General features: G+C 71.4%; 53 protein-coding genes and 1 other RNA gene (2 of these 54 running past the window's edge). 15 read left to right on the top strand and 39 right to left on the bottom strand.

The features are described 5' to 3' along the window. Both ACIBQZ_RS10515 and ACIBQZ_RS10520 read left to right on the top strand, forming a co-directional pair. Positions 1–278, top strand: partial view of a type II toxin-antitoxin system Phd/YefM family antitoxin gene (locus ACIBQZ_RS10515; protein ID WP_396088270.1) — the 3' portion only. 13 nt of this gene lie to the left of the window's left edge; 278 of the gene's 291 nt are visible here — the last part of the coding sequence; its start codon lies beyond the left edge, outside the window; it ends in the stop codon at positions 276–278. Next, positions 275–547 carry a Txe/YoeB family addiction module toxin gene (locus ACIBQZ_RS10520; RefSeq protein ID WP_396088271.1) on the top strand — a complete coding sequence of 91 codons (273 nt, stop codon included), beginning with the start codon at positions 275–277 and terminating at the stop codon, positions 545–547. The genes ACIBQZ_RS10515 and ACIBQZ_RS10520 overlap by 4 nt, the downstream gene beginning before the upstream one ends. A gap of 44 nt (positions 548–591) precedes the next feature. On the opposite strand, the gene ssrA is transcribed toward ACIBQZ_RS10520, so the two are convergent. The 9 genes from ssrA to pruA all read right to left on the bottom strand — a co-directional run bounded on the left by ssrA (position 592) and on the right by pruA (position 9,042). Beyond that, positions 592–967: a transfer-messenger RNA gene (ssrA, locus tag ACIBQZ_RS10525) on the bottom strand. Positions 968–1,021: 54 nt separating this feature from the next. Then, positions 1,022–1,693, bottom strand: coding sequence for a cellulose binding domain-containing protein (locus tag ACIBQZ_RS10530; RefSeq protein ID WP_396088272.1), 672 nt, complete (start codon positions 1,691–1,693; stop codon positions 1,022–1,024). A 46-nt stretch (positions 1,694–1,739) separates the two neighbouring features. Beyond that, positions 1,740–2,216 carry an SsrA-binding protein SmpB gene (gene smpB, locus ACIBQZ_RS10535; RefSeq protein WP_396088273.1) on the bottom strand — a complete coding sequence of 159 codons (477 nt, stop codon included), beginning with the start codon at positions 2,214–2,216 and terminating at the stop codon, positions 1,740–1,742. Between the two features lie 76 nt (positions 2,217–2,292). Beyond that, a complete protein-coding gene (locus tag ACIBQZ_RS10540; protein ID WP_396088275.1) occupies positions 2,293–3,558 on the bottom strand; it encodes a M23 family metallopeptidase in 1,266 nt (421 codons plus the stop codon). Positions 3,559–3,678: 120 nt separating this feature from the next. Continuing rightward, a complete protein-coding gene (ftsX, locus tag ACIBQZ_RS10545; RefSeq protein WP_396088276.1) occupies positions 3,679–4,554 on the bottom strand; it encodes a permease-like cell division protein FtsX in 876 nt (291 codons plus the stop codon). A gap of 64 nt (positions 4,555–4,618) precedes the next feature. After that, complete coding sequence (ftsE, locus tag ACIBQZ_RS10550) at positions 4,619–5,299, bottom strand: cell division ATP-binding protein FtsE (RefSeq protein WP_023358989.1); 681 nt, start codon at positions 5,297–5,299, stop codon at positions 4,619–4,621. Positions 5,300–5,462: 163 nt separating this feature from the next. Beyond that, entirely contained in the window at positions 5,463–6,575 is a 1,113-nt protein-coding gene (gene prfB / locus ACIBQZ_RS10555) for a peptide chain release factor 2 (protein WP_396088277.1), read from the bottom strand. Between the two features lie 66 nt (positions 6,576–6,641). Then, positions 6,642–7,157, bottom strand: a complete 516-nt coding sequence (locus ACIBQZ_RS10560) for a PadR family transcriptional regulator (RefSeq protein ID WP_125809187.1) — start codon at positions 7,155–7,157, stop codon at positions 6,642–6,644. Positions 7,158–7,413: 256 nt separating this feature from the next. Next, positions 7,414–9,042, bottom strand: a complete 1,629-nt coding sequence (gene pruA, locus ACIBQZ_RS10565; RefSeq protein WP_396088278.1) for an L-glutamate gamma-semialdehyde dehydrogenase — start codon at positions 9,040–9,042, stop codon at positions 7,414–7,416. Between the two features lie 127 nt (positions 9,043–9,169). On the opposite strand from pruA, the gene ACIBQZ_RS10570 reads away from it, so the two are divergent. Next, positions 9,170–10,168, top strand: coding sequence for a hypothetical protein (locus tag ACIBQZ_RS10570; protein WP_396088279.1), 999 nt, complete (start codon positions 9,170–9,172; stop codon positions 10,166–10,168). 4 nt (positions 10,169–10,172) lie between these two features. Here ACIBQZ_RS10570 and ACIBQZ_RS10575 read toward each other — a convergent pair whose 3' ends face one another. Further along, positions 10,173–10,676 (bottom strand): DUF6912 family protein, encoded by a 504-nt coding sequence (locus ACIBQZ_RS10575; RefSeq protein WP_396088396.1) that lies wholly within the window; start codon positions 10,674–10,676, stop codon positions 10,173–10,175. Between the two features lie 97 nt (positions 10,677–10,773). Continuing rightward, positions 10,774–11,193, bottom strand: a complete 420-nt coding sequence (locus ACIBQZ_RS10580) for a rhodanese-like domain-containing protein (RefSeq protein WP_396088280.1) — start codon at positions 11,191–11,193, stop codon at positions 10,774–10,776. 93 nt (positions 11,194–11,286) lie between these two features. Between ACIBQZ_RS10580 and ACIBQZ_RS10585 the strand changes: the two genes are divergently transcribed. The 3 genes from ACIBQZ_RS10585 (at position 11,287) to ACIBQZ_RS10595 (ending at position 12,701) form a co-directional block, all read left to right on the top strand. Then, positions 11,287–11,757: an Lrp/AsnC family transcriptional regulator gene (locus tag ACIBQZ_RS10585; RefSeq protein WP_396088281.1), complete on the top strand. Its 471-nt coding sequence runs from the start codon at positions 11,287–11,289 to the stop codon at positions 11,755–11,757. 39 nt (positions 11,758–11,796) lie between these two features. Continuing rightward, positions 11,797–12,024, top strand: coding sequence for a helix-turn-helix transcriptional regulator (locus tag ACIBQZ_RS10590; protein ID WP_396088283.1), 228 nt, complete (start codon positions 11,797–11,799; stop codon positions 12,022–12,024). A 305-nt stretch (positions 12,025–12,329) separates the two neighbouring features. Further along, complete coding sequence (locus tag ACIBQZ_RS10595) at positions 12,330–12,701, top strand: Rv3235 family protein (RefSeq protein WP_396088285.1); 372 nt, start codon at positions 12,330–12,332, stop codon at positions 12,699–12,701. A gap of 142 nt (positions 12,702–12,843) precedes the next feature. Here ACIBQZ_RS10595 and secA read toward each other — a convergent pair whose 3' ends face one another. Next, positions 12,844–15,717: a preprotein translocase subunit SecA gene (gene secA, locus ACIBQZ_RS10600; RefSeq protein WP_396088286.1), complete on the bottom strand. Its 2,874-nt coding sequence runs from the start codon at positions 15,715–15,717 to the stop codon at positions 12,844–12,846. Between the two features lie 186 nt (positions 15,718–15,903). Between secA and ACIBQZ_RS10605 the strand changes: the two genes are divergently transcribed. Both ACIBQZ_RS10605 and ACIBQZ_RS10610 read left to right on the top strand, forming a co-directional pair. Continuing rightward, positions 15,904–17,031, top strand: coding sequence for a GNAT family N-acetyltransferase (locus ACIBQZ_RS10605; RefSeq protein WP_396088287.1), 1,128 nt, complete (start codon positions 15,904–15,906; stop codon positions 17,029–17,031). Continuing rightward, a complete protein-coding gene (locus tag ACIBQZ_RS10610; protein ID WP_396088288.1) occupies positions 17,031–18,164 on the top strand; it encodes a GNAT family N-acetyltransferase in 1,134 nt (377 codons plus the stop codon). The genes ACIBQZ_RS10605 and ACIBQZ_RS10610 overlap by 1 nt, the downstream gene beginning before the upstream one ends. A 42-nt stretch (positions 18,165–18,206) precedes the next feature. On the opposite strand, the gene hpf is transcribed toward ACIBQZ_RS10610, so the two are convergent. The 22 genes from hpf to ACIBQZ_RS10720 form a co-directional block, all read right to left on the bottom strand. After that, on the bottom strand, positions 18,207–18,827 hold the full coding sequence (gene hpf, locus ACIBQZ_RS10615; protein WP_396088289.1) for a ribosome hibernation-promoting factor, HPF/YfiA family: 621 nt from the start codon (positions 18,825–18,827) through the stop codon (positions 18,207–18,209). Positions 18,828–19,072: 245 nt separating this feature from the next. Next, complete coding sequence (locus ACIBQZ_RS10620) at positions 19,073–19,912, bottom strand: ComF family protein (protein ID WP_396088290.1); 840 nt, start codon at positions 19,910–19,912, stop codon at positions 19,073–19,075. A gap of 10 nt (positions 19,913–19,922) precedes the next feature. Continuing rightward, positions 19,923–21,740 carry an LpqB family beta-propeller domain-containing protein gene (locus ACIBQZ_RS10625; protein ID WP_396088291.1) on the bottom strand — a complete coding sequence of 606 codons (1,818 nt, stop codon included), beginning with the start codon at positions 21,738–21,740 and terminating at the stop codon, positions 19,923–19,925. After that, positions 21,737–23,440: an MtrAB system histidine kinase MtrB gene (mtrB, locus tag ACIBQZ_RS10630; RefSeq protein WP_396088292.1), complete on the bottom strand. Its 1,704-nt coding sequence runs from the start codon at positions 23,438–23,440 to the stop codon at positions 21,737–21,739. The genes ACIBQZ_RS10625 and mtrB overlap by 4 nt, the downstream gene beginning before the upstream one ends. A gap of 101 nt (positions 23,441–23,541) precedes the next feature. Beyond that, positions 23,542–24,231, bottom strand: a complete 690-nt coding sequence (gene mtrA, locus ACIBQZ_RS10635; RefSeq protein WP_396088293.1) for an MtrAB system response regulator MtrA — start codon at positions 24,229–24,231, stop codon at positions 23,542–23,544. 102 nt (positions 24,232–24,333) lie between these two features. Next, positions 24,334–25,605, bottom strand: coding sequence for an iron uptake transporter deferrochelatase/peroxidase subunit (efeB, locus tag ACIBQZ_RS10640; RefSeq protein WP_396088294.1), 1,272 nt, complete (start codon positions 25,603–25,605; stop codon positions 24,334–24,336). An 11-nt stretch (positions 25,606–25,616) separates the two neighbouring features. Continuing rightward, entirely contained in the window at positions 25,617–26,759 is a 1,143-nt protein-coding gene (efeO, locus tag ACIBQZ_RS10645; RefSeq protein WP_396088295.1) for an iron uptake system protein EfeO, read from the bottom strand. 14 nt (positions 26,760–26,773) lie between these two features. Next, positions 26,774–27,631 (bottom strand): iron uptake transporter permease EfeU, encoded by an 858-nt coding sequence (gene efeU / locus ACIBQZ_RS10650; protein WP_396088297.1) that lies wholly within the window; start codon positions 27,629–27,631, stop codon positions 26,774–26,776. 137 nt (positions 27,632–27,768) lie between these two features. Further along, positions 27,769–27,975 (bottom strand): DUF397 domain-containing protein, encoded by a 207-nt coding sequence (locus tag ACIBQZ_RS10655; RefSeq protein WP_396088299.1) that lies wholly within the window; start codon positions 27,973–27,975, stop codon positions 27,769–27,771. A gap of 43 nt (positions 27,976–28,018) precedes the next feature. Continuing rightward, positions 28,019–28,867: a helix-turn-helix domain-containing protein gene (locus ACIBQZ_RS10660; protein WP_396088301.1), complete on the bottom strand. Its 849-nt coding sequence runs from the start codon at positions 28,865–28,867 to the stop codon at positions 28,019–28,021. A 236-nt stretch (positions 28,868–29,103) separates the two neighbouring features. After that, positions 29,104–30,591 carry an adenosylhomocysteinase gene (gene ahcY / locus ACIBQZ_RS10665; RefSeq protein ID WP_396088302.1) on the bottom strand — a complete coding sequence of 496 codons (1,488 nt, stop codon included), beginning with the start codon at positions 30,589–30,591 and terminating at the stop codon, positions 29,104–29,106. A gap of 747 nt (positions 30,592–31,338) precedes the next feature. Beyond that, complete coding sequence (locus tag ACIBQZ_RS10670) at positions 31,339–31,977, bottom strand: GNAT family N-acetyltransferase (RefSeq protein ID WP_396088303.1); 639 nt, start codon at positions 31,975–31,977, stop codon at positions 31,339–31,341. Between the two features lie 2 nt (positions 31,978–31,979). Continuing rightward, the gene (manA, locus tag ACIBQZ_RS10675; RefSeq protein WP_396088304.1) at positions 31,980–33,167 is read right to left on the bottom strand and encodes a mannose-6-phosphate isomerase, class I; all 1,188 of its coding nucleotides are present in this window, start codon (positions 33,165–33,167) and stop codon (positions 31,980–31,982) included. 25 nt (positions 33,168–33,192) lie between these two features. Continuing rightward, positions 33,193–34,146, bottom strand: coding sequence for a cation diffusion facilitator family transporter (locus tag ACIBQZ_RS10680; protein WP_396088305.1), 954 nt, complete (start codon positions 34,144–34,146; stop codon positions 33,193–33,195). After that, positions 34,143–35,366 carry an SIS domain-containing protein gene (locus ACIBQZ_RS10685; protein ID WP_396088306.1) on the bottom strand — a complete coding sequence of 408 codons (1,224 nt, stop codon included), beginning with the start codon at positions 35,364–35,366 and terminating at the stop codon, positions 34,143–34,145. Before ACIBQZ_RS10685 ends, ACIBQZ_RS10680 begins: the two co-directional genes overlap by 4 nt. Then, positions 35,366–35,548: a Trm112 family protein gene (locus ACIBQZ_RS10690; protein ID WP_396088307.1), complete on the bottom strand. Its 183-nt coding sequence runs from the start codon at positions 35,546–35,548 to the stop codon at positions 35,366–35,368. The genes ACIBQZ_RS10685 and ACIBQZ_RS10690 overlap by 1 nt, the downstream gene beginning before the upstream one ends. 46 nt (positions 35,549–35,594) lie before the next feature. Beyond that, positions 35,595–36,974, bottom strand: coding sequence for a phosphomannomutase/phosphoglucomutase (locus ACIBQZ_RS10695; protein ID WP_396088308.1), 1,380 nt, complete (start codon positions 36,972–36,974; stop codon positions 35,595–35,597). A 96-nt stretch (positions 36,975–37,070) separates the two neighbouring features. Further along, positions 37,071–37,745 carry an endonuclease V gene (locus tag ACIBQZ_RS10700; protein ID WP_396088310.1) on the bottom strand — a complete coding sequence of 225 codons (675 nt, stop codon included), beginning with the start codon at positions 37,743–37,745 and terminating at the stop codon, positions 37,071–37,073. A 70-nt stretch (positions 37,746–37,815) separates the two neighbouring features. After that, the gene (locus ACIBQZ_RS10705; RefSeq protein WP_396088312.1) at positions 37,816–38,190 is read right to left on the bottom strand and encodes a DUF779 domain-containing protein; all 375 of its coding nucleotides are present in this window, start codon (positions 38,188–38,190) and stop codon (positions 37,816–37,818) included. Between the two features lie 3 nt (positions 38,191–38,193). After that, positions 38,194–39,717 (bottom strand): aldehyde dehydrogenase, encoded by a 1,524-nt coding sequence (gene adh / locus ACIBQZ_RS10710; RefSeq protein ID WP_396088313.1) that lies wholly within the window; start codon positions 39,715–39,717, stop codon positions 38,194–38,196. Between the two features lie 38 nt (positions 39,718–39,755). Further along, positions 39,756–41,024 (bottom strand): GAF domain-containing protein, encoded by a 1,269-nt coding sequence (locus tag ACIBQZ_RS10715; RefSeq protein WP_396088315.1) that lies wholly within the window; start codon positions 41,022–41,024, stop codon positions 39,756–39,758. 57 nt (positions 41,025–41,081) lie between these two features. After that, positions 41,082–42,230, bottom strand: coding sequence for an SUKH-3 domain-containing protein (locus ACIBQZ_RS10720; protein ID WP_396088317.1), 1,149 nt, complete (start codon positions 42,228–42,230; stop codon positions 41,082–41,084). Between the two features lie 57 nt (positions 42,231–42,287). Here ACIBQZ_RS10720 and ACIBQZ_RS10725 point away from each other — a divergent pair, with 57 nt between their 5' ends. From ACIBQZ_RS10725 to ACIBQZ_RS10735, 3 genes are all read left to right on the top strand, one after another. Beyond that, on the top strand, positions 42,288–43,724 hold the full coding sequence (locus ACIBQZ_RS10725) for an aldehyde dehydrogenase family protein (protein ID WP_396088319.1): 1,437 nt from the start codon (positions 42,288–42,290) through the stop codon (positions 43,722–43,724). A gap of 128 nt (positions 43,725–43,852) precedes the next feature. Then, positions 43,853–44,404 carry a DUF3455 domain-containing protein gene (locus tag ACIBQZ_RS10730; protein WP_396088321.1) on the top strand — a complete coding sequence of 184 codons (552 nt, stop codon included), beginning with the start codon at positions 43,853–43,855 and terminating at the stop codon, positions 44,402–44,404. 150 nt (positions 44,405–44,554) lie between these two features. Continuing rightward, the gene (locus ACIBQZ_RS10735) at positions 44,555–45,388 is read left to right on the top strand and encodes a polysaccharide deacetylase family protein (RefSeq protein WP_396088322.1); all 834 of its coding nucleotides are present in this window, start codon (positions 44,555–44,557) and stop codon (positions 45,386–45,388) included. Between the two features lie 6 nt (positions 45,389–45,394). Here the strand turns inward: ACIBQZ_RS10735 and ACIBQZ_RS10740 are convergent, their stop codons facing one another. Next, positions 45,395–45,760: a DUF3499 domain-containing protein gene (locus ACIBQZ_RS10740; protein ID WP_396088323.1), complete on the bottom strand. Its 366-nt coding sequence runs from the start codon at positions 45,758–45,760 to the stop codon at positions 45,395–45,397. 176 nt (positions 45,761–45,936) lie between these two features. Between ACIBQZ_RS10740 and ACIBQZ_RS10745 the strand changes: the two genes are divergently transcribed. Further along, positions 45,937–46,422 (top strand): metallopeptidase family protein, encoded by a 486-nt coding sequence (locus ACIBQZ_RS10745; RefSeq protein WP_396088324.1) that lies wholly within the window; start codon positions 45,937–45,939, stop codon positions 46,420–46,422. Between the two features lie 33 nt (positions 46,423–46,455). On the opposite strand, the gene ACIBQZ_RS10750 is transcribed toward ACIBQZ_RS10745, so the two are convergent. From ACIBQZ_RS10750 to ACIBQZ_RS10760, 3 genes are all read right to left on the bottom strand, one after another. Continuing rightward, positions 46,456–46,713 carry a WhiB family transcriptional regulator gene (locus ACIBQZ_RS10750; protein ID WP_015619224.1) on the bottom strand — a complete coding sequence of 86 codons (258 nt, stop codon included), beginning with the start codon at positions 46,711–46,713 and terminating at the stop codon, positions 46,456–46,458. A 301-nt stretch (positions 46,714–47,014) separates the two neighbouring features. Next, on the bottom strand, positions 47,015–49,507 hold the full coding sequence (locus tag ACIBQZ_RS10755; protein WP_396088326.1) for a bifunctional FO biosynthesis protein CofGH: 2,493 nt from the start codon (positions 49,505–49,507) through the stop codon (positions 47,015–47,017). A gap of 132 nt (positions 49,508–49,639) precedes the next feature. Next, positions 49,640–50,647, bottom strand: coding sequence for a hypothetical protein (locus tag ACIBQZ_RS10760; protein ID WP_396088328.1), 1,008 nt, complete (start codon positions 50,645–50,647; stop codon positions 49,640–49,642). Positions 50,648–50,763: 116 nt separating this feature from the next. Here ACIBQZ_RS10760 and cofD point away from each other — a divergent pair, with 116 nt between their 5' ends. Together cofD and ACIBQZ_RS10770 are read left to right on the top strand one after the other, a co-directional pair. After that, positions 50,764–51,720: a 2-phospho-L-lactate transferase gene (gene cofD / locus ACIBQZ_RS10765; RefSeq protein WP_396088330.1), complete on the top strand. Its 957-nt coding sequence runs from the start codon at positions 50,764–50,766 to the stop codon at positions 51,718–51,720. Then, entirely contained in the window at positions 51,720–52,733 is a 1,014-nt protein-coding gene (locus ACIBQZ_RS10770) for a coenzyme F420-0:L-glutamate ligase (RefSeq protein ID WP_396088332.1), read from the top strand. Before cofD ends, ACIBQZ_RS10770 begins: the two co-directional genes overlap by 1 nt. 390 nt (positions 52,734–53,123) lie before the next feature. On the opposite strand, the gene ACIBQZ_RS10775 is transcribed toward ACIBQZ_RS10770, so the two are convergent. Then, a complete protein-coding gene (locus ACIBQZ_RS10775) occupies positions 53,124–56,003 on the bottom strand; it encodes a BTAD domain-containing putative transcriptional regulator (RefSeq protein ID WP_396088397.1) in 2,880 nt (959 codons plus the stop codon). A gap of 310 nt (positions 56,004–56,313) precedes the next feature. Here ACIBQZ_RS10775 and ACIBQZ_RS10780 point away from each other — a divergent pair, with 310 nt between their 5' ends. Continuing rightward, on the top strand, positions 56,314–56,404 hold the start of the coding sequence (locus ACIBQZ_RS10780; RefSeq protein WP_396088333.1) for a hypothetical protein. 1,019 nt of this gene lie beyond the right edge of the window; only the first 91 of its 1,110 coding nucleotides appear in the window; it begins with the start codon at positions 56,314–56,316; the stop codon falls past the right edge of the window.

Raw genomic sequence — 56,404 nt, forward strand, 5'->3', positions numbered from 1 at the left:
CAATCAGCGACGTCCGCAAGAACTTCGCAGCCGTCGTGGACATGGTGATCGACGACGCCGAAGAGTGCGTCATCCCTCGCGGCGGCGGCAAAGCGGTCGTGATCGTCTCGCTCGACGAGTGGAACGCCATGAACGAGACATTGCATGTCCTCGGCTCGGCGTCGAACGCTCGCCGCCTGCTGGAGAGCATCGCGCAGGCTGACGCCGGCCTACTCGAAGAGCACCCGCTGCTCGACTCCGACCCCGCCGCTCCCGACTCCGGCAAGGAAGCGTTGTGAGCTTACGCATCGTTTTCACGCCCAACGCTTGGCAGGACTACGACGGCTGGCTACGCCGCGACCTGAAGATGGCCCGTCGCATCAACAAGCTGATCATCGATGTTCAGAGAGATCCGCACGGAACCGGGATCGGCAAGCCAGAGATGCTGAAAGGCCCGCTGTCCGGTTGGTCTTCCCGTCGTATCAACGATGAGCACAGGTTGATCTACCGAGTCCGCGGCAACGACTTGGAGATTGCCGCCTGCCACGGCCACTACCTCGACAAATGACAGCGTCGGCCGTGTCGCCAGTGGCGACACGGCCGACGCTGCGGCAGTGGAGGTGCCGGGAATCGAACCCGGGTCCTTCGTTGTTTTGTCAGGGCTTCTCCGAGCGCAGCTCACTATGCCTCTACTCGGCCCCGGCTTTCACGTGAGCAAGATGCCGTGACGGGCCCAGTCGCAGATTAATCTCGCCGTGCGGTCCCCGCGACCGGGACCGGTTGGCCAACCTTCTAGCTGATGCCGGAAGTCTGAGACGAAGGTGTTCTCAGCCCGACAGAGTCGCTACTCGCCTCAGGCGGCGAGAGCGAACTCAGCGCGATTGTTATCGGCGCTTATTGTTTTCCGACGACCGATTCTCGAGACGACGTCGGCTTCCTCGGCTCGCTTCCCCTGTCTCCACGTACGAAGTCGAAACCAGTCACCCCCCAGTTGGTGTACCGCTCAACTCTAACGCGTCCCGGCCAGGAGTTCATTCCGGTATCAGCTCAGCCGGCAGGGCGTGCCGTCGACGGTGCAGGAGGTGGGCTGGATTCGGTCTCTGACCTGCTTCGACGCCTCGAAGCCCAGGGTGGTCGCGGCGCCCGGGGCGAGCGGGCCGCCGGTCAGGACGAACGTGTTGCCCTGGCGGTCGAGGGTGGCGTTCCAGACGTTGCCGAGGCGGACGCCCGCGTTGTCGGGGTAGCTGATCCGGACCGTCCAGGTGCGGGCCGGGCCGCTCTTGTTCGTCACCGTGACCGCGCCGATGAAGCCCCGTTCCCAGCTTCCGCCGGTCGCGTAGGTGCCGGTGAAGGCGTTGGCCGGTGCGGGCGGCGTGGTCTTGCGGGGCGCCGGCTTGGTGGTCGGCTTCGGTGCGGCCGTCGTGCGCGACGGGCTCGGCGAGGGCGAGGGCGAGGCCGAGCGGGAGGGCGAGGACGAGGGCGACGCGGACGGTGTGGGCGAGGACGAGGCCAGTGCCGACGGGATCAGCGACGGGCCGGCGCCCGCCGCGAGGGGCACCGTCGGCTGGACCATCAGCGGGATCCGGGTGTCCGGCTCCGTGGGTCCGACAGCCCGGACCGCCACCCAGGAGACCAGGACGACCAGCAGCGTCGCGGCTCCGCCGATGAAGCCGTACCGGCGCAGGGGGAAGACGGTGGTGTGCTTGCCGGGCAACTGCGGTCCCTTCGCGCGACGGGGTGGGCCGCGGCGACACTACCGGTCAGTCCATGCCCTTGGCGCGGCGGCCCAGGGCTTTGTTGATCTCTTTTTGGGCATCTCGGGCGGCGAGGTCCTGGCGTTTGTCGTACGCCTTCTTGCCCTTGGCCAACCCGAGCTCGACCTTGGCGTACCCGTTGTCGAAGTAGACCGCGAGCGGCACCAGGGTGAGGCCGTCCTCGCGCAGCTTGCCCATCATCTTGTGGATCTCTTCGCGGTGCAGCAGCAGCTTGCGCACCCGGCGCGGCTCGTGGTTGGTCCAGGTGCCCTGGGTGTACTCCGGGATGTGCATCCCGTGCAGGAAGATCTCGCCGTTGTGCTCGTGGCCGAACGCGTCGACCAGCGACGACCGGCCGGCTCGCAGCGATTTGACCTCGGTTCCGGTCAGCACCATGCCGGCCTCGTAGGTGTCGAGGATGGCGTAGTCGTGCCGAGCCTTGCGGTTCGAGGCCACGACCTTGCGCCCCTGTTCGCGTGGCATCGGTGCGCTCCCTGCAATTGGCCAAAAGAAAAGGCCCGGCCGTCGGCCGGACCCTTCCCATGGTACGCGCGGACAGTCAGCAGAGGCATCCGGGTAAATAGTTGAGCGGGTCCCGCGGTACGCCGTCGAAGCGCGTCTCGAAGTGCAGGTGGTAGCCGGTGGAGGCGCCCGTGGTGCCGACCCGCCCGATCACCTCGCCGCGCCGCACGTACTCGCCGTCGGACACCAGGATCTTGGACTGGTGGCCGTAGCAGGTGGAGAAGCTGCGGCCGCCGCGCTTGCCGTGGTTGATGCAGGTGTAGTTGCCGTACCCGCCGTACCAGCCGGATTGGCTGACCCGGCCACCGGCCGCCGCGTGGATCGGGGTGCCGCCGCCGGCGGCGAAGTCGGTGCCCGCGTGCAGCTGCCAGACCCGGTAGTAGGGGTCGTAGCGGTTGCCGAAGCTGCTCGACTTCCAGCCGTGCACCGGCATCCGCAGGTTGCCGCCGACGTAGTCGCCGCCGTCGCCGCTCTTGTCGTCCCAGTCGCGCAGCGCGCGCTGGATCCGGGCCTCCTCGGCCTTGGCGGCCTCGTACTTGGCCAGCACCGCGGAGCGCTGCGAGCGGGCGACGATCAGCGCGGAGCGGCGGCTCTGCGCCAGCCGGATCACCGCGGCGCGGGCCCGCTGCGCGGCCGTCCGCGCGTCCTTGGCGGCCGTGAGCCTCGCGACGGCCTCCCGCTCGGCGTCCTCGGCCGCCCGCTTGGCGAGCCCGGCCCGGTCCTGTTCGGTACGGGCGGTGCGCCGCGCCCCCAGGTAGGCGTCGACGCTCTCCTGCTGCTTCTGCATGACCTGGTCGACGAGGCCGAGCCGGTCCATGGCGTCCTGTGGCCCGCGGGCGCCGACCAGCACGTTGAGGGTGGCGAAGTTGCCGCCCATGTAGGAGGCGGCGGCGATCCCGTCGACCCGGTCGCGCGCCTCGACGACGTGCTCCTGGGCCTGCGCGAACCGGCCGGCGATCACGCGGTAGGACGCGCGGGCGGCGTCGGCCTTACGCCGGGCGGTGGCCGCCTGCACCGAGGCCGCGGCGACGAGACCGCTGCTGGTGGCGACCCTCTTCTGGGCCTCGGGCAGCGCGGACGTGGCGGCTTCCAGGCGGCGCGCGGCGTTGCGGGCGGTCGCGGTGGCGTGCTCGAGGATCGCCTCGGCCCGGTCCACCGCCCGCCCGGCACGCTTGGCGTCATCCCCGGGAGCGGCGAAGCCGGAACCCGGTGCGGAGAGCACCACCGCGGCGGCGCAGAGCACGCTCAGACCGGTGCTGAGTGCGGCGGGAAACCGGCCAGGTCGACGACTAGAGGACTCCACGAAGAGTCACCGTACTCCGACTATCCGTGACAATTCACGAGTTAGGCGGCTAACCGCCCGAAAAAGACGATCGCCGCGCATCCCCCCTCGGGAGGCGCGCGGCGATCGTCACGAAACAGGTCAGACCTTCAGGTAGAACCGCAGGGTGACCCAGGCGGTGATCGCGCTGACGCCGGCGCCGACGCCGGCCAGCAGCGGCAACATCAGCCACACGTTCCCGTCGGGGATCGGCGTGAGCACGTTCGTCAGGGCCTGCAATCGGCCGTCCAGCAGCACGACCTTGCCGATGAAGATGAACACGAAGCCGAGGATCGCGCCGATCAGGCCGGCCACCACCGCCTCGAGCACGAACGGCGCCTGGATGAACCAGTTGGAGGCGCCCACCAGCTTCATGACCGCGACCTCGCGACGCTTGCTGTAGGCGGCCACCTGAATGGTGTTACCGACCAGCAACAGCGCCGCCAACGCCATGAAGCTCGCGACCACCAACGCTCCCACCTGGATCGCGCTGAAGATCTTGAAGACCTTCTCCAGCAACTCCCGCTGGTCGACGATGTCCTGGATGCCCGGCAGACCCTTGATGTTCTCGGCGAAGACCTGGTACTGCTCCGGGTCCTTGAGCTTGACCCGGAACGACTCGGGCAGGCTGTCCGGGCCGACCGACTTCACGAAGTCGGGCGAGTCCCGCCAGAGCACCTTGAACTTCTCGAACGCCTCGGCCCGCGTCTCGTAGGTCTTGCTGAGCACCAGGGGGTCGGTGTCGATCGCCTGGTTGATCGCGGTGCGCTGGGCCTCGCTGACGTCCTCGCGGAGGAAGATCGAGACCTGGATCTCCCCGTAGTAGTAGTTCTTCATCTGGTCGACCTGCATGTACATCAGCACGCTGGCGCCGAGCATGGTCAGGGAGACCGACATCGTGATGATCATGGCGATGGTCATCGTGACGTTGCGCCACAGGCCGACCAGCACCTCGTTGAGGACGTACTTGAAACGCATCGGGGGTTCCTTCCGGGACTCCGCGGCTTACATCAGATGCAGTGTGGGGGCGGGGCCCGGCCGGTCAGCCGTACACGCCTCGGGCCTGGTCGCGGACGATCCGTCCGCTCTCGATCTCGATGACCCGGCGGCGCATCTGGTTGACGATGTTGGAGTCGTGGGTGACCATCACGACCGTCGTGCCGGTCCGGTTGATCCGGTCCAGCAGCCGCATGATCTCGATGGAGGTGTCGGGGTCGAGGTTTCCCGTGGGCTCGTCGGCCAGCAGGATCAGCGGCCGGTTGACGAAGGCCCGGGCCACGGCGACCCGCTGCTGCTCACCGCCCGAGAGCTCATGGGGGTAGCGGTGCTCCTTGCCGCCCAGACCGACGAGTTCGAGAACCTCGGGCACCACCCGGCGGGCGACGGCCTTGGTCTTGCCGATCACCTCGAGGGCGAACGCCACGTTCTCGTACGCGGTGCGGTTGGGCAGCAGGCGGAAGTCCTGGAACACACATCCGATGGAGCGCCGGAAGTGCGGGATCTTCCACGACCGCATGGTGGTGACATCCTTCGCGTTCACCACGACCTTGCCGCGCGAGGGGGCCACCTCGTGCAGCAGAAGCTTGATGATCGTCGACTTGCCGGAACCGGAGGGGCCGATGAAGAAGACGAACTCACCCTTCTCGATTCCGACGCTGACATCGTCCAGCGACGGCCGAGACGCCTTCGGATACGTCTTAGTCACGTTCTCAAGCTGAATCACGGGTCGAGAGTCTACGCGGTGTAACGGAAACGCCAAGTCCGGCGGTCACTGGATTTTGGCACATCCGGTGCCGACGAGGCTTCCCTCCCCCGCGCGGGCGCTCCGGAACACCGGTCCGGCGACGCCGCCTGACCGTTCGTTCAGGCGGCGTGTCGGCCCCGGCTCAGCCCTTGATCTGGGTCTGCTTGCGCCACCGGATGCCGGCCTCGATGAACTCGTCGAGCTCACCGTCGAAGACCGAGCTCGGGTTGCCCGTCTCCTGCTCAGTGCGCAGATCCTTGACCATCTGGTACGGGTGCAGGACGTAGCTGCGCATCTGGTCGCCCCACGATCCGGTGGTGTCCTGCTTGAGGCCGGCCATCTTCGCCTCCTCCTCCTGACGCTTGCGTTCGAGCAGTCGCGCCTGGAGCACCCGCATCGCGGAGGCCTTGTTCTGGAGCTGAGATTTCTCGTTCTGACACGTCACCACGATGCCCGTCGGAATGTGCGTGAGGCGCACAGCCGAGTCCGTGGTGTTAACGCTCTGTCCACCAGGCCCGGACGAACGGTAGACGTCCACCCGCAGCTCGTTGTCCGGAATGTCGATATGGTCGGTCTGTTCAACCACCGGCATCACCTCGACGCCGGCAAAGCTGGTCTGCCGCCGGCCCTGGTTGTCGAACGGGCTGATCCGGACCAGCCGGTGGGTGCCGGACTCCACGCTGAGCGTGCCGTAGGCGTACGGGACCTTGACGGCGAAGGTCGCGGACTTGAGGCCTGCCTCCTCGGCGTACGAGGTCTCGTAGACCTCGGTCGGGTAGCCGTGGCGCTCGGCCCAGCGCAGGTACATCCGCATCAGCATCTCGGCGAAGTCGGCCGCGTCCACGCCGCCGGCGCCCGCGCGGATGGCCACGACGGCCTCCCGCGAGTCGTACTCGCCGGAGAGCAGGGTGCGGACCTCCATCTCCTCGACGGCCTTGCTGAGCGAGATGAGCTCGCGGCCCACCTCGGCCACGGACTCCTCGTCCTCGGCGTCGTTGGCCATCTCGAGCAGGAGCTCGGCGTCGTCGATCCGGCCGCGCAGCCGCTCCAGGCGGTGGATCTCGCCGGTCAGGTAGGACAGCCGGGAGTTGACCTCCTGTGCCCGCGCCTGGTCGTCCCAGAGGTCGGGCGCGGAGGCCTGCTCCTCCAGCTCCGCGCGGTCTCGGCGCAGCTTGTCCACGTCGAGGACGTTCTCGATGTTGCGCAGGGTGGCGTCGAGGGCTTTGAGCTGTTCGGGAAAGTCGGCTGCACTCACGACTGTCGAGAATACGCCGCCCGGCCGGTCAACCGGCCGGGCGGCCGGTACTTCGGAATATCGGTGCTACTCGGCCGGGGCGACCTTCAGCCAGCTCAGGGCCGCCTTGTGGTACGCGACAGCGAACTCCAGGGCCGCCGCGCCGTACGCGTCGCCCGCCTTCTTGGCCTCCTTGGCCTGCTCCCGAGCCATCGCCAGGGCCTCCGAGTGGTACTCGTTGGCACCGGTGTAGAGCGTCTTGAGCTGGTTGCCGGAATGTTGCTGGCCGAAGGCCACCCGCAGCGCGACCGGGTTACGGATCGCGTCGCGGCCTGGCGACTCGGCGAGCCAGCGACTGAAGGCACGCTTGCCGCTGGCGGTGATGGCGTAGGGCTGGCTGGACCGGGGCCCGGGCTTGCCGAGGCGGACGAAGCCCATCTCGGCCAGCACGGGCAATTCGCGGTAGACCTGGCTCCGCGTCATCGACCAGTACGGCCCGAGGCGGCGTTCGGCAGCCGCCATGAGCTGTCCACCGGTCATCGGGCCCTCGTGGAGCAGGCCCAGAAGGGCGGCAGCCGTGGGATTGATTTGAGAGTCGGGCATGCCTTCTAAGCTGCCACTTTGTCGTCCCCGCGTCCAGGATTTCGCCCGATCCGTCCAATTTGCGTCTCCACAAGCGACTGTCCCGCACAGACAGTCCGACCACGAGGGTCGGGACCGGGCGTTTTGCCGGTGCGCGGGGCTGTCACGAGGTAAAATGGTTCACGAAAACGGTCAGACGGCGCTGCAGGTCGGCAACCCCTCTAAAGACGGCAGGCCGCCGCGTGAAGAAAACGCAACGGCCTGCAAACAGCCACAATCAACCCATATGGGGATACTGCCAGGACGTCGGGGCCTCGAAGGTCTCCTTGATCGTGCGCGGCGACACCCACCGGTGCAGGTTCAGCACCGAGCCGGCCTTGTCGTTGGTGCCGCTGCCCCGGGCCCCGCCGAAGGGCTGCTGCCCCACGACCGCCCCGGTCGGCTTGTCGTTGATGTAGAAGTTGCCCGCCGCGTCGCGCAGGGCGGTGGCGGCCCAGTCCACGACCGAGCGGTCGGTGGCGAAGATGGAGCCGGTGAGCGCGTACGGCGACACGGACTCGGCCTGGGCGACGGCGTCGGCGAAGGACGCGTCCTGGTAGACGTGCACGCCGAGGATCGGCCCGAAGTACTCGGTCGTGAACACCTCGTGCGCCGGATCGGTGGACTCCACCAGGGTCGGCGCGACGAACCAGCCCTCGCTGTCGTCGGCCGTACCGCCCGCCAGCACGGTGCAGGAGGCGCTGTTCTTGATCCGGTCGAGCGCCGCGGCGTGCTTGGCGAACGCCCGGCCGTCGATCACCGCGCCGCCGAAGGTGGACAGGTCGGTGACGTCGCCGTACCGGATCGTCGAGACCGAGGCCGCCAGCCGGTCCCGCAGGCCGCCCTCCCAGATGGAGCGGGGCACGTAGGCCCGGGCCGCGGCCGAGCACTTCTGGCCCTGGTACTCGTAGGCGCCGCGGAGCAGCGCGGTGTGCAGCATGTCCACGTCGGCGCTGGCGTGCGCGAACACGAAGTCCTTGCCGCCGGTCTCCCCCACCAGCCGCGGGTACGACCGGTAGCGGTCGATGTTCGCCCCGACCTCGCGCCACAGGTGCCGGAAGGTGGCCGTGGAGCCGGTGAAGTGGATACCGGCCAGGTCCCGGTCGGCCAGCACCACGTCGGACACGGCCAGGCCGTCCCCGGTGACCATGTTGATCACGCCCGGCGGCAGCCCGGCCGCCTCGAACAGCCGCATGGTGAAGTGCGCGGCGAGCTGCTGGGTCGGCGACGGCTTCCAGACCACGGTGTTGCCCATCAGCGCCGGCGCCGAGGGCAGGTTGCCGGCGATGGCGGTGAAGTTGAACGGGGTGATCGCGTAGACGAAGCCCTCGAGCGGGCGGTGGTCGAAGCGGTTCCACACCCCCGGGGAGGACTGCGGCTGCTCACCGAGGATCTTCTCGCCGAACGCGACGTTGAAGCGCAGGAAGTCGATCAGTTCGCAGGCGGCGTCGATCTCGGCCTGCTGGACCGACTTCGACTGGCCCAGGATGGTGGCCGCGTTGAGCGTGTCGCGCCAGCCGCCGGCCAGCAGCTCGGCGGCGCGCAGGAAGACCGCGGCACGCTCGCTGAACGGCAGGGCGCGCCAGCCCGGTGCGGCCCGCTTGGCGGCGGCCACCGCGGCGGCGGCGTCCTCGTGCGTGGCGTTGCCGGTGACGCCGAGCACGTGGTGACGCTTGTGCGGCTGCACCACCTCGATCGGCTCGCCGCCGCCCAGCCGGCGCTCGCCCCCGATCGTCATGGTGAGGTCCGGGCGCTCGCCGGCCATCGCGTCCAGCCGCGTCCGCAGCGAGGCCCGCTCCGGGCTGCCCGGCGCGTAACTGCGCACCGGCTCGTTGTGCGGCTCCGGCACGGCAAACAGGGCGTCCATCACGTACTCCTCAACCTCGTGGGTTTTACCTGGTGGTGACATCGTGTGTCGGAATCCATCCTCGCATGCGGGCAACGGCCGTCCAGGGCCCTCACGGGTCGCTGGGGGCCCGCGTACCCTGAGGCGCATGAGTGAGGCGGACGGCGAGGTCACGGCGGCTGAAGGCGCTCAGGACGGCGCGGAACAGGCACCCTCGCGGGGCGTGCTGCTGGCCGCCGTCGGCATCAGCTGGATGGCCGCGATGCTGTGGTCCGCCCGGGCCACCATCACCGGCCGGGTGGACGCCGAGATGGAGGTCACCTCCACCGCGTACGCGATGCCCGGGGCGGTCTCCGCGAGCCTGGTCGCGGGCGCGGCCGTCGCGCTCGCCGTGCTCGCGTTCCTGAGCCGCGGCGACCGCAGGCCGGGGGTCACCGTCCGCTTCGCCGTCGCGACCGGCGCCGGCCTCGCGGTCGGCCTGCTGGGCGCGCTCACGATCATCACGATCAACACCGAGGGCTGGCTGTACGCGGTCGTCGGCGGCACGGTCGCGGCCGCGGCGACGATCGGCGGCGCGCTGGCCGCGTTCCGCTACCCGCGGGTGACCGCCGCGGTGTGCTGGGGTGCGGTCGCCGTCTTCGTGGTCGGCTTCGTGCTCAACGTGCTGCAGGACATGGTGCTGCCGCTGCTCGGCTCCGGCGACACGGCCGCCTCGCAGACCAGCGCGGCGAGCTGGTTCGGGCTGCTCCAGGCGGTGCTCAGCGGCCTGGCCGGCGGCCTGATCGCGTACCGGCTGCTGCGCCGCGCCCGGCGCGGCACCGACCTGCGCTGGCCGCTGTACGCACTGGCCGGCGCGGGCCCCGGGCTGCTGCTGGTGGTCGGCGAGGGACTGACCCGGACGGCGGGGTCGCGGGTGCTGGAGCTGGCCGGCAAGGTCAGCGAGCTGGAGCTGACGGTGCAGCAGATGCTGAGCGGCTCGCGGCTCAACAACGGGCTGGTGGTGCTCTTCGTGGGCGCGTTCACGGCGATCGTCGCGGTCGGCCGGACGCTGGGTCCGGCCGACGGCGGGGCGGCGCGGGCGGTTGATCCCGACGAGGTTGAGCGGGCCGACGAGCCGCAGACCGTGCCGGCGCGGCAGGACGACTGAGCGGTCAGACGAGTTCGTCGAGCTCGGTCACCGCGTACCACTCGAGCTCGTGGTCCTCGGCGCTGTCCACCGTGAACTGGGCGTCGGGATCGCCGGCCTGGGCCTCCTCGACCACCTCGGCCGCCGCGCCGACGTCCTCGGCCGCGCCCTGCCCGTCGACGTGGATCGACGCGACCTCCTTGAGCGAGATCGCCACCGGCAGCCGCACCGTGCTCGAGCCGAGGTCGACGTCCTCGCGGACCAGCGCCTCGGAGGCCACGTCGGCCGAGACGACCACGCGCCGGCGCGGTGCCTTCGAGTCGTGCCGCAGCAACCGCAGCGCGGCCTGGGCGGCGCGGGTGAACGCGACGTACTCCAGCTCCTCCTCGTCGCCCTCGGCGTACCACTCGCGCAGCGCCGGGGTCACGGCGTGCGCGACCGTCGGCCCGGCGCCGAGCTGCCCGGACGCCCGCATCTCGGCCAGCATCGGTACGGTGGCCGGCACGTAGACCCGGACCAGATCGGTGATCGGCACTCTTCCCCCTGCGGTTCGACCGTCCCCGTAGTACATCGCCGCGGAGGCTACCGGAAGGCTCGTTCCGCCAGTCGTGTCCCTTTCGGTGTTTTCAGCATCCGCAGGGTGCTACCAGCGGGTCGGCCTCGCGGGCGACCTCGCCGGCCGGGGTGCGCAGCGGAAATCCCTCCCGCGCCCAGTATTCGACGCCGCCGAGCATCTCGCGGACCGCGTACCCCCGCAAGGAGAGCGCAAGCGCCGCGCGGGTCGCGCCGTTGCACCCGGGCCCCCAGCAGTAGGTGACGACCGGGACGGCCGGGTCGAGCAGGTCGGCGGCCCGCGCGCCGATCTCGCCGGTGGGCAGGTGCAGGGCGCCGGGGATGTGCCCCTGCGCCCAGGCGGCGGCCGAGCGCGAGTCGATCAGCACGAAGCCGGGCTCGGGCTTGCTCAGCGCGGCCCGGACGTCGGCGACATCGGTCTGGGTGGCGAGACGCTCGGCGAAGATCTCGGCGGCGCGGGTCGGGTTCATCATGGTCATCACGCTAGGGCGGCCGATCCGCCGCCGGCAGGGCCACTCAACGGCCCCAGCTTGTCTCGACGCCGAGATCAACGGTACTTTGCGGCCATGCCCGTGGATCCCACGATCGACCGGACGGACTGGCGCCTGCTGGCGGAGTTGCAGCGCGACGGCCGCGCCTCGTTCGCGGAGCTGGCCCGGGCGGTGGCGATGTCGCCGAGCGCGGTCGCCGAGCGGGTCCGCCGGCTGGAGGAGACCGGGGTCATCGCCGGCTACCGCGCGGTGGTGGACCCGGAGAAGGTCGGCCTCCAGGTGATGGCGATGGTCCGGCTGCGCTACCCGACGGGCAACTACCGGCCGTTCCACGCGCTGCTGGACAGCACCCCGGAGATCATCGAGGCGCACCACGTGACCGGCGAGGACTGCTTCGTGCTCAAGGTGCTGACCCGTTCGATGCGCCACCTGGAAGAGGTCACCGGGCGCATCTCGGGGCTGGGCGCGGTGACCACGAGCGTGGTCTACTCCAGCCCGCTGCCCGGCCGGGCGCTGGCCGCCGGTGATCAGGGGCAGCCGTCGTAGGCAAACGGTGGCAAACTGAACGGTGTGGGGAGATCTGACGTGGAGCCCAGGTTCCTGCTGCTGTCCGACGTGGCGGTCGAGCTGAACGTCTCGGACTCGCAGGTCTACCACATGGTCCGCAGCGGCGAACTCCCCGCGATCAAGATCGGTGGCCGCGGCCAGTGGCGCGTGGAGCGCGCCAAGCTCGAGGAATACATCGCCCAGAAGTACGAGGAAACGGCCAGCTGGGTCGAGCGGAACCCGCTGACCGACCGCGACCAGGACTGACACCCGGTTATCCACAGGGCGCGGGCCCGGCCGTTGACGTGTCTCAATCCGCGAAGCCACACTCGTTGTCGAAGGCAAACGAAGGCAAACGCAAGGATTGGCGGCTGCTCATGTCGACGGTCACGGTGACGAGGCAAGGTCCCCAACCAGCGATCAGGCTGCGGCCGGCGCCCCGCCACGAGCCCCCGTTCGACGACGAACGCGACCTCCGCACCTGGCCGACCCCGCACCAACTGGCCCTCGACTGGTCCTGCCCGATCGACCGCACCCCGCCGCCCCCGCCACCCCCACCGGTGAAGCGAACGGTGGTGACCGGCGCATCAACGGAGGCCCGCCTGGCGGTCCGCCGCTTCGTGAGCACCTGCATCGAGGTCCTGAACGGCTACCGCCCGGCGGCACACCTCCGCCGGCTGTCCCAGCCCCGCGAGGCGGCCACGGTGGTGGCCCAGGGCGTGGCAGGCGCCCGCCGGGTGACGGAAGCCCGTCAGACCCGAGCCACGGGCCGCAGCAGTCGCCAGCGCCCGGCGGCGGTGGTCCGCCTCCAACTGTGCGAACCCCGGGAAGGTGCAGTGGAGGCGGCAGCGGTCGTGGTAGTCGGCGACAAGACCCACGCGATGGTTATCCGGCTGGAACGACAGAACGAATCCTGGCTGGCGACAACCTTTCGCCTGATCTAGCTCCCGGGGCGTCCACCGAGCAGTACCGGCAGTGGCCGCCCCGGGCTCCACCCACCAGCCTGCCGCCGCCTTCTGCCTGCGCGACAGTTGCGGACAAGAAAACGGCCCCGCGGCAAAGCCGCGAGGCCGTAATCAGGAAGAGCTAAACAGCCCCGGGCGCCCCATGGCACCGCTTGTACTTCTTGCCGGACCCGCAATAGCAGGGAGCATTCCGGGACGGACCGTTGCTGGCCTCAGCCTGCCCGGACCCCCGGGACCGGTTGGCCGAGGAATGCGCCGGCCCAGCCGGAACCACCGGCGACCCGAGGCCCAGAGCGGGAGCCTGCTGCTCGTGCTGGATCTGCGGAGCGCCGGCCCCGGCCTCGCCGTCGATGGTCGGCGCCGTGTACTGCAGGGCCTGCGGGCGGCGGTTCCCGCCCAGGCCCTTCGCGCGGACCTCGACGGTCGGCTCGGCGCCCGGGAGCGGGACCGCCTGGGACGGGTCGACCGTGACGGTGGGGGCTTCCTCGACCTGGACCTCGAGGTTGAAGAGGAAGCCGACCGCTTCCTCCTTGATGCCCTCCATCATCTGGTTGAACATGTCGAAGCCCTCGCGCTGGTACTCGACCACCGGGTCGCGCTGGGCGTACGCCCGCAGGCTGATGCCTTCCTGCAGGTAGTCCATCTCGTACAGGTGCTCGCGCCACTTGCGGTCGATCACCGCGAGCAGGACCTGGCGCTCCAACTCGCGGACCGCGTCCTCGCCGAGTTCTTCCTCGCGGGCCGAGTACGCCGCCTGGGCGTCCTTCTGCAGCTCCGCGATCAGGAACTCCTGGTCGAGGGTGGTGCGCTCGCCGCCGGACTCCTCCACGAGGTCATCGACGGTGACCGCGACCGGGTAGAGGCGCTTGAGGCTGACCCAGAGCTGGTCGAGGTCCCAGTCCTCGGCGTAGCCGTCCGAGGTGGCCGCCCGGACGTAGTCCGCGACCACGTCGTTGATCATGTGCTGGGCCTGGTCGTGCATGTCCTCGCCGTCGAGCACGCGCTTGCGCTCGGCGTAGATGACCATGCGCTGCTTGTTCAGCACCTCGTCGTACTTGAGGACGTTCTTGCGGATCTCCGCGTTCTGGCCCTCGATCTGGGTCTGCGCGCTGCGGATCTGCCGGGTGACCATCTTCGACTCGATGGGCACGTCCTCGGGGATGTTGAAGCGCTCCATGACCGCCTCGACAGCGCCCGCGCGGAACCGCTTCATCAGGTCGTCCTGCAGCGACAGGTAGAACCGGGACTCGCCTGGGTCGCCCTGCCGGCCGGAGCGGCCGCGGAGCTGGTTGTCGATGCGGCGCGAGTCGTGCCGTTCGGTGCCCAGCACGTACAGGCCGCCGGCGGCGGTGACCTCGGAGGCCTCGGCCTCGCAGGCTTCCTTCCAGTTCGGCAGGACCTCTTCGAGGGCCTTCGCGTATTCCTCCGCGTCCTCGACCGGGTCCAGGCCGCGCTGGCGCAGCTCGCTGGCCGCGAGGAACTCCGGGTTGCCGCCGAGCAGGATGTCGGTGCCGCGGCCCGCCATGTTGGTGGCGACCGTGACGCCGCCCTTGCGGCCGGCCTGCGCGATGATCGTGGCTTCCTGGGCGTGGAACTTGGCGTTCAGCACGCTGTGCGGGATGCCGCGCTTGCGCAGCAGGGTCGAGAGGATCTCGGAATTCTCCACCGAGACCGTGCCGACCAGGACCGGCTGGCCGGTCGCGTGCCGCTCGGCGATGTCCTCGATGACCGCGTTGAACTTGGCCTTCTCGGTCTTGTAGATGACGTCCGGGTGGTCGATCCGGATCATCGGGCGGTGCGTCGGGATGGACACCACGCCGACCTTGTAGACCTGGTTGAACTCGCCGGCCTCGGTCTGCGCCGTGCCGGTCATGCCGCCGAGCTTGTTGTAGAGCCGGAAGTAGTTCTGCAGCGTGATGGTCGCCAGGGTCTGGTTCTCCTGCTTGACCTCGACGCCTTCCTTCGCCTCGATGGCCTGGTGCATGCCCTCGTTGTAGCGGCGGCCGTGCAGGATGCGGCCGGTGAACTCGTCGACGATCAGCACCTCGCCGTTCTCGTCGACGATGTAGTCCTTGTCCTTGCGGTAGAGCTCCTTGGCCTTGATGGCGTTGTTCAGGTAGCCCACCAGCGGGGTGTTCACCGACTCGTACAGGTTGTCGATGCCGAGGCGGTCCTCGACCCGGGCGACGCCGCGCTCGGTGACCGCGACGGTGCGCTTGGCCTCGTCGACCTCGTAGTCGCCCTCGCCGTCCTTGCCCTTCTGCAGGCGGCCGACCAGGGCGGCGAACTCGCCGTACCAGCGGGCGGAGTGCTCGCCGGGGCCGGAGATGATCAGCGGGGTGCGGGCCTCGTCGATGAGGATCGAGTCCACCTCGTCGACGATCGCGTAGTTGTGGCCGCGCTGGACCAGCTCGGCCGCCGACCACGCCATGTTGTCGCGCAGGTAGTCGAAGCCGAACTCGTTGTTGGTGCCGTACGTGATGTCGCACTCGTAAGCGGCCCGGTGCTCGGCGGCCGGCCGGTTCGGCAGGATCACGCCGACGGTCAGGCCGAGGAACACGTGCACCCGGCCGACCCACTCGGCGTCGCGCTGGGCCAGGTAGTCGTTGACCGTGATGATGTGCACGCCGTCGCCGCTCAACGCGTTGAGGTAGGCCGGGAACACGCCGGTCAGGGTCTTGCCCTCACCGGTCTTCATCTCCGGGATGTTGCCGAAGTGCAGCGCGGCGCCGCCCATGAGCTGGACGTCGTACGCACGCTGCCCGAGCACTCGCCGGGCCCCCTCACGGGCCACCGCGAACGCCTCCACCAGCAGCGAGTCGAGTGACTCACCGTCGGCGACGCGCTCCTTGAACTGCTCGGTGCACTCACGCAGCTCGTCGTCGGTGAGGTCGGTGTAGTCGTCCTCGATCGAGTTGACCGCGTTAGCGATCGCCTTGAGCCGACGCACCATACGGCCTTCGCCGGCACGTAGGAATTTTTCCAAAATCGACACGGGTCAACGCTCCCCTAGACGGTCTGCCGAACCATCGTAGGCGTCTTGTCTGGGCGGCTGTGACCCGAGCCTCCGGTCAACCTCGCAAACACCCCCAAACAGGGCAGCAAGTTCGCTGACAGCGCATCCCGGCCGGGCTCCCGCAACCTTTTGCCGGGCCGGGGCGTGTCGGGGCAGGATGGCCGCGTGGAAACGGCTCCGATCCGCGCCGGCGACCTGCTGCTGCGCCCCTGGTCCCCGGGAGACGCCGAGGCCGTGCACCGGGCGTGCCAGGACCCGGCCCTGCACCGCTGGCTCACCGGCCTGCCCCGGCCGTACCGGATGTCGGACGCCGCCGCCTTCGTCGGTGAGTTCGCGCCGCGGCAACTGGCCACCGGCGCCGCCGTGCACCTGGGTGTCTTCGCCGGTGGCCGGCTGGCCGGCAGCGTCGTGCTCAACGCGATCGACCGGGCGGCAGGCACCGCCGGGATCGGCTACTGGTCCGCGCCCTGGGCGCGCGGCCGCCGGGTCGCCGAACGCGCCGGGCGCGCGCTGCTGACCCGGGCCTTCGCCGAAGGGCTGAGCCGGATCGACTGGCGGGCCACGGTCGGCAACCACGCCTCGCGGCTGACCGCGCTGCGGCTCGGCTTCACGATGATCGGCGAGCAGCCCGGCGCCGGGCCGGCGAGCCCGGACCGGTGGCTGGCCGCGCTGCTGCCCGGCGACCTCACGGCCGCGGGCACGGACGTCCCCGATCCGGTACGCCGGGCCGCCCGCACCTTCGGCGGGGCCCAGCCCACCCTGACCGCCGGCGAGCTGACCCTGCGCCCGCCCACCCGCGGCGACGTACCCGGCATCGTCGAGTGCCGGAGCGACCCGGAGACCGCGCGCTGGTTCGGCGGGCCGCGGCCGTACACCGAGCGGCACGCCCGGGAGCACGTCGACCGTTCCGTGCCGGGCCGCTGGGCCCGCGGCGCCGAGGCGGTCTTCGTGATCGCCGCCGCCGGGGACGCGTACGCGGGCCGGGTCGACCTGCGGCTGCGGCCCGCCGAACCCGGGGTGGCCGAGGTCGGGTTCGTGGTCTCGCCGGGCTTCCGCGGGCGCGGTTACGCGGCCGCCGCAGTGCGCGAGATCTGCCGCTGGGGCTTCGCCGAGCTGGGTCTGACCCGGATCGAGTGGCGCGCCGAGGTGGGCAACGATGCATCACGGCGGGTGGCCGAGCATGCAGGCTTCACGCTCGAGGGTCTGCTGCGGCAGGCCCTGGGTGCCCACGGCGAGCGGCGGGACTGCTGGGTGGGCGCGCTGCTGAAGGACGCTGTGAAAGGTGACGGGTGATGATCGTTCCCACGCTGGCCGGGCCGGGCGTCCGGCTGCGTGCCCTCGCGCCGCGTGACGTCGACGACCTGGTGACGGGCTACGCCGACCCGGTGATGCGGCGGTTCATGCCGCCGCTGCCGGTGCCGTTCACCCGGGCCCAGGCGCAGGAGTACGTCACCGACGTGGCACCGGGCATGTTCGCCGACGGCGGCGGACTGTGGGCCGTCGCCGACCCGGCGACCGATCGGCTGCTCGGCGGGGTCGGCCTGGACAAGGTGGTGGCGCACCGCGGGCAGTGCGAGATCGGCTACTGGGTCGGCCCGTGGGCCCGGCGGCGCGGCGTGGCGGTGGCGGCGGTGCGCACGCTCACCGAGCACGCGTTCCACACCGGCATGGCCCGGATCGAGCTGCTCACCCACCGGGAGAACGGCGCCAGCCAGCGGGTCGCGCTCGCGACCGGCTTCCGGGCCGAGGGAGTACGCCGCGCGGTGCTGCCCAACCGCACCGGCGGCCGCGACGACCTGCTGGCCTACGCGCGGCTGGCGGGCGACAAGCCGGAGCCGGCCGACCGCCTGCTGCCCGACCTGCCCGGCGGCGAGCTCACCGACGGCCTGGTGACGCTGCGCCGGCTGGGCCCGGACGACCTGAGTTTCCACGCCGAGCTGCACTGCCTGCCGGAGGTCGTGGCGACCAGCGTGCCGCCGGTCGCGCCCAGCCGCGAGGACATGGCCCGGCGCTGCGCCTGGGCCGAGGCGCACTGGCTCGCGGGTGAGCGTGCCGACCTGGTCATCCTGGACGCCGCGAGCGGCCGGCCGGCCGGCGAGATCGGGTTGTACTACCAGGAGCCACGCACCGGGCAGGCGATGATCGGCTACAGCATGCTGCCGGGCTGGCGGGGGCGCGGCTTCCCGACCCGGGCGGCGCAGCTGCTGTCGTTGTGGGCGTTCGCCGAGACCGGCATCGCAAGGCTGATCGCCGGCGCCCTGCCGACCAACCTGGCCTCGCAGCGGGTGCTGGAGAAGGCGGGCTTCAAGCGGGAGGCGTACCTGCGTTCCCGGTTGCCGGGCAACGACGGGCGGCGCACCGACGACGTGCAGTTCGCACTGCTGGCGGAGGACCTGCTGGCGGAGGGCGCACGCCTCGACGGCTGACGTACGGGATCACCGCACGCCAGCCGGAGGGCTTCTTCTCAGCTACGCGGTTGCTTCCAGGCTGAGAATGCCGTAGTCGTAACCTCTGCGCCGATAGACGACGCTGGGCCGGCCGCTCTCCTTGTCATGAAAGAGATAGAAGTCGTGGCCGACGAGCTCCATCTGGAAGAGAGCGTCGTCGACGGTCATCGGGTCGGCGGGGTGTTCCTTCTCCCGCACGATGCGCCACGGCTGGTTGTCATCGTGTTCCATCAGCTCGGTCGCCACCGGGGATTCCTCGGCCTGCGGCGTGAGGCTCGGCAGGTCGGTGGGGAGCTTGGCGGTGGCCTCGGCGACCGATACCGGTGCGTGCCGTCCACGGTGCACACGGCGCCGGTCGGCGGCGCGGCGCAGGCGGCCGTCCAGCTTGGTGCAGGCAAGGTCCAGCGCGCCGTAGAAGTCCTTGGCACTCGCTTCGGCGCGGATCACGGGCCCTCTGGTCACCACGGTGATCTCGACGCGCTGGCAGTTGTCGGACTGCCGGGGGTTGCGTTCGTGGAAGAGCTCCACGTCGACCCTGATCAGCTTCTGGTCATAGCGCTCGACCTTCGCCAGTTTGTCTGCGACATGCTCCCGGTAGTGGTCGGGAACCTCTACGTTGCGGCCCTTGACGACAATGTCCACTCGTGACCTCCCCCAACGTTACGTAACTGCGGGCGCCCGGCGACGGGGTGCCGGGGGGCGCCGTACTGCGACGCGGTGTGCTGGCTTCGGCGATGCCCGGGATCATGGAGCGAACCCACGCAAATCACCGAATCGGCTTACGAGGACGCTCCTTTCCGGTGCGGCGGGCCCGAGCCCGGCCGGCGGGCTTCGACTTCGCTCCGGTGGCGGGTAAGTCGCGGACACTTACCCTCGTCACCAAGACGCTAACCTGCCGACGGCCGCCCGTCACCCCTCGTTCGGGGAACGGAACCACGGACTTTCGGCCCTGGCGGCGCCCCGGTGGGCGCCCGTACCCGGATCTCCGCCCGGTTCGCGCGCAGCCTGGTGGCCGCCAGCACCGCGGCACCCGTGACCTGCATGTCCGCCTCCCGAAGGCGACCCGCCACCGCGGCCAGGGTGGCCCCGGTCGTGACGATGTCGTCGACCACTATCAGCGTGCCTCGCATCGCGGTTCGGCGTCGCAAAACCGCGATAGGTCCACCCTTGATTCGCAGCGAACTCTCAGCCGCGGCAGCGCGTCCGGCTACGTCCAGTGACGCAGAGTCCGGTCGCGGGAGCGCCCGCAGCGGCTGACCCACCTCAGCGTTCCAGCCGGCCGCGCGCAGCCGACGCACGGCGTGTGCGGCCAGTCTCGCCATGTGGTCACCGTGCCGCTCGCGGGCGGCTGCCGCGGTCGACGGCACGGGGATCAGCCGCACCGGCGCGCTCCGTCCGGCGCCGCCGCGCCGTGCGGCCTCGGCTACCGCCATCGCCAGCAGCGCCCCCAACGGCCGGGCGAGCCGGTGCCGGCCCCTTTCCTTGTACGCGAGCAGCACACCCCGCAACGGCCCCGCGTACGGCCCGACAGCCACGCAACGGGGCATCCCGGGTGGCGGCGGCACCGGAGCGGTCCCGTACGGCGTCAGGGCCTCCAGGGCGGCCGCGCAGACGGCACACGCCCCGTACCGCAGGGGCACCCGTTCGGCGGCACAGCCGGCGCAGGCGCTCGGCAGCACCAGGTCGGCCAGGTCGGCGCCCAGCCCGGACAGCCGTGCCCGCAGCATGCCCAGCCGCTCAGCGCAGGAAGAACGGGGCGGTGGGCTCGGCACCGGGCGGTGAGTTCGGCACCGGGACGGCGAGCTCCGCCACCCCGATCCGGACCGGCCCGGACAGCACGTCGAACGCGGCGCCCTTGGCCACGTACGCGACCGTGTCGGAGCTGTCCGACCCGCTCACCGGGCTGACCGGGTACGCCGTCAGGTAGCTGACGTTGTCCGTGCCGATGTCGTCGAGCCGGGACCGGATCTCGGAGCCGTCGACGGTCATCTCGTAGATCGCCACCCGGTTGCGGTCGGAGCGGGCGCCGGCCACCGTCAGCCAGGTCTCGCTGCTCCAGTCGACGGCGCTGATCTGCCGCAACCCGGCCGTGAGCACCGGCACGGGCTGCAGCATCTGCACGCCGTCGCCGCTGGTGGAGAGCACGGCGACCCAGAGCCGGCCGCCCGCCACCAGGGCCAGCCGGCGGCCGTCCGGCGCCACCGCCACCGTGGAGATGCTCCGCACCGCGCCCGCGCCGCCCACCTCGGTGACCGCCGGGCTGTCCGTGCTGAAGCTGTAGAGCCGGCCGCCGACCGTGATCAGCCCGACCGCGGGGACGTGCGGGTCGTCCGAGGTGATCGCCCAGACCGGCTGGCCGGTGACGCCCGCGGGCAGCCGTACCTTGGCGAGGTTGACCTGCTCCTCGGCGGCCGTGGCGCCGAGCCGCAGCTCCTGCTTGCCGGCCGCGTTGACCACCAGGGCGGCGAAGCGGCGGGTGCCCGCGCCGGCCAGGGCCGCGGCGCGGACCGAGCGGTTGGCCTCCGGGCGCAGCACCGGCACGGGCTCGGTGGCCTTCGGCGAGTCGGACATCCGGCGGATCTGGCCGTTGTAGATCAGGAACCGCTCCGGGGTGGCCGCCAGCGCGTAGGCCGCGTTGCTGGTCAGGTAGCCGGTGCCGCCGAACTTGGCGGTCTCCTGGGTGCCGATCTTGAGTTCCAGGGTGCGCGGCAGGTTGAGCCGCAGCGACCACATGAGCTGGCGGCCGAGCCGTTCCAGGGCGGCGGCGTCGTCCGGCGGCTGCACCGCCTGGCCACTCAGGTTGATCTGCAGCGTGTCGTTGCTGGGCGCGGGCACGTTGCCGTCCAGCAGGGTGCCCTCGGGCAGCGCCTCCACCGCGCCGTCGAGCCGCGCCGACGGCCCGTCGATCAGCCACTTGATGACCTCGTTGGGCACCTGCTCGGAGGGCAGGTCCCGGGGCAGATAGCGGACGTCGGGCACCAGGCCGGTGTGCTCGAGGTTCCAGAAGTAGATCTTGCGGCGCTCGTAGAACTGGTTCAGCGCGTCGTCGGTGAGCAGCAGGAACGGCGGCGCCTTGGTGACGAACAGCCCGTCCTGGCCCGCCACCGACGCCACGGTCAGCTTGTACTCGGTCTCGGCGAAGTCCGCGGGCGGGGTGATCGTGCCGTCGCGGCCCAGCACGCCGACCGTCTGGGCGCGCAGGGTCACCACGTCGCTGCCCGGGTTGACCAGCGTGTCGACCGGGTGGATCACCCTGATCTCGGCCGGCGCCCGGAACTGCGCGCCGGCGGTCGGCGAGAGGAACTCCTTGACCCGGTCCATCGCGCCGTTCAGGTCCCCGGCGGCGGCTTCCAGGTAGTAGTTCACGAAGGTGCGCGGATCCGAGCTGGCCTCCCGGCCGTTCCGGATCGGGGCGACGTCGTCGCTGGTGGACGCGCCGGTCGAGGGCCCCGGCCCGACCCGCTGCACGTCGGTGCTGTCCGGGATGCCGCAGCCGGCGGCCAGCAGGACGGCGGCCAGCGGCGCGGCCAGCAGCAAGCGGAACCGGCGCCTCACCGGGCCACCTCGGCGGGCTCGCCGGCGTTCGGGCCGGTGGCCGCGCCACGGGCGCCGGACCCCGCCTCCAGGGCGAGCGGCACCGCGTCGACCGCGCGGTCCCGGGGGATCAGCGGCAGCGGGGCGGCGACCAGGCGGTCACCGGAGCGCACCGGCACGGTCAGCCGGAACTGCGCGCCGCCGCCCGGCTCGCCCCAGGCCTCCAGCCAGCCGCCGTGCAGCCGGGCGTCCTCGACGGAGATGGACAGGCCCAGGCCGGTGCCGCCGGTCTGCCGGGCCCGGGACGGGTCGGCCCGCCAGAACCGGTTGAACACCAGCCGCTCCTCCCCCGGCTTGAGGCCGACACCGTGGTCGCGCACGGTCACCGCGACGGCGGCCTCGTCGGTGGCGAGCGTGACCTCGACCGGGCGGCCCTCGCCGTGCTCGACCGCGTTGCCGACCAGGTTGCGCAACACCCGTTCGATCCGGCGCGGGTCGACCTCGGCGATCACCGGGGTCTCCGGCAGCCGCAGCTCGATGACCACGCCGACCCGCTCGGCCAGCCCGCCGAGGCGCTCCGCGACCCGCTCGACGATCGGCACCAGGTCGGTGTGCTCGGCGTCCAGCGCGGCGAAGCCGGCGTCGAAGCGGCTGATCTCCAGCAGGTCGGTGAGCAGGCTCTCGAACCGGTCCAGCTCGGCCTGGAGCAGCTCGGCGCTGCGGGCCACGGCCGGCTCGAACTCCTCGCGCTCGGAGAAGATCAGGTCGGCGGCCATCCGGACCGTGGTGAGCGGCGTGCGCAGCTCGTGCGACACGTCCGAGGTGAAGCGCCGCTGCAGCCGGGACATCTCCTCCAGCCGGACGATCTGGCGTTGCAGATTGGCCGCCATCTGGTTGAACGAGGCGGCCAGCAGGGCCAGGTCGTCCTCGCCGTCGACCTTCATCCGCTGGTCGAGCAGGCCGGCCGAGAGCCGCTGGGCGGTCCGGGCGGCGACCCGCACCGGGGTGACGACCATCCGGGTGACCAGGCCGGCCACCACGCCGAGCAGGATCACCAGGGCCAGGCCGGTGACCAGCACCGTGGTGCGGATCTGGTTGGCCGCCCGGTCCTCGGTGGTCAGCGGCACCAGGTAGTAGAGCTCGACGTGGCCGAAGCTGGTCGGCACCGGTGAGCCGTACACCAGGTATTTGATCTGCTCGCCGCCCACCTCGGCGGTGCCGATCCGCTGAGCCACCTGGCCGGTGCCGGCCACGGTGCGGACCAGCTCCCGGGTGATCAGCGCCGACGTGTCGACCTTGACCGAGGTGACCGGCTTGAGCTCCGGGAAGGTGTCGGCGCGCAGCGAGACGATCGCGCCGCCGCTCTCGGCGGAGTCGCCGTCGGACAGCCGGCTGACCGTGTCGAAGATGGTCGCCGGCAGCTTCGGGTCGCGCACCTGCGGGTGCACGGTGAGCTGCGCCATGGCGTACTCCACCTTGCCCTGCATCTGCGCCTGCACCTCGTCCTCGGCGCGGTCCAGCAGGATCTGGGTGCTGCGGTCGGCGATGAACCAGCCGAAGCCGCCGACCAGCAGGCTGGACGCCACCAGGGTCAGCGTGACCACCCGCAGGTGCAGCGAGCGGCGCCAGGCCCGGCGGGCGGGTGCGGCGAGCCGGTGGCCGTGGCGCAGCGCGATACGCCATTGCCGCCGCACCACCCTCAGGGTGCGGCGGATGGGCATCGGTAGCCAGGCGGGAGCATGCATCTCGGGGGCAAGGTTAGCCCCCCGTCCAACCGCCCCACCACCGCCCCTGACCGGACTAAAGGCCCTTCTAGCTGCCCTTACCCAGTCCCCGCCTTGTATCCGACACCGCGCACCGTAAGGATGATCTCCGGCCGCTCCGGGTCCGGCTCGATCTTGGCGCGCAGCCGCTGGACGTGCACGTTGACCAGCCGGGTGTCGGCCGCGTGCCGGTAGCCCCAGACCTGCTCGAGCAGCACCTCGCGGGTGAAGACCTGGCGCGGCTTGCGGGCGAGCGCGACCAGCAGGTCGAACTCGAGCGGCGTCAGCTTCACCTCCTCGCCGTCGCGGGAGACGGTGTGCGCCGGCACGTCGATGGTGATCTGGTTGCCGGGCGGCCCGATGGTGAGCAGCTCGGGCGCGGCGTCCTCGCCCCGGCGCAGCCGGGCCCGCATCCGCGCGACCAGCTCCTTGGGCTTGAACGGCTTCACCACGTAGTCGTCGGCGCCGGACTCCAGGCCGAGCACCACGTCCACGGTGTCGCTCTTGGCGGTCAGCATGACGATCGGGATGCCGGACTCGGTGCGGATCGCCCGGGCCACGTCGATCCCGCTCATCCCGGGCAACATCAGGTCCAGCAGGACGATGTCCGGCCGGCTCTCGCGGAACGCGGCGAGGGCACGTTCGCCGTCGGCGACGAAGGAGGGCAGGAAACCTTCGCTGCGCAGGACGATACCGAGCATCTCGGCCAGCGCTGGGTCGTCATCGACGACGAGTACCCGGGCTCTCATGCGATCCAATATTGCACTGTCCCCTTCAGGCCCGTGTGACCGCCCGGCGATCATCGGCGGCGGCGCTGCTGATCATGGACCGACGGCCCGGAAAAATCCAGGCTAGACGAACAGGGCCCGGCCCCAGTGGTCGTCCGGGCCGGCCACGCCGGGCGGGCAGGCGAACAGGGCCTGCGAGACCGGCTTGAGGTACTCGTTCATCAGGTCGGTGCGGGACAGGTTGCGCTGGATCGGCACGAACTGCGTGCGCGGGTCGCGCTGGTAGGCGATGAAGAACAGGCCCGCGTTGAGCCGGCCCAGGCCGTCCGAGCCGTCCACGAAGTTGTAGCCCCGGCGGAGCAGCCGGGCGCCGCCGTTCATCGTCGGGTGGGCCAGCCGGACGTGCGAGTTGACGGCCAGCACCGGCTCGCCGTCGGCGGTGCGGGCGTTCAGGTCGGGCTCCTCGAACTCGCCGGTCCTGCCCAGCGGCGCGCCGGAGCCCTTGCGCCGGCCGACGATCAGCTCCTGCTCGGCCAGCGACGTGCGGTCCCAGGTCTCGACGATCATCTTGATCTTGCGGCTCACCAGGTACGAGCCGCCGGTCATCCACTCCGGCCCGTCGCCCGGCTGCACCCACAGGTGGTCGCGCAGCAGCTCCGTCTCCTCGAGCTTGAGGTTGGCGGTGCCGTCCTTGAAGCCGAACAGGTTACGCGGGGTCGCCTGGGCGGTCGAAGTGGACGAGGTGCGCCCGAAGCCCAGCTGCGACCAGCGCACGCTGACCACGCCCATGCCGATCCGGGCCAGGTTGCGGATCGCGTGCACCGCCACCTGCGGATCGTTGGCGCAGGCCTGCACGCACAGGTCACCGCCCGAGATGGCCTCGTCCAGCCGGTCGCCCGGGAAATGCGGCAGGTCGGCCAGCGCCGCGGGCCGCTGGGCGGCGATGCCGAAGCGGTCCTTGCCGGTCGCGTCGCGGAACAGCGTCGGTCCGAAGCCGACCGTGATGGTCAGTCCCGACGGCGGCAGACCCAGCGCTTCGCCGGTGTCGTCCGGCGGCGCCTCCGGGATGCCGCCGACCGCGCCGATCTCGCCGGCGTCCTGGCCCGCGGTCATCCGGGCCGCGGCGGCGGTCCAGTCCTTCAGCAGGCCGATGAGCCGCTCCCGGTCCTTGGTGATGACGTCGAACGCGACGAAGTGCAGCCGGTCCTGGGCGGGCGTGACGATGCCGGCCTGGTGCTCGCCGGTGAACGCCACGGCACCCTCGACCGGGTGGGTTTCGTCGGCGAACGCCTCCTTGACCAGGGCGCCACCGATGGCGGCCGCACCGGCCACCCCCGCCACGCCGACGCCGGCGAGCGCGATGGCCCGCCGGCGCGAGACGATGCTGTCGGACATCGAGGCTCCCTCTACTTCTTCGAGACCACCGCGGCGACCTTGCTGATCGGCTCGGCGAGCGCGTTGATCGCGTCGGAGAGCCCCTTCAGGTCGGCCTCGCTGAGGGTGTTGTGCAACTTCCAGCCGTCGCCGTCGCGATACTTCGACAGCGCGCTGTCCACGTTCGCGAACTCGGCGTCCAGGGTCTTGACCAGCGCGGGATCGCGCTCCTCGAGCACCGGGCGGAGTGCCGCGATGGCCGCCTTGGAGCCCTCCACGTTGGCGCTGAAGTCCCACAGGTCGGTGTGCGAGTAGCGGTCCTCCTCGCCGGTGATCTTGCCGGTGGCGACCTCGTCGAGCAGTTCCTTGGCGCCGTTGGCGAGCTGCAGCGGGGAGAGCTTCTCGGCGTTGGCGCGCGCCACGATCTCCTTGACGTCGACCAGGAGCTGATCGGCGATCGGGCCGTCGGCGGACACGTCCGGCTTCGCCGCCCAGAGGTCCTTCTCCAGGCGGTGGAAGCCGGTGAACTCCATGCCCTCCTCGATGACCTCCTCGCGACCGTCGATCTTCGGGTCGAGGTCACCGAAGATCTCCGCGACCGGCTCGATCCGCTCCCAGTACGTGCGGGTGACCGGGAACAGCGCCTTGGCCTTGTTGATGTCGCCGGCCTTGACCGCGGCCACGAACTCCTCGGTCTTGGGCAGCAGGGCGGCGGTCTGGCTCCTGACGTACCGCGAGTAGCTGGCGGTCGCGGCGGCGAGCTTGGCGTCGTCGGTCAGCGGGGCGGCCGAACCGGAGACGGTCAGCGCGGCCCGGATGCCCTTGCCGCTCATGCCGGGCTTGCAGGCGGTCTCGTACGTGCCGGCCGGCAGCTCCACGTGCAGCTCCCGGGAGAGGCCGGGCGCGATGTTCTCCACCTCGCCCATGACCCGGTCGCCCGCGGCGTACACGTAGAACTCGGTGACCTTGTTGCCGCCGTTGGTGATGGTGAAGACGCTGGTGCCGGCGTCAACCGTGGTGCGGGCCACCTCGCACGCGGTGTCGGAGGCCTTGACGGCGATCGGCCCGCCCGTGGCACCGGCGGTGGTGTCGTCGGCCTTGTCGCCGCCGCACGCGGCCAGGGCGCCGCCGAGGACGCCGACCGCGGCGAGCGCGAGGATTCGGGTGGTACGCATGGGCGGGTTGTCTCCTACTGCTGCGGCGCGGGCGCCGGGGCCGGTTCGGGGGTGACAGCGGGCGCCTTGCTGCGCGCCGGCCGGAGGAAGAGCACGAGCACCGGGATGCCGTACGCGGCCCAGGTGACGGTCTCGAGCACCGAGGCGGTGGGGGTGATGTTGAACATGCCGGTCAGCAACGCGGTGTACCAGGCCGACGGGTCGAGCACGCCGCTGATGTCGTACGCCAGGTTGTTGAGCCCCGGCAGGACGTCCGCCTCCTGGAAGTCGTGCACGCCGTACTTTCCGATGCCGGCGGCGACCAGGATCAGCAGGACACCGGTCCACTTGAAGAAGACCGACAGGTTGATCCGCACCGCGGTCGCGAACATCAGGTAGCCGATCACCACCGCGGATGCGATGCCGACCAGCAGCGCGTAGAGCGGGCGGCTGTTGTCGGCGGCGCCCTGCACGGCGGAGTAGAAGATGAGCGAGGTCTCGAGGCCCTCGCGGACGACGGCGAGGAAGGCCATCACGGCGACCGCGATCGAGCCGACCGCCAGCGCGTCCTGGAGCTTGCCGCGCAGGTCACCGGCGATCGAGCGGGCGGCCCGGCGCATCCAGAAGATCATCCAGGTCACGAAGACCACGGCCAGGATCGAGGTGACCGCCTCGAAGAGCTCGCGGTGCTCGTACTTCTGCAGCAGCGTGGTCGAGGTGTAGCTGAGCAGCCAGCCGAAGAAGACCGACAGCGCGACGGCCAGCCCGACGCCGAGCCAGACCTGGACAAGGCGGTCTCTGCGGTCGGACTTCACCAGGAAGGCGATGAGGATGCTCACCACCAGGGTGGCTTCCAACCCCTCACGCAGGCCGATGAGGTAGGTGGCGAGCATGGCACTCCGTTGCTAAGGCATCCCTAAGTAAGGCTCGGCATACCTTAGTCACGAACGTGGCTCATCAGTCAAGCCGACGCGCTATCTCGCAGGTCACAGGGAGGCGGCCCCGCACCGGAGGCCGCCGCACCCGCGGATCAGACGGCGCGGTCGAACTCGCCGTCCCGGACGCCGGCGAGGAACTCGGCCCAGCCCCGGGTGCCGAACTCCAGGACCGGCCCGGTGACGTCCTTGCTGTCGCGGACGAACACGGCGGAAGCGGCCGAGGCGATCTCGACACAGTGCCCGGCCGCACCACTACGGGTGCTCTTTTGCCAGGTCAGAGCGTTCTGCTGCAATGTCATGCCTTTCACCGGATGAATATCATTGGCTACAACGCGGGAGGGCCTATCGGAGGCGGTCGCCTGTTCGGGCGATGATTTCCCGGGTTTGTGCGACATCCAGCGCCCGGCCCCGCAGGTCGGCGAACGCGTCCCGGTAGACCCGCACGTCGGCCGGCTTGGTACGCAGCCGCCCGCCGATCAGATCTTCAGAGTGCACCACCGGCGGCCGCTGGTCCCCGGCAAACTCAAAGATCACGAAGGCCTCGGTCAGCGCCGCGTGCGAGCCGGCGGAGAACGGCAGCACCATCAGGTCGACGCCGGGACGCTGGCTGGCGTCCAGCAGCCGCTGCAACTGCCGGCGCAGGACGGCCCGGCCGCCGACCTCCCGGTACAGCACGGCCTCGTCGATGACGATGCAGAGCCGGGGCGGCGGGTCGCGGGTCAGCACGCTCTGCCGCGCCATCCGCAGGGCGATCCGGCGCTGGGCCACCTCGGGGTCACGCACCTCGGCGCCCACCTCGATGACGGCGTGCGCGTACTCGTCGGTCTGCAACAGTCCGGGCACGACCTGCGACTCCCACTCGGACATCACGACGGCCTCGGCCTCGAACGCCACGTACTCGTCGTAGGGCTCGGCCACCCACGACCGGTACGGCGCCCACCAGACCCGGACCCGCCCCCGCCGGGCCAGCTCCCGCAGCCGCAGGTGCTCGTCCGGGGTACAGCTGTAGAGCCGGAGCACCCGTTCCAGGTCGGCCTCGCTGATCCCGGTCCGGGCCGTCTCGATCCGGCTCAGCTTCGACTCGGACCAGCCCAGCCGGCCCGCGACCTCGGCGCCCCGGCGTTCCCCCCGCAACCGGCGCAGCTCGTCACCGAGCTCCCGGCGTGCGGCCATCGATGTCGGCCTCGCCACCCGACCTACCGTACCGGTGACCCAGTGCAACTTGCACAGCACTTTATGCACTTGCAGTTAAGCCCGGAGCGTGTGGTAATGAGAGGGAAGAGACTTTGGTGCGGGTCGCCGGGCGGGAGACCGCGCACCAGGCCGCGGGGTCTCTGCGGCAACCTGCGGGCCGCCTGCGGGGGCGACCGGCAGACAGGGAAGCGGACCGGTGGCGGCAACCGCCGGTTCGCTTTTCCACGTACGGCTCAGTAACGGTAGTGGTCCGGCTTGTACGGGCCCTCCACCGCGACACCCAGGTAGGCCGCCTGCTCCTTGGTCAGCTCGGTGAGCTTGACGCCGAGCGCGCCCAGGTGCAGCCGGGCGACCTTCTCGTCCAGGTGCTTGGGCAGCACGTGCACCCCGACCGGGTACTGCTCGGTCTTGGTGAACAGCTCGATCTGGGCGATCGTCTGGTTCGAGAAGCTGTTGCTCATCACGAACGACGGATGCCCGGTCGCGTTGCCCAGGTTCAGCAGCCGGCCCTCGGAGAGCACGATCACCGCGTGCCCGTCATCGAACCGCCACTCGTCGACCTGCGGCTTGACGGTGATCCGCCGGACGTCCGGGCGCCGCGCCAGGCCGGCCATGTCGATCTCGTTGTCGAAGTGGCCGATGTTGCCGACGATGGCCTGGTGCTTCATCCGGGCCATGTGCTCGTGGGTGATGACGCTGTAGCAACCGGTCGCGGTGATGAAGATGTCCGCGGTCTCGACCACGTCGTCGATCGTGGCGACCTGATAGCCGTCCATCGCGGCCTGCAACGCGCAGATCGGGTCGACCTCGGTGACGACGACCCGGGCGCCCTGCCCGCGCAGCGACTCGGCGCAGCCCTTGCCGACATCCCCGTAGCCGAACACCACCGCGACCTTGCCACCGATGAGCACGTCGGTGGCCCGGTTGAGACCGTCGATCAGCGAGTGCCGGCAGCCGTACTTGTTGTCGAACTTGCTCTTGGTGACCGAGTCGTTGACGTTGATCGCCGGGAACAGCAACATGCCCTGCTGCTGCATCTCGTAGAGGCGGTGCACGCCGGTGGTGGTCTCCTCGGTGACACCCTTGATGTTCGCGGCGACCCGGGTCCAGCGCCGATCGTCCTCGGCCAGGCTGCGCCGCAGCACCGACAGGACAACCGCGTGCTCCTCGGAGTCGGCGGCGTCCGCGGCCGGGACCGCGCCGAGCTTCTCGAACTCGGCGCCCCTGTGCACCAGCAGCGTGGCGTCACCGCCGTCGTCAAGAATCATGTTCGGGCCCTCGCCGTCGGGCCAGCGCAGCACCTGCTCGGTGCACCACCAGTACTCCTCGAGCGTCTCACCCTTCCAGGCGTAGACCGGCACACCCCGGGGCTCCGCCGGGCTCCCGTCCGGCCCGACGACAACCGCCGCGGCGGCGTGATCCTGGGTGGAGAAGATGTTGCAGGAGGCCCAACGGACCTCGGCGCCCAACGCGGTCAACGTCTCGATGAGCACGGCGGTCTGAATGGTCATGTGCAGCGAGCCGGTCACCCGCGCGCCCCGCAACGGCCGGCTCGGGCCGTACTCCCGGCGCAGCGACATCAGGCCGGGCATCTCATGCTCGGCCAGCTGAATCTCCTTGCGCCCGAACGCGGCGAGCGACAGATCGGCAACCTTGAAATCGCCGCCGGCCACGGTCGTCGGGCGCGGCGCGCCACTCGCGGCGGGGAGTGTGCTGGTCATCCATGCTCCTGAGAGACGGGGGTCAAGGCAGCGGTCAACTTTACGCGCCGGCCAAGGCCGGCAACGGGACAACGACGCGAGCGGGGATGAGGCCCGGATTTTCCGGTACGGGCACCGACCCGACCACAAGCAACACGGGGTCGACCAGCACACCGGCACGCCGGGCGAGGGGCAGCCTTCGCACCCGGCCGCCGGGCAGGATCTCGGGAGGCGGCCCGGCTCCGCGCCGTGGAGGCCGGCCCGGCGGGTGAACGGGCAGTTCGCAGCCCTCCGGCGCCCGGGCCTGGGCCTGGGCCTGGGCCTGGGCCTGGGGCACGGGCACGGGCACGGGCACGGGCACGGGCCTGGGCCTGGGCCTGGGCCTGGGCCTGGGGCACGGGCACGGGCACGGGCACGGATTCTCGTTCGGTTCCGACTCGCTCGGTTTCCGACTCGCTCGGGTTTCCGACTCGCTCGGTTTCCGACTCGCTCCGGTGCCGGCATGGCTCGGCCCGACTGCTGCTCAGCCCGACGGCGGCTCGCTTCGGAGCCGGCTTGTTGCGGTTCCGGCCGCGGCCGCGGCTGGATAGCGAACGGGGCGACGTGTCCGAAGACTCGCCGCCCCGTTCATCCCCCCGGTTTGGTACCGCGCGCGTCCGTGGGACCCCCCGATCACCAATGACGCTGCGTGTTTATAGATTCACACTCCGCACACGCCATGTCAAGCAAATCCGGAAATTTCGTGATTAATCATTGGGAGGTGTCACGTTAGGGGCGGTTTCCGGTCGGCGGCGGCAGGTGGTGGCCGGATACCGGCGGCAAGCCGTCCACGGATGCCGGCGGCAGGCGGTGGTCGGGTGCCGGCGGCAGGCCGTGGTCGGGTGCCGGCGGCAGGCGGTGTTCGAGGAGTTGGCCGGGCCAGGGGCCGGCTGCGCGCTCGTCCGTGAATGACGCGACCCGGCGGAAGCCCTCGCGCTCGTAATAGCGGACCAGCGCCTGGTCGTCCCCCGCGTAGCAGTCCACCCGCAGCAGCGCCACGCCGCTCTCCCGGGCCAGCTGCCGGGCCCGGTTCAGCAACTGACCGCCGATGCCGCCGCCCGCGTACGCGGGGTCGGTGACCAGCCAGTTCACGTACAGCTCGGGTTCCGGGGCCGGCGGGAGGTGGGCCGGCGCGTCGCCCAGCACCAGCGCGCCCACCGGACGCCCCGACAGGCACGCCAGGTGCAGGCCGCCGTCGCGGGCCCAGGCGCTGATCCGGGCGCGGCGCTCCGGCTCGGCCGACAGCGGTTCGGTGCCCCACTGGCCCGGCCGGCCCCGGGCCACCAGCCCGCGGGCCGCCGCGTCGAGCAGTTCCAGCACCGCCGGCACGTCGGATGCGTCGCCGGGCCGGATGAGAATGGTGCGCACGGTCAGGAGCCGACGGCCGCCACGAAGACCTCGCCCACGCCGGCCACCGTGGCGGGGCCCGTCTCAGCCGGGACGTAGGCCGCCGTGCCCGGTCTCACCTCGACCGGGGTGCCGTCCACCGCTTCCGCCACGAAGACGTCGCCCCGGATGCCGAGCACGATCCGGGGGCCCTCCCCCGGCAGGCGCATCGGCGGCGTGGACGGGGTCAGTTCCAGTCGGTACAGCGCGAACTCGCGGACCGGCACCTGCCAGGTGCGTACCCCCGGCGCCGGCTCGGTCGACGGCAGGATCGGGTCGTCCAGGACCTCGAAGCGCAGCACCCGCAGCAGTTCCTCGACGTCCACCCGCTTCGGGGTCAGGCCGCCGCGCAGCACGTTGTCGCTGGCCGCCATGATCTCGACGCCGGTGCCGGCCAGGTACGCGTGCAGGTTGCCGGCCGGCATCCAGATCGCCTCGCCCGGCGCCAGCCGTACCTGGTTGAGCAGCAGCGCCACCAGCACGCCCGGGTCGCCGGGATAGTGGCCGGCCAGGTCGGCGGCCAGCGCATAGCTCCGGTTGCCCGTACGGTCGGCGCGGGCCGCCGTGACCACGTCCTCGATCAGCGCCGCGCGGTCCTCCGCCGGCCAGGTCAGCAGGGCGCGGACCGCGTCGCGGAGCCCGGCCGGGCCCGCCCGCAGCGCCGCGACCACCGGGGCCAGGCGTGGCAGGTGCAGGCCCTCCAGGACCGCCGCCGACACGTCCGGGGCCCGGAAGCCGCAGAGCGCGTCGAACGGCGTGAGCGCGACCAGCATCTCCGGCTTGTGGTGCGCGTCCGTGTAGTTGCGCGCCGCCCCCGGATCGGCCTGCTGGGCGGCGTACGCCTGCTTCGCGTACTCCGCGTCCGGGTGGGCCTGCAGCGACAGCGGCGCCGCGGCCGCCAGCACCTTCATCAGGTACGGCAGCCGGGCGCCGAACTCCTCCGCCACCTCCGCGCCGAGCTGGCCCTTCGGGTCGTCGGCGATCAGCGCGGCCAGGCTGACCGGCCCGTCCGGCCCGGTCGCCGTGGACGGGTCGCCCGGGTGCGCGCCCAGCCACAGCTCCGCCTCGGGAGCGTCGCTGGGCGCCGGCCGGCCCTGGAGCTCGGCCAGCGCCTGCCGTGAGCCCCAGGCGTACGGCCGGATGACGCCCCGCAGTGGGAGTACAGCAGCCACCGGGCCGCCCCCGTTCGTGAAGAAGTTACGCAGTGCCGAGGTCCGCGGACGACGCCGCCGCGGCCTGCGGGCTATAGATGTCGGGCTCGAGGTAGATCACCCGGGCGATCGGCATTGCCTCGCGGATCCGCGCCTCGGTCTCGTTGATGTGCTGGGCCACCTCGGCCGCGTTCTCCGTCGGCGGCACCGCGATCTTCGCGGCCACCAGCAGTTCCTCGGGACCCAGGTACAGGGTCTTCATGTGGATGATGCGCTCGATGCCGGCGCCGCCGGTGATGGCCTGCTCGATCTTCGTGACGTCCTCCGGGGTGGCGCCCTCGCCGAGCAGCAGGCTCTTGGTCTCCACCGCCAGGATGAACGCGATGGCGACCAGCAGCAGGCCGATCATGCCGGTGCCGATGGCGTCCCAGAGGCCGTCGCCGGTGATCAGGGTCAGCACCACGCCGAACAGCGCGAAGACCAGGCCGAGCAGGGCGCCGGCGTCCTCGAGCAGCACCACCGGCAGCTCGGGGGCCTTGGCGCGGCGCACGAAGTTGACCCAGGAGGTCTTGCCCCGGGTGTGGTTGGACTCCACGATCGCGGTGCGGAACGAGAAGCTCTCCAGGCCGATCGCGACCACCAGCACCACCACCGGCACCCAGTGCCAGCTGTGGATGCCCTCCCGCTCGTGCAGCTTGTGGTACGCCTCGTAGAGCGCGAACAGGCCACCGACGCTGAACAGCACGATGGAGACGATGAACGCGTAGACGTAGCGCTCCCGGCCGTAGCCGAAGGGGTGTTCCGGGGTGGCCCGGCGCTGCGCCCGCTTGCCGCCGAGCAGCAGCAGCGCCTGGTTGCCGGAGTCGGCGACCGAGTGGATCGCCTCGGCCAGCATCGACGACGAGCCGGTCAGCAGCCAGGCGACGAACTTGGTGACCGCGATGCCCAGGTTCGCGGCCAGGGCCGCGACGATCGCTCTGGTGCCGCCCCCCGCGCTCACTGGAGTCCCTCTGGCATCGGGTTGCTGAGCTCCTTCATCTCGTTGATCGCCGGCACGGCCATCGGGTCCAGGCCGTGGGCCAGGGCGAGATAGATCGAGGCGAAGTCGGGGACGGCGACCAGCGACGCCAGCCGCTCCAGGGCGGAGCCGCCCTCGGCGGTGACCACGTCGCAGCGCACGCCTCGGCGTTCCGCGAGGGTCTGCACCGCGTCCGCGCGGCGCTCCTCGACGGCCACCGGCTCGTCGGCCTCCTCCTCGGGGTTGAGCCCGCCGTCGCGCAGCACCACCAGGCGCAGCCGGGTGGTGAGCTCCTCCTCGGAGTCCGGGTCGGCGAAGATGTCCCGGGACGACTCGGCCAGGCCGCCGAACGGCCCGTCGAGCAGGCCGACCCGGCCGCGGCCGGCCTCGCCGAGCGCGCCGGCCATCACCGGGTAGCGGGCGTTGGCGGCCAGCGTGTCGGCGAAGCGGCGGGCGGCGACCGTGGCCAGCGGGGACGAGCCCCACACGATCGGGATCGACCCGGCCAGGCCCAGGGCCAGCGACTTCGCCGGGTTGACGAAGGACTCGGCGCCGGCCCGGCAGCGCTCGGCGTCGGCGTCCAGGCGGGCCGCGGTCTCGGCCAGGTCGGCCTCGTTGACCTTGACCAGGCCCAGGCTGCGGGCGGCCAGCAGCACCGGCACGGCCAGGCCCCAGAGGCTGGCCCGGGCCGGTGCCCGGCGCGGCACCGGGATGAACGGCGCCCGGGCCCGCTCGGCCATGGCCTGCAGCTCGGAGTCGGGGTTGCCGATCGCCACCAGGCGCGCACCGCGCCGGGCGGCGGCGTCCGCGGCGGCCAGCGCCTCGGGGCTGCGGCCGCTGGCGGAGACCGCGATGACCACGTCGGCGGCGCCGACCCAGCCGGGCACGCCGGCGCTGCGGTGCCCGATGACCGGCACCGGGCAGCGCGGGCCCGCGACGGTGGCCAGGATGTTGCCGGTCAGGCCGGCGGTGCCGATGCCGGCGACGACCACCGCGCGGGGGCGGCCCTCGTCGGCCAGCACGCTCAGGTTGGCCTCGGCGGCGAGCGCCGCGGACTCGCGTACCTGGGCGCCGGCCGAGGCCGTGGCCCGCAGCATGCCGCCCGGGTCGTTCTCCAGCATGGTCTTCTCGTCGGCGAGCAGCGACTCGTCCGCCACCCGGCGGCCGGTCAGGCCGGAGCCGCCGGCGATCGGGCCGGCCATCAGGACGCCTTTCCCGCGGTGGTGGCCTCGTCCAGGAGCAGAACCGGGATGTCGTCACGCACCGGGAAGACCCGTCCGCACTCCGTGCAGGTCAGCGTCTGCGCGCCGGCGTCGTACTCCAGCGGCGCGTGGTGTGTGTCCGGGCAGGCCAGAATCTCCAGCAACTGCGGGTCGAGGGCCACCGAACGGCTCCTTAAACGTGCGCGGGCATAGCGGAACCAGGTGATCCTAACCGCGAACGATGGCGAGCACCTGGTCGCGCAGGGCCGCCATCCGGTCCGGCTTGCCCGCTTCCACGTTCAGCCGCAGCAGCGGCTCGGTGTTCGAGGCGCGCAGATTGAACCAGCTGCCGTCGGCGAGCTGCACCGTCATGCCGTCGAGCTCGTCGAAGGTGGCGTCCGGGAACGCGGCCCGCACCTCGGCGACCGTCGCGGCCGCGTCGGTGACCGTGGAATTGATCTCACCTGAGGCGGCGTACCGCTCGAACTCGGCGGCGAACTCCGACAGCGGCCGCTGCTGACCGCCGAGCGCGGCGAGCACGTGCATCGCGGCCAGCATGCCGGTGTCGGCGAACCAGAAGTCGCGGAAGTAGTAGTGCGCCGAGTGCTCACCGCCGAAGACCGCGTTGGTCCGGGCCATCTCGGCCTTGATGAAGGAGTGGCCGACCCGGCTGCGGACCGGGACGCCGCCGTTCTCCTTGATGATCTCCGGCACCGCCAGCGAGGTGATCACGTTGTAGATCACCGAGCTGCCCGGGAACTTGGCCAGTTCCCGCTTGGCGACCAGCGCGGTGATCGCCGACGGCGAGACCGGGTCGCCGTTCTCGTCCACCACGAAGCAGCGGTCGGCGTCGCCGTCGAAGGCCAGGCCCAGGTCGGCGCCGTGGGTGCGGACGGCCGCCTGCAGGTCGACCAGGTTGGCCGGGTCCAGCGGGTTGGCCTCGTGGTTGGGGAACGAGCCGTCCAGCTCGAAGTAGAGCGGCACGATCTCCAGCGGCAGCGCGGTCAGCTCCTGGTCGCCGAGCACGGCCGGGACGGTGTAGCCGCCCATGCCGTTGCCGGCGTCGACGACGACCTTGAGCGGGCGGATGCCCGAGAGGTCGACCAGCCCGCGCAGGTGCGCGGCGTAGTCGGCGAGCAGGTTGCGCTCGGAGATCATCGGCGGCACCTCGGCCACCGCGTCGAGGTCGTTCAGCAGCTCCTCGGCGCGCCGCCGGACGATGGCCAGGCCGCTGTCCTGGCCCACCGGCCGGGCGCCGCCGCGGCACAGCTTGATGCCGTTGTACTGCGCCGGGTTGTGGCTGGCGGTGAACATGGCGCCGGGCAGGTCGAGCGCGCCCGAGGCGTAGTAGAGCTGGTCGGTGGAGCCGAGGCCGATGTGCACGACCGCGGTGCCGGCCGAGTTGACGCCGGCGGCGAACGCGGCGGCCAGCGCGGGGCCGGTCTCCCGCATGTCGTGGGCGATCACGATCCGTTCCGCGTCGTCCCCCGACTCCCGGAGCATCTCCACGAACGCCGTGCCCAGGGCGCGGGCCACGGTTTCGTCGAGCTGGTCGGGCACGACGCCACGGACGTCGTACGCCTTGACGAGCTGGGACAGATCAGACAACGGTCACTCCTCGGCACGATTTTCCGACTCGCCGAGCCTAACGGAGCAGAGGTAACCGCATGGTCGCAACAGCGTGGCGTCACCGTCTCGGGCCTGTTACATCTGTGCCGGCGAGCGCAACCCGTCACGGCAGGCCCGGTCGGCCGCCCGCGTCGTCTCCGGCAGCCGGAAGCGTGGCGTGAGCCCGAGGGTCAGCGCGCAGGCGGTGCCGAGGTCCATCCGGTGCCCGACCGACACGAAGACCGGCTTGACCCCGGCCCGGGTCCGCAGCACCGCACCCACGGTCTCCCCGGCGTCGACCAGCTCCGACCGGTCGCCGCGGCGCTCGCCCGGCGGCGCCCAGCTGCCCACCAGCGGGGTCTTGCCGACGCCGAACGACGGCAGCCCGGTGAGCACGCCGAGGTGGCAGGCGAGCCCGAACCGGCGCGGATGGGCCAGCCCGTGGCCGTCGCAGATCAGCACGTCGGGCCGGACGGCGAGCCGGTCCAGGGCGGTCAGCAGCGCCGGGATCTCCCGGAACGCGAACAGCCCGGGCACGTACGGGAAGGCGGCCCGGCCGCGCACCACCGCGGTGTCGACGACGCGGTGGCCGGCGATGTCCAGCACGACGATCGCGGCGGCCAGCCGTTCGCCGTCCTCGTGGTATGCCACGTCCAGGCCGGCGACGGTGGCCGGGCGGTCCGGGCCGGGGCCGCCGAGCAGCCGCGGTCGCAGGGCGTCCTGCACGGCCAGCGCCTCGGCCTCGGTACGCGGCCATTCCTCGTCGGTCACGGCCGCAGACGCTAGCGCAGCGGCGGCCCGGCCGCCTGGCGGGTTTCCCACCCCGTGGCCGGGCCGGCCGTCACGACGGCAACGCCGCCAGTTCCTCGGGCGTCAGGATGCGGCTGCGGATCAGGAAGCGCACCCCCTCCGGCGCCTCCAGGCTGAAGCCGCTGCCCCGGCCCGGCACCACGTCCACGGTGAGGTGGGTGTGCTTCCAGGCCTCGAACTGCGACGTGCTCATCCAGAACGAGACCGGCTCGGCCACCCCGTCGATGCGCAGCTCCTCGAGCAGCACGTCGCTGGCGCCGGTGCGGAACTCCCCCTCCAGGTAGCACATCGGGGCGCTGCCGTCGCAGCACCCGCCGGACTGATGGAACATCAGCGGGCCGTGCTGGCCCCGCAGCGACCGGATCAGGTCGGCCGCCGCGGGCGTCACATCCACTCGGGCTCCCATGGCCTAGAAGAAGCCCATGGCCTTGGGCGAGTAGCTGACCAGCAGGTTCTTCGTCTGCTGGTAGTGGTCCAGCATCATCTTGTGGTTCTCCCGGCCGATGCCGGACTGCTTGTAACCGCCGAACGCCGCGTGCGCCGGGTACAGGTGGTAGCAGTTGGTCCACACCCGGCCGGCCTTGATCGCCCGGCCCGCCCGGTACGCCGTGTTCATGTCGCGGGTCCAGAGGCCGGCGCCGAGGCCGTACAGGGTGTCGTTGGCGGTCTTGATCGCGTCGGCGTAGTCGGTGAACGAGGTCACCGAGACCACCGGGCCGAAGATCTCCTCCTGGAAGATCCGCATCGAGTTCGCGCCCTCGAAGACCGTCGGCTGCACGTAGTAGCCGCCGTTCAGGTCGCCGCCGAGGTCCGCGCGGGCGCCGCCGACGAGCACCTTGGCGCCCTCCTGGCGGCCGATGTCGAGGTACGACAGGATCTTCTCCAGCTGGTCGTTGGAGGCCTGCGCACCGACCTGGGTGTCGGTGTCCAGCGGGTTGCCCTGCTTCATGTTCTCCACGCGCTTGACGCCCGCGGCCAGGAAGTCGGAGTAGTGGCCCCGCTGGATCAGCGCGCGCGACGGGCAGGTGCAGACCTCACCCTGGTTCAGGGCGAACATCGAGAAGCCCTCGAGCGCCTTGTCCAGGAAGTCGTCGTCCTGGGCGCTGACGTCGTCGAAGAAGATGTTCGGGCTCTTGCCGCCGAGCTCCAGGGTGACCGGGATGATGTTCTCGGAGGCGTACTGCATGATCAGCCGGCCGGTGGTGGTCTCGCCGGTGAAGGCGACCTTGGCGACCCGGTTCGAGCTGGCCAGCGGCTTGCCGGCCTCGACGCCGAAGCCGTTGACGATGTTGATCACGCCCGGCGGCAGCAGGTCGGCGATCAGCGACATCCAGTAGTGGATCGAGGCCGGGGTCTGCTCGGCCGGCTTGAGCACCACGCAGTTGCCGGCGGCCAGCGCGGGCGCGAGCTTCCAGACCGCCATCAGGATCGGGAAGTTCCACGGGATGATCTGCGCGACCACGCCGAGCGGCTCGTGGAAGTGGTACGCCACCGTGTCGTCGTCGATCTCGCCGAGGGTGCCCTCCTGGGCCCGCAGCGCGCCGGCGAAGTACCGGAAGTGGTCGATCGCCAGCGGGATGTCGGCGGCCATGGTCTCCCGGACCGGCTTGCCGTTCTCCCAGGTCTCGGCGACCGCCAGCGGCTCGAGGTTCGCCTCCATCCGGTCGGCGATCCGGTTGAGGATGTTGGCTCGCTCGGCCACCGAGGTGCGGCCCCAGGCGTCGGCCGCGCCGTGTGCCGCGTCGAGCGCGCGCTCCACGTCGTCGGCGGTGCCCCGGGCGATCTCGCAGAAGTTCTGGCCGTTGACCGGCGAGGGGTTCTCGAAGTACTGACCCTTGGCGGGCGGTACGTACTCGCCACCGATCCAGTGGTCATAACGGGATTCGTAGCGGACGACCGCACCGTCGGATCCGGGCGGGGAATAGATGGTCATGCGCGTGTCCCTCCGTACCAGTTCGGGTACGTGTGACGTTAGTTACGCGGACGTTGCACAGACGTTGCAAGCCCGTATTCCGCTGCGAGCTGAGCGATCCGCCTGGCGGCCAGCAAGCGGGTAGGGGAACCGGGCGGCAGGACGGCCGCGTACGCCTCCCACATCTCCAGGTCGTCGGCGCCCCAGGGGGCGTTCACCCAGGCCTGGAGCAGATCGGCGCGGCTCAGCACCGCCGCCCGGAGCCGGGAGTCGATCAACCGGCGCAGCCGGGCCACTCCCGGCGCGTCCGAGGAGGGCAACAGCGGTCCGGCGTAGGCCGCCACCGCCTCGGCGACCAGGCCACTCTCCAGCAGACGGTGCACCGTCAGGAAGTCGGCGTCCACGTCGGCGCGCAACCGGTAGGGCCGCGAGTCCAGCAGCTCCGGGCCGAGGATCCGGCGCAGCCGGGAGAGCTCCGCGCGCACGGTGACCGGGTTCAGATCGTCGGCGTACAGGTCCAGCGCGAGCTGATCCCCGCTCCGTCCCTCCGGGTGCATCAGCAGCAGGACGAGCAGTTCGGAGTGCCGGCGGCCGAGCCGCAGGGACTTGCCGCCGATCGACAGCACGGCGTCTTCCCGGCCCAGCGCCGACACCGTGGCGGACCGCGCCGACTGGTGGGCGCCGAGGAACGCCTCGGCCGCCAGCGCGGTGGCCCGGACCAGCGCGAGGCTGTGCGGGTTGGCCAGGTGATCGCCGCCGGTCACGTCGATCGCGCCGAGCAGCCGCCCGGTCGCCGGGTCGTGGATCGGCGCGGCCGCGCAGGTCCAGCGCTGCACGCCGCGGGTGAAGTGCTCGGTGGCGAAGATCTGCAGCGGGTGGTCGACGGCGAGCGCGGTGCCGGGCGCGTTGGTGCCGGCGTGCGCCTCGTCCCAGCGGGCGCCCGGCACGAAGTTCATCGACTCGGCGCCACGCAGCACCGAGGTGGTGCCCTCGACCCAGAGCAGCCGCCCGTGCGCGTCGCAGACCGCCATCAGGTGGTCCCCGTCGTCGGCGAGCCCGCCCAGCAGGTCCCGGAAGATCGGCAGCACCCGGGCCAGCGGGTGCGCGGCCCGGTACGCCTCCAGGTCGCCGTCGCTGAGCTCGATGGGCGCGGTGCTGTCCGGGCTCACCCGCGCGCCGGCCGAGCGCCGCCAGGAGGCGGCCACCACGTCACGCACCTGGGTCACCGGTTGTTCGCCGGTCACGAACCGCTCGTGGGCCCGGCCCACCTGGCTGATCCGTTCCGCGGGGTCGGTGCCGAGGGCGAGCGCGAGCCAGGGGTTGGACATGCGCACCTCCAGTCCCGTCCATCGTGACCCGCATCACGCCGTCCGACAACCACCTGTTCAGCGGGGTTCACGCACCCGGGTTGCGGCGCGGCCCAGCAGCAGGGTGTCCAGGGCCGCCGGCAGGCCGGTGCCCAGCGACCACTCGCCGGTCCCGTCCACCAGGAACACCCGGCCCCCGGGGTCGACGGCCAGGAAACCCTCGTGGCCGGCGGTGCCGAGCGGGAACAGCGGCGCGCCCACCCGCGCCGCCACCCGGGCCAGCGTGTCGGCGGTGTCGGCGGCCCAAGCCGGGTCGATGTGGAAGGGGGCGGTGCGCACCGACCGGCCCGGCGCCTGCCCGGTCGAGTCGGCGCCGAGGTAGCGCTCCAGGGCCTCGACCGCCGCCGGGGAGACTGCGTGCCGGTGCTCGACCCCGCGGGCGGCCAGCGTCTGCTCGATCCGCTCGGCGACCCGGGCGCGGTCCGGGGCCGGGCGGTGATGCAGCCGGCGCCGGGCGAGCAGCCGCTGCCACCGGGAGTCACCGGCGGGCGGCCCGGACTCCCGCACCGGCCAGAACGGGCGGACGCCGAGCACCCGCGTGCACGTGTCGCAGGGGGTGGCGGTCGAGGTGCCCTGGTTCGGGTCGCCCGGTTCGCGTACCCGCCAGAGCCGCACCTCGGCGCCGGGGTCGTCGGGCCCCTGCACCACCTTGCCCAGGGCGGTCAGCTCGGGGTGCCACTCGGCGCCGCGGACCCGTTCCCGGGCCGGGATCGCCGCCAGCCGGGCTCGCACGAACGGGTGCAGCACGGGCGGCTCGTCGGTGCGCACGCCGGCCGCGCGGGCGGTGGACGATCCCACGGCCACCTCGGCGACGAGGCCGGGCGGCTCCACCCGCGGTCCGTCGGCGCCGGCCCGCGGCAGCAGGCCGCGCTCGTACGTCAGCTGTTTGCCGTACTGCTCGCTCAGGTACGCCGGGTTGGCGAAGCTCACGATGCGGCCGGTGACCTTGTCGACGAAGGTGGCGTAGCTCGTGGCCGCCCCCGGCGCCTGGATCGACCAGCCGAGCTCCTCCTCGCCCAGCACCACCTGGTCGGGCGGGCAGCCGGCGTTCTCCGCCCAGCGCAGCGCGATCCGTTCGAGCACGTGCGGCGGCAGGTCGGCGGGGCCCGCCGGGGCGTCGCGGCGCTCCAAGGTCACACCGCTGGGCAGCACGTGCCGCATTGTCATCGATCCTCCCGGGCCGAGCGCCGACCATACCGGCGGGCGGCGACATAGGCTGGCCGGGTGGACACGACAGCGTTCTATGTCGCGGGCGAAGCGGCGCACGGCGACACGGAAGTCACGGTGACGCACCCGTACGACGGTCACCCGGTCGGGCGCACCAGCTGGGCCACCGAGGCCCAGGTCGAGGCCGCCGTCGCGGCCGCGGCCGGGGTCGCCGAGCAGGCCGCGGCCCTGCCCGCGCACGTGCGCGCGGCCGCCCTCGACCACGTCTCGCGCCGCCTCGCCGAGCGCCGCGAGGAGATCGCCGCGCTGATCACCGCGGAGAACGGCAAGCCGCTCAAGTGGGCCCGGATCGAGGCCGACCGCGCCGTGTCGGTGTTCCGCTGGGCCGCCGAGGAGGCCCGCCGGTTCGGCGGCGACCTGCAACGGCTCGACACCGACGCCGCGGGCACCGGCCGGCTGGCCCTGGTCAAGCGGGTGCCGCGCGGGCCGGTGCTGGGCATCTCGCCGTTCAACTTCCCGCTCAACCTGGTCGCCCACAAGATCGCCCCGGCCCTCGCGGTGGGCGCGCCGATCGTGCTCAAGCCCGCGCCGGCCACCCCGCTGACCGCGCTGCTGCTCGGCGGGATCCTGGCGGAGACCGACCTGCCGGCGGGCCTGTTCTCGGTGCTGCCGATCCCGAACGACCGGGCCGCGGCGCTGGTCGCCGACCCGCGGCTGCCGATCGTGTCGTTCACCGGCTCGGGCCCGGTCGGCGCGCGGATCCGCCGGTCCGCGCCGGAGAAGCACGTGACGCTGGAGCTGGGCGGCAACGCGGCGGTGCTGCTCTGCGGCGACTACGGCAGCGACGCCGACCTGGGCTGGGCGGCGCAGCGGGTGGCGACGTTCGGGACGTACCAGGCGGGCCAGAGCTGCATCGCGGTGCAGCGGGTCTACGTGCACGCCGGCCTGACCGGCTTCCTGCCGCGCCTGATCGACGCCGTGACCGCGCTGCGCACCGGCGACCCGCGGGACCCGGAGGTCGAGGTCGGCCCGATGATCAGCGAGGACGCGGCGCGGCGCGTCGAGGAGTGGGTCGACGAGGCCGTGGCCGCCGGCGCCACGGTGGCCGTGGGCGGCAAGCGGGACGGTGCGACGTACCCGCCGACCGTGCTGACCGGGGTCCCGGCCGACGCGAAGGTGCTCACCGAGGAGGTCTTCGGGCCGGTCCTGGTGGTCTCCGAGGTCACCGACGACGCCGCCGGCCTCGCCGCGATCAACGACTCGGCGTACGGGCTCCAGGCCGGCGTCTTCACGCACAGCATCCAGACGGCGTTCACCGCGCACCGCGAGCTCCGCGTCGGCGGCGTGATCGTGGGTGACGTGCCGTCGTACCGGGCCGACCAGATGCCGTACGGCGGGGTGAAGGGCAGCGGCGTGGGCCGCGAGGGCGTGGCCAGCGCGATGGACGACTACACCGAGCCGCGCGTGATGGTGCTGACCGGCATCACCCTCTAGCGGCAGCAGTACATCCATTCAGGATCGCCCGTCGGGGCAATCACCGCCGTCTTTCGGGCAACCGGTCATCCGGACCCGGCGGGCGCGCGTACCTCGGTGCGAACACACCTACCCGAGGGAGTACCGCCATGTCCTCCAGCCGAACCCGTCTCCGTGCCGTGACGGTCGCCGCGGCCGCGACCGTGGTGGCCGCCGTCAGCGCGGTCACCTACAACGCCTCCGCCGCCGAGCTCACCGGCGGCCCGCGGCCGCGGCCGAGCGCCTCGCCGTCACCCATCGATCCGCCGCCCGGCCTGCGCCGGATCGGCGCGTTCCGGGTGGTCCAGGGCACCCAGACCTACACCTGCACCGGCGGCGTCTTCACCGGCGCGTCGGTGCCCGAGGCCAAGCTGGCCGGCCCCGGCGGCCTGATCCACCACTTCAAGGGGCCGAGCTGGCAGTCGGAGCGCGACGGCTCCCTGGTGACGGCCACGAAGAAGGCCGACCTGCCCCGCCCCGGCACGATCCCGGAGCTGCTGCTCGAGGTCACCAGTCACAGCGGACCGGCGAACGGCCTGCTGGCCAAGGCCACCCACATCCAGCGGCTGAACACCTCGGGCGGCGTGGCCCCGGCCGGCGCCTGCACCGACGGCGCCACCCGGGCGGTCCGCTACGGCGCCCTGTACGTCTTCTGGGGCTGACCCGGCCGGCGGCACAGTGATCCGGGCCGGTCACTGTGCCGTCTTCTCCCCCATGAGTGCCAGCCCTGCGGTTGACCGTTCCGAACCGGCGGCCGGGGCACCATATTTCACCCGTCCTCGTTTGTGGCCCCAGGACGGAGTTTGCTCGCGATGCGTACCCCCAAGGTGTTGGTGCTCGGTCTGGCGCTCGGCCTGCTGGCGGGCTGTGGACCCGCCGTGACCAGCGCCGCACCGACCACTTCGGCCTCCTCGCCGGCCCGCTCCGCCCCGGCGCCGGCGGCGAAGAAGCCCAAGCCGCCGGCCGTACCGGCGCACCGCAAGCCGGTCAAGAGCAAGCCGGTCCGCAAGCCCGCGAAGCACCGGACGGCGCGCGCCGGCGGGCCCGCCGACAGCCTGATGCGCACCGGCCGGGCCGGGGTGGCGCTGACCTTCGACGACGGACCCGACCCGGTGCAGACCCCGAGGCTGCTCGACCTGCTCAAGAAGGAACGCGTCAAGGCAACCTTCTGCGTGGTCGGCCGCAACGTGGCGGCGTACCCCGGGCTGGTCCGGCGGATCGCCGCCGAGGGCCACACCCTGTGCAACCACACCTGGGCGCACAGCCTGACCCTGGGCAAGCGGAGGCCGGCGGCGATCCGGGCGGACCTGGCACGCACCAACCAGGCGATCCGGCGAGCCGCGCCCGGGGCGAAGATCAAATACCTGCGGGCGCCGGGCGGGAACTTCACCCCGGCGTTCGTGCGGGTCGCCAGGGAACTCGGCATGACCTCGATCTACTGGCAGGTGGATCCGCGCGACTGGGAGCACCCGAAGGGCGAGACGGGCGCGGCGCACCGGGCGAAGGTGGTCCGGACGGTCAAGCAGCACGTGGGCCGGGGGTCGATCGTGCTCTCCCACGACTACCGCCAGCCGGAGACGATCACGGCCTACGAGACGTTGCTGCCCTGGCTGCGGCAGCGCTACCGGCTCATCGCGCTGCCCTGAGACACCTCAATGCGAGGGCGGGATGACGCGCAGGTGGCCGCGGCGGCCGGTCTGGTGCCCCGGCAGGTTGTCGTGCTCCTCCGGACGCGGCGGCGGGGCCGGGCGGGCCGCCTCGCGGACGGCGTCGGCCAGCGCGACCAGGTCGTCGGTGGTGGGCGGCGGCGGCAGGAAGTCGCCGTCGTGGCGGACCAGTTCCCACCCGCGCGGCGCGGTGAGGCTGCGGGCGTGCGGCTCGCACAGGTCGTAGGTGTGCGGCTCCGCGAACGCGGCCAGCGGGCCGACCACCGCGGTCGAATCGCTGTAGACGTAGGTCAGAGTGGCGACCGCCTGTCGGGGACAGCCGTTCCGGGAGCAGCGCCGTGGTGACCTCACGGCGGCACGTTATCTCCCCGCGGCGACCGCCAGCCGCGACACGCCGACCCACCATGCATCACGATTTCGTCATGGCGCACCGACACGCCGTCCCAATGGGACGAATTCCCGGGGAAGAAACGCGGCGGACCCAGCCTGACCACGGACGACGCCTCGCGCGGGCTAGGCTGGCCGACGTGACTACCAGTCCCGACCGCCGCCGGTCCGGTGCGGAACCCGGCCGGTCGGCCCGCGCCGCCGGCCCCGGCCGCCCCACCCGCCGCGACCGGCACGGCCGCGGCCTCCGCGGCCGGCTCGTGCCGGCGACGGTGCCGCTCGCCCGCACCAAGGCGGAGATCTTCGACGACCTCGTGCTGGACACGGTCGAGGGTCTCGAGCGGCGCTACGCCAAGGAACTCGCCGGCGTCGAGTTCGCCGTCGAGGACGTGCCGCCGGATCTGAACGTCTACGACTCCGACGTGCTCGAGGACGGCGAGGTGCCCCTGGCCCGCTTGTTGCCGGGCCGGCCCGGTCGCCAGGAGCTGCCGCCGCGGATCGTGCTCTACCGGCGGCCGCTGGAATTCCGGGCGATGGACCGTGAGGACCTCGCCGACCTCGTGCATGACGTGATCATCGAGCAGGTCGCCAACCTGCTCGGTGTTGACCCTGACGAACTTTCCTGAGACGGCCCCCCGGCGTCTGCGGGAAAGCGGGCGTCAGGCCACCCGGCGCTTGAGCTTGCGGCGCTCCCGCTCGCTGAGCCCGCCCCAGATGCCGAAGCGTTCGTCGTGGCCCAGCGCGTACTCCAGGCACTCGGCCTTGACGTCGCACCGGCCGCAGATCCGCTTCGCCTCGCGCGTCGAACCGCCCTTCTCCGGGAAGAAAGCCTCTGGATCGGTCTGCGAGCACAAGGCCCGCTCCTGCCACTCGGGCGCGTCCCCGAGCAGGTCCACCCCTTCAACCTGCGCTTCCATCGGCGTGCCTCCTTTTCCGCGCCGGCAGCGATGCCTGCGCTGACCCCCCACGCACGCGGCGTGTTTCTTGCGGGAAAACACGCTTCGCGACGCGTCTTTCCCACAACCCCACCGAAATTACACGCGTGTAAGACGTGCGTCGTCAAGCCGAACCTGATAAATAGGCCCGTTTCCCCCAAGGCGCGATGACGGCCTCGCGAGTCCCGTTCCAGCCCTATCTGTCCGGGCCACCGGAAGGTAACGCGAGGTCGGCGCGTCGAGTCCAAATTACCCCATTTTGTGACCCGTTGACTAGGGGGATCTAGCGGCGGCCGTACCCGGTCGTGCGTTCGGCCGCGGGCCGGCCCGCGGCGGCGGCCAATTCCTTGAGCTGGGCGACGGTCCGGGCGGACCCGTGCTCCGAGCCGGCCATCCGGGAGATCGTCTCCTCCATCAGGGTGCCGCCGAGGTCGTTGCAGCCCCCGTTGAGCATCGCGATGGTGCCCTCGTCGCCGAGCTTGACCCAGGAACACTGGATGTTGCCGATCCGCCCGTGCAGCAGGATCCGGGCCATCGCGTGCACGACCCTGTTCTCCCGCCAGGTAGGCCCGGGGCGGGCGATGCCGGCCAGGTAGATCGGGGCGTTGGTGTGGATGAACGGCAACCCGACGAACTCGGTGAAGCCGCCGGTGACGTCCTGGATGCCGGCCAGCACCCGGAAGTGGCCGAGCCACTGGCGGGGGTGGTCGACGTGGCCGTACATCATGGTCGAGCTGGACCGGATGCCCACCTGGTGGGCCGTGGTGACCACGTCGATCCAGGCGGACGCGGGCAGTTTGCCCTTGGTGAGCACCCAGCGCACGTCGTCGTCGAGGATCTCGGCGGCCGTGCCCGGGATCGTGTCCAGCCCGGCGTCGTGCAGCTCGGTCAGCCACTCCCGCACCGAGACGCCCGCCTTGGCCGCGCCGGTGACGATCTCCATCGGCGAGAACGCGTGCACGTGCATGCCCGGCACCCGGCGCTTCACCGCCCGGACCAGGTCGGCGTACGCGGTGATCGGCATCTTCGGGTCGATGCCGCCCTGCATGCAGACCTCGGTGGCGCCGTCCTTCCACGCCTCCTCGGCGCGGTCGGCGACCTGCTCGACCGACAGCCGGTACGCGTCGGCGTCCTGCTCACGCTGGGCGAACGCGCAGAACCGGCAGCCCACGTAGCAGACGTTGGTGAAGTTGATGTTGCGGTTGACCACGTACGTCACGTCGTCGCCGTTGACGTCCCTGCGGAGGTCGTCGGCGAGGCGGACGAGCTCGTCCAGCGCGGAGCCGTCCGCGTTGAAGAGAGCCATCGCCTTGTCCTCGTGGGCCGGGTCGAGCAGAGCCGCGGGGTTTTCGGCGGCAAGCTTCAAGCCGGCCAGCACTTCGGACTCGATACGAGGCCCGGCTGCTTCGGTGGTGATGTGCGCGGCCACCTCGTCCCAGTCGCCGTACACGCTGTCGAAGTCGCCGCGGCGGTCGCCGGTGCGGCCCTCGGTGTCGATGGTGGCGAACAGGTCGGTGCGCCCGCTCGCGTACGCGTCGTCGGGCTCCTGCCAGGGCAGCCCGGCCGGCCTCGCCTCCTCGCGGGCCAGCCCGGTCGCCGGGTCGGCCAGCGCCGCCACGTGCGCGGCCAGCCGCGGGTCCAGCCAGCTCTCGCCGCGGCGGACGTATTCCGGGTAGATGGTCAGGCGCTCGCGCAGCTCGAAGCCGGCCTGCCGGGACTGCTCGCGCAGCGCCTCGATCTGCGGCCAGGGGCGCTCGGGGTTGACGTGATCCGGCGTCACCGGGGAGACGCCGCCCCAGTCGTCGATGCCCGCGCGCAGCAGCAGGGAATACTCGCCCGCGATCAGGTTCGGCGGGGCCTGGATCCGGGCCCGGGGGCCCAGGATGATCCGGGCGACCGCGACCGTGGCGGCCAGCTCGCGCAGCTCGGCGTCCGGCATGCCGCGCATCGCCGTGTCCGGCTTGGCGCGGAAATTCTGGATGATGACTTCCTGGATGTGGCCGTACTCGCGGGCCGTGCGGCGCATCGCGAAGATCGCGTCGACCCGCTCGGCCGGCGTCTCGCCGATGCCGATCAGGATACCGGTGGTGAACGGGACCCCGACCCGGCCGGCGTCGTCGAGCACGCGCAGCCGGACGGCCGGCTCCTTGTCGGGCGAGCCGTAGTGCGGGCCGCCCGGCTCGGACCACAGCCGGGTCGCCGTGGTCTCCAGCATCATGCCCATGCTCGGCGCGACCGGCTTGAGCCGCTGCAGGTCCGCCCAGCTCAGGACCCCCGGGTTGAGGTGCGGCAGCAGCCCGGTCTCCTCCAGCACGGCGATCGCGCAGGCCCGCACGTAGTCCAGGGTCGAGTCGTAGCCGCGCTCGTCCAGCCACTGCCGGGCGGCGGGCCAGCGCTCCTCGGGCCGGTCACCGAGCGTGAACAGCGCCTCCTTGCAGCCCTGCGCGGCGCCCTCGCGGGCGATCGCGAGCACCTCGTCGCGCTCCAGGAACGCCGCCGGCAGCCGGTGCGGCACGGTCGCGAAGGTGCAGTAGTGGCAGCGGTCGCGGCACAGCCGGGTCAGCGGGATGAAGACCTTCTTCGAGTACGTGACCACGCCGGGGCGCCCCGCCTCGCGCAACCCCGCGTCGCGGACCCCGCCGGCCACCGCCAGCAGGTCGTCGAGGAACGGCCCCTCGGCAGCGAGCAGCGCGGTCGCCTCACCGGCATCGATCGCCTTGCCGTCGGTCGCACGCTTCAGCGCACGGCGGATGCTGGCCTCAGTCACGTCTGCCACCTGTGCAGCCTAGGCCGGAATGCGATCGGCTGCGTCCGCCGTAACAGGGCAGTGACAGTGGTCTGAAACACGCCGGGCTGGGAACAGCCGGAAACAGCGACGGCGCCCCGGTCGGGGCGCCGTCGGCGGCGGTCACTGGCGGTGCGGGGGTTCCTCGCCCACGATCCGGGTGCGGTCGGCGTCGTCGGCGGGCGGGATCGCCTGGGTCGGGTCCGCGTAACCGCCCGGCTGCTGCTGCGGCTGGCCGTACGCCGGCGGGTAGGACTGCGCGGAGTAGGCGCCGGGCGCCTGCGGGTGGCCCGGTGAGGGCGCGAACGGGCCCGGCGGGGTGCCGGGGGCGCCGCCCGAGGCGGGCTGGGCCGACACCGGCGGCGCCGGCGGGGCCGAGGCCGGCGGGGTCACCGTCGGCTGCCCGGAGGTGGGCGCTCCCCAGGCCGGGGGCTGACCCCACTGGCCGGGCTGCGGCGGGGTCTGCACCGGCTGGGTCTGCGCCGCCGGGTGCTGCGGCTGGGGGTAACCAGGCTGGCCGGGCGGCGGTGGGAAGCCGGGCTGACCGGGCTGGCCCTGCGGGTAACCGGGCTGGCCGTACTGCTGCTGTTGCTGCCACTGCTGGGGCTGGCCGTACATGCCGGGCTGGGGCTTCGGCTTCGGCGTGTGGAAGAAGGCGCGCCAGATCAGGAAGACCGCGTACGCCGCCGCCCCGAACACCGCCAGCCAGGCCGCCCGGACCAGGAACTCCTCGAACGCCACCCGGACGCTCCAGCCGGCGATCTTCACCAGGCCGATCAGGAAGCCGAACAGGACCGCGAAGGCGGCCGCCACCGCGTACTCGATCAGCGCGGCGATCGTGATCAGCTTGGCGTGCTTGTGCATCGGCTGGACCACGGTCGCCAGCAGCACCGCCGCGAGCGGCAGCAGCAGCATCTCGATGTTGACGAAGCTGTAGAAGCTGTTCTGCACCCGGGTGAGGAAGTCCTGCCCCACCCCGGACGGGATCAGCCGGATCACCGCGACGAAGAGCCAGATGGCGGGCGCGGCCACCAGGGCGTACGCGGTGAGGTCACGCAGCGGCCGGATCACCTGGACGGCCGAGCCTCCCGGGCGCCCCGGCTGCTGCTGCGGCGGCGGTGTGCTGGTCACAGCTGGACTCCTGTTGGTCCGATAGCGGGCAAGTCGGCTCAGCCTAGACCCGATAGGCAGATCACACCCGAGACCCGCAGCCCGCGGATCCGGCCGCGGTGCGCAAGGATGGTCGGATGCGGATCGTGGTCCTGACCGGGGGAATCGGTGGCGCCCGGTTCCTGGTGGGCCTGCGTGCCCACGCCCGGCGAATCGGCGCCGAGGTCACGGCGGTGGTCAATGTCGGTGACGACGTGCGGATGCACGGCCTGCAGATCTGCCCCGACCTGGACAGCGTCATGTACACCCTGGGCGGCGCGGCCGATCCGGACCGCGGCTGGGGCCGGGTCGGCGAGACCTGGGTGGTCAAGGAGGAACTGGCGAAGTACGGCGCCGAGCCGTCCTGGTTCGGCCTGGGCGACAAGGACACGGCCACCCACCTGGTCCGCACCACGATGCTGAACGCCGGCTATCCGCTGTCGGCCGTCACCGCCGCGCTGTGCGAGCGCTGGCAGCCGGGCCTCACGCTGCTCCCGGCCACCGACGACCGCCTGGAGACCCACGTGGTCGTCGACGTCGAGGGCGAGCGCAAGGCCATCCACTTCCAGGAGTGGTGGGTGCGCCACCGCGGCGCCGTGCCGACCCACCGGTTCGTCTTCGTGGGCGCCGAGGCGGCGAAACCGGCGGCCGGGGTGCTGGAGGCGATCGGCACCGCGGACGTGGTGCTGGTGGCGCCGAGCAATCCGGTGGTCAGCATCGCGCCGATCCTGGCCGTACCGCTGCTCAAGGAGGCCGTGCTGGACGGCCCGGCGCCGGTCGTCGGGGTGTCGCCGATCATCGGCGGCGCGCCGGTGCGCGGCATGGCCGACCGCTGCCTGGCGACGCTCGGCGTCGAGGTGAGCGCGGCCGGCGTGGCCGGCCTGTACGGCGGCCGCACCGACCGCGGCCTGCTCGACGGCTGGCTGGTCGACACGAGCGACGAGGGCGTGTCCGTGCCCGGGGTGACCACCCGGGCCGTGCCACTGTGGATGACCGACGAGGACCGGACGGCCGCGATGGTCGCCGCGGCGCTGGAGCTGGCGGGGGTCGCCTGATGGACGGTCTCGAGGTGCTGCCGGTCCGCGGCATCGGCGACGTGACGGCCGGCGACGACCTGGCGGCCCTGATCACCGCCAACGCGCCGTGGCTGCGCGACGGCGACGTGCTGGTGGTAACCAGCAAGATCGTGTCGAAGGCCGAGGGCCGGCTGGTCGAGGTGCCCGCCGACGGCCCGGAGCGGGAGGCGGCCCGGGAGCGCGCGCTGGCCTCGGAGACCCGCCGGGTGGTGGCCCGCCGCGGGCCGACCGCGATCGTGCAGACCCACCACGGCTTCGTGATGGCGGCCGCGGGCATCGACGCGTCCAACGTCGACAAGACCCACCTGGTGCTGCTCCCGGCCGACCCGGACGCCTCCGCCCGCGCGCTGCGCGACGCGCTGCTGGAGCGGGGCCTGCGGGTCGGCGTGATCGTGTCGGACACCATGGGCCGGGCCTGGCGCAACGGGCTGACCGACGTGGCGCTGGGCGCGGCCGGCATCGAGCCGTTCCGGGACCACCGGGGCGAGATCGACCCGTACGGCAACGAGCTCCAGCTGACCCAGATGGCCGTGATCGACGAGCTGGCCGCGGCGGGTGAGCTGGTCAAGGGCAAGTGCGACCAGGTGCCGGTGGCGGTGGTGCGCGGCTACCCGGGCGCGGGCGCGGCGCAGGGGCCCGGAGCGGGCGCCCTGCTGCGCGACGCGGCCAGCGACATGTTCTCCCTGGGTACGGCCGAGGCCCGAGCAGCCGGCCTGCGCGACGCGGCGACTCTCCCGGACGCCCCGGCCGGTGCTGGTCCCGCGGCCGCCGACGGGATCGCCCGCGCGCTGGCCACCGTGGCAGCCGCAATCACCGTGGCGACGGTGTCACCTGGCGTGCTCCGCTGCACTCCCCCGGACGAGACGCCGGCGGGCCTGATGCGCTTCGGCGCCGACATCCACCGCCTCCGCGCAGCCATGGCCGCGGAAGGCCTCGCGTCCACCGTCACCTACGACGACACCACTGCGATTCTCACGGTTGTCGTGGCGTAAGCAGCGGTCCGACCATGGTGAGATCCAGCCGGGGATCGGGGGTTGACAAGCGACTAGATGTCGCGCGACACTGATCCCGCCAGGCAATTAAGTGGTGCCTGGATGTGTCAGACATCCAGGCACCAAGTTACGCAAAGGTATTTTGTACGATTTGCCACCAGGTAACCCACATTAGCGGCAAGACGCTGGCCAGCGTTGTAACCACTATGGCCATCTTGGTCATGCGTTCTCTCTCTGTTGTCAACCAAGCCTTGGCGTACTAGATCGCTAAGGTGTATATCACCATGTGCGAAACCGCGCGAAGCTCGTTAACTTGGAGATAAGCGAACCGTTACCGGCCCTTGTCCGGCGAGCGACGTCCACAAAGGGAGCCGACGGAATCCGCCCGGTTCAGACGACCAGGGGAACACCCAATGCGGCACAAGTGGACATAAGCCGTTTTTGTAACGGCTCCGTGTCCGGCCCACCAGTGTTCTCAAGGATCCTCAGGCCGCGCAACCCAGCCGCGGCCGCCTCGGCGCGCGAGCCCGTCTCTGCCAGAACATCAGCAAACACCGCGAGTGCTCCCACGAGTGCCCGCCAGTCGCTGATCCTGGCAGCCACCGTCACTGCCTGCCGCGAATCCACGAGGGCTTCTGCCTGCGCCCCCGAGAGCCTATGGACGTCCGCTTGGATGGTGAGTGCCTCGCAGCGGACCTTCTCGTCACCGGTGAGAGCACAAGCGGCGAGAGCCTGCTCGCAGTGGTGGGCGGCGGATGCCGTCTCGCCCATCCCCAGGTAGAGATCCGCCAGGCTGTGATGAGTGCGCCCCTGACCGCCGGCCGAACCGAGCCGCTGAAACAGTTCCAACGCCCGCAGATAGGACGTCACCGCAAGGTCGGGATTGCCCTGTCGCCTGTGGACATCACCCAGACGATGCAGGATGGCTGCCTCGCCGGCCCGGTCCGAGGCGCGCTGGCACAGATCGAGGGTACGCATATAGAGCGGTAGAGCCTGCCCGGTGTGTCCGGTCTCCAGGAGAGCTGTGGCCAGCGCATGTGAGCTGATCGCCTCGTACTGCTCCTGACCGGTCTCCAGCGCCAGGTGCAGTGCGGCCGTCGCGGCGTCCCGAGCTTGTGCGTAGCGGCGCTCCGCCAGGTGCACTGCGCCGACATTGAGCAAGTGGCCTATTTCCGCGGCTACGTGCCCGTCCCGGCGCGCGGCGGCAACCGCGATCTCGTTCAACTCGAGCAGGCCGTCCAGGCGGCCGCTGCGAAGGAAGATCTGATGAATGGTGCCTTGGATCTGCCAGGCCAAGCGGTGAAGTCCAGATTCTGCGGCTGCGCGGGTGGCGGCAGCAAGGTTGTCCCGCTCCCGCTCACACCAACGCAGCGCATCGACCGTGCCGGTGAAGCTCATCGCGGGTCGGTCGCGGAGCGCCGGGAGGTCGTGCACCGGTGGCGACTCGGGCAGGAGCACCGTCGAGGCGTGTACCGCTGAGAACAGGTACCACTCCAGGGCCCGGACCAAAGCCGCGGTGCTCTCGACGGGACCATCTTCGACCGAGGCGCAATTCCGCGCGTAACTTCGAAGGAGATCCAGGAAGCGATAGTGCCGGACTGTGTCGTGATTGATGAGATGCGCCTGGGCCAGGCTGTTCAGTCGGGCCTCGGTGACGTCCGGTTCGGTGCCTGCCATGACCGCGGCGACCTCTACGCCGATGCTGGGGCCGGGATGTCCGGCCAGCCGGCGGAAGAGCACTGCCACCTCGGCCGGCAGTGCGCGGTACGACCAGGAGAAAATCGAGTGCAGGCTGACCTGCTCCCGATCGCTCACCGGGTCCAGGAGGCGGCGGCTCAACTCGTCGGCGAGGTCCGTGACGGCGGCCCGGGGACGCGCCGTCACGTGTTCGCCGATGATCCGCAAGGCGACGGGCAGGCCATTGGCGGCTTGGGCCAGCCGCACCAGGGCCTCCGGTTCCTGGATCGAACGGGGCTTGCCGATCAGCCGGGTGAGCAGAACAAGCGAGTCCTCGATCGGCAGCGGCTCGACGGTGATGACCGTGGCGGTGAGCTGCACGGTGAGCCGGCTGAGCCGATGCCGGCTGGTGATCAGCGTGACACAGCCGGGCGCGGCCGGGATCAACGGCTGGACCTGGTCACAGTTGTGCACGTCGTCAAGCAGGACGAGGACGCGCCGGCCGTTGAGGAGCCGGTTGAACAGGGCCTGCCGTTGGTCCGTCTCCGGTGGGATCGCGGTCGCCGGCACGTCCAGCGCATCCAGGAAGCGGGCCAGCGCGGCGTGCGGGTCAACCGGCGTCGATGAGCTGTAGGTGCCCATGTCCATGTGCAGTTGGCCGTCCGGGAAAAGATGGAGACGCTGCTGTGCCCAGTAGAGCGCGAGGGCGGTCTTGCCGACACCGGGTGTGCCGTCGATGACGATCACGTTCCCCGATGATCCGGCCGGCTCGGTGAGCGCGTCGAGCTCGCGCAGCGTGTCGGCCCGGCCGGTGAAGTTCTTGATGCTGCTGGGAAGCTGGTTCGGGCGGACCTCGGGAACGGGCGTCGCCGCTGAACCGCCCAGGATGGCAGCGAGGTTGATCTCGGGTTCGGCGTGGGTGGTCCGGCGGAAGCGCGGGCGGAACGCCGCGAAGTAGCGTCTCGCCTCGTCGGACCGGCCCACGGCATGCAGGGCGGTGATCCAGAGCCGGGCAAGCGTCTCATCCCGATCGTGATCGTGGATCAGGCGCTCCAGTTGTCCCAGCGCCGATTCTGGCCGGCCGGTGTGCAGCAGAGCCTCGGCGAGGAGCTTGCGGGCGGTCAGGAATTCGTCGCCGAGTTCGCTTCGCAGCGTCGCCGCCCGGATCCCACGGATGTCCGGTAGCGGCTCGCCCCGCCATAATTTGAGCGCGTCCTGCAATGTGGCGACGGCCGCCGCGTACCGGCTCTGCTGGATCTGTTGCCGCGCTCGCAGAACCAGGGACCGAAACAGATGAATATCGACGGTGAGAGGATTCACGTGCAGTCGGTATGCATTGGCCGGGCGGATCAGTTCCAACGCCTCGGGCATGTCCAAGCGGTCGAACATCGTCCGCAACCGACTCACCAAGGAGTAGACGATCGGGCGCCGGTCCGTGCGGGAACGGTCCTGCCACAGGTACTCGAGCAGCGTATCCATCTTGACGGGATCGTCGGCGTGGAGCAACAGGAGGCTCAGCAGGCCGCGTTCCTTGGCTGCGCCGAGCCGGACCGGAACGCCGTTCTTGATCAGGGCGGTGCGGCCCAGAATCATGAATTCCACCGATGCCTCCTGTCCCCCGACAAACACCGTCGCTGCGAGTGTCAGCCGTCGACGCGGTTCAGCGCCAATGCGGGGTCTCCACATCGCGCGATAACGGGCAGTCGTTTGCGAGTGCGTGTGCAAGCCGGTTGCAATACTTCCGTCCAGGACGAACTGGTCCCGATTCTGCAGGCTGAACTCAGGAAATCCGCCGCGATCACCTGGGGGCAGTCGCATGGATCAAGAATGGTTGTCGGCACCGATAGGAATCGACGCTGACCGCTGGATATCGAGAGCCGGATGCCGCACCGTCCTGGTTGCGGTGCACTCTCTCGTCAGCTGTCACCGGCTGCTGGACGTCGTCGACCTGGTGGAGTCCGATGCCCGTGTGCAGGTCGTCTTCACGGTTGCAC

The organism is Actinoplanes sp. NPDC049599, from assembly GCF_044465625.1.
Taxonomy (GTDB): domain Bacteria; phylum Actinomycetota; class Actinomycetes; order Mycobacteriales; family Micromonosporaceae; genus Actinoplanes.

Bases quoted from the DNA above. Each gene is read 5' to 3' on its own strand.
- ACIBQZ_RS10735 (WP_396088322.1), top strand. From the start codon at position 44,555: ATGCGTACCCCCAAGGTGTTGGTGCTCGGTCTGGCGCTCGGCCTGCTG.
- ACIBQZ_RS10560 (WP_125809187.1), bottom strand. From the start codon at position 7,157: ATGCCCGACTCTCAAATCAATCCCACGGCTGCCGCCCTTCTGGGCCTG.
- ACIBQZ_RS10655 (WP_396088299.1), bottom strand. From the start codon at position 27,975: ATGACATTGCAGCAGAACGCTCTGACCTGGCAAAAGAGCACCCGTAGT.
- ACIBQZ_RS10585 (WP_396088281.1), top strand. From the start codon at position 11,287: ATGCCCGTGGATCCCACGATCGACCGGACGGACTGGCGCCTGCTGGCG.
- ACIBQZ_RS10750 (WP_015619224.1), bottom strand. From the start codon at position 46,713: ATGGAAGCGCAGGTTGAAGGGGTGGACCTGCTCGGGGACGCGCCCGAG.
- cofD (WP_396088330.1), top strand. From the start codon at position 50,764: ATGCGGATCGTGGTCCTGACCGGGGGAATCGGTGGCGCCCGGTTCCTG.
- ACIBQZ_RS10730 (WP_396088321.1), top strand. From the start codon at position 43,853: ATGTCCTCCAGCCGAACCCGTCTCCGTGCCGTGACGGTCGCCGCGGCC.
- efeU (WP_396088297.1), bottom strand. From the start codon at position 27,631: ATGCTCGCCACCTACCTCATCGGCCTGCGTGAGGGGTTGGAAGCCACC.
- efeO (WP_396088295.1), bottom strand. From the start codon at position 26,759: ATGCGTACCACCCGAATCCTCGCGCTCGCCGCGGTCGGCGTCCTCGGC.
- ACIBQZ_RS10570 (WP_396088279.1), top strand. From the start codon at position 9,170: ATGAGTGAGGCGGACGGCGAGGTCACGGCGGCTGAAGGCGCTCAGGAC.
- efeB (WP_396088294.1), bottom strand. From the start codon at position 25,605: ATGTCCGACAGCATCGTCTCGCGCCGGCGGGCCATCGCGCTCGCCGGC.
- ACIBQZ_RS10620 (WP_396088290.1), bottom strand. From the start codon at position 19,912: ATGCTGCGGGCACGGCTGTCCGGGCTGGGCGCCGACCTGGCCGACCTG.
- mtrA (WP_396088293.1), bottom strand. From the start codon at position 24,231: ATGAGAGCCCGGGTACTCGTCGTCGATGACGACCCAGCGCTGGCCGAG.
- smpB (WP_396088273.1), bottom strand. From the start codon at position 2,216: ATGCCACGCGAACAGGGGCGCAAGGTCGTGGCCTCGAACCGCAAGGCT.
- mtrB (WP_396088292.1), bottom strand. From the start codon at position 23,440: ATGCCCATCCGCCGCACCCTGAGGGTGGTGCGGCGGCAATGGCGTATC.
- ahcY (WP_396088302.1), bottom strand. From the start codon at position 30,591: ATGACCAGCACACTCCCCGCCGCGAGTGGCGCGCCGCGCCCGACGACC.
- ACIBQZ_RS10685 (WP_396088306.1), bottom strand. From the start codon at position 35,366: ATGGCCGGCCCGATCGCCGGCGGCTCCGGCCTGACCGGCCGCCGGGTG.
- ACIBQZ_RS10720 (WP_396088317.1), bottom strand. From the start codon at position 42,230: ATGACAATGCGGCACGTGCTGCCCAGCGGTGTGACCTTGGAGCGCCGC.
- ACIBQZ_RS10715 (WP_396088315.1), bottom strand. From the start codon at position 41,024: ATGTCCAACCCCTGGCTCGCGCTCGCCCTCGGCACCGACCCCGCGGAA.
- ACIBQZ_RS10770 (WP_396088332.1), top strand. From the start codon at position 51,720: ATGGACGGTCTCGAGGTGCTGCCGGTCCGCGGCATCGGCGACGTGACG.
- ACIBQZ_RS10580 (WP_396088280.1), bottom strand. From the start codon at position 11,193: ATGATGAACCCGACCCGCGCCGCCGAGATCTTCGCCGAGCGTCTCGCC.
- ftsX (WP_396088276.1), bottom strand. From the start codon at position 4,554: ATGCGTTTCAAGTACGTCCTCAACGAGGTGCTGGTCGGCCTGTGGCGC.
- ACIBQZ_RS10775 (WP_396088397.1), bottom strand. From the start codon at position 56,003: ATGATTCTGGGCCGCACCGCCCTGATCAAGAACGGCGTTCCGGTCCGG.
- ACIBQZ_RS10705 (WP_396088312.1), bottom strand. From the start codon at position 38,190: ATGGGAGCCCGAGTGGATGTGACGCCCGCGGCGGCCGACCTGATCCGG.
- ACIBQZ_RS10610 (WP_396088288.1), top strand. From the start codon at position 17,031: ATGATCGTTCCCACGCTGGCCGGGCCGGGCGTCCGGCTGCGTGCCCTC.
- adh (WP_396088313.1), bottom strand. From the start codon at position 39,717: ATGACCATCTATTCCCCGCCCGGATCCGACGGTGCGGTCGTCCGCTAC.
- pruA (WP_396088278.1), bottom strand. From the start codon at position 9,042: ATGGACGCCCTGTTTGCCGTGCCGGAGCCGCACAACGAGCCGGTGCGC.